Annotated in this window: 39 protein-coding genes, 2 tRNA genes and 1 pseudogene; 28 read left to right on the top strand and 14 right to left on the bottom strand. The window is 58.3% G+C overall.

Annotated elements, in window-relative coordinates; genetic code table 11:
* Positions 1–543 precede the first annotated feature (543 nt).
* Together D2E25_RS09270 and D2E25_RS09265 are read right to left on the bottom strand one after the other, a co-directional pair.
* Positions 544–753, bottom strand: a complete 210-nt coding sequence (locus tag D2E25_RS09270; RefSeq protein ID WP_125982103.1) for a hypothetical protein — start codon at positions 751–753, stop codon at positions 544–546.
* A gap of 160 nt (positions 754–913) precedes the next feature.
* Positions 914–5,056, bottom strand: a complete 4,143-nt coding sequence (locus D2E25_RS09265) for an immunoglobulin-like domain-containing protein (protein ID WP_125982101.1) — start codon at positions 5,054–5,056, stop codon at positions 914–916.
* Between the two features lie 203 nt (positions 5,057–5,259).
* Between D2E25_RS09265 and D2E25_RS09260 the strand changes: the two genes are divergently transcribed.
* Positions 5,260–5,529 carry a helix-turn-helix domain-containing protein gene (locus tag D2E25_RS09260; protein WP_125982098.1) on the top strand — a complete coding sequence of 90 codons (270 nt, stop codon included), beginning with the start codon at positions 5,260–5,262 and terminating at the stop codon, positions 5,527–5,529.
* A gap of 691 nt (positions 5,530–6,220) precedes the next feature.
* Here the strand turns inward: D2E25_RS09260 and D2E25_RS09255 are convergent.
* Positions 6,221–6,305: transfer RNA gene (locus D2E25_RS09255), tRNA-Ser, on the bottom strand.
* Between the two features lie 223 nt (positions 6,306–6,528).
* Here D2E25_RS09255 and D2E25_RS09250 point away from each other — a divergent pair.
* A complete protein-coding gene (locus tag D2E25_RS09250) occupies positions 6,529–7,611 on the top strand; it encodes a glycosyltransferase family 2 protein (RefSeq protein ID WP_125982095.1) in 1,083 nt (360 codons plus the stop codon).
* Between the two features lie 213 nt (positions 7,612–7,824).
* Entirely contained in the window at positions 7,825–9,471 is a 1,647-nt protein-coding gene (locus tag D2E25_RS09245; RefSeq protein WP_125982093.1) for a glycoside hydrolase family 25 protein, read from the top strand.
* A 79-nt stretch (positions 9,472–9,550) separates the two neighbouring features.
* Here the strand turns inward: D2E25_RS09245 and D2E25_RS09240 are convergent, their stop codons facing one another.
* Positions 9,551–10,567, bottom strand: a complete 1,017-nt coding sequence (locus D2E25_RS09240; protein WP_125982090.1) for an FAD:protein FMN transferase — start codon at positions 10,565–10,567, stop codon at positions 9,551–9,553.
* A gap of 250 nt (positions 10,568–10,817) precedes the next feature.
* Here D2E25_RS09240 and D2E25_RS09235 point away from each other — a divergent pair, with 250 nt between their 5' ends.
* Positions 10,818–12,248, top strand: a complete 1,431-nt coding sequence (locus tag D2E25_RS09235) for an MFS transporter (protein WP_125982088.1) — start codon at positions 10,818–10,820, stop codon at positions 12,246–12,248.
* A gap of 144 nt (positions 12,249–12,392) precedes the next feature.
* On the opposite strand, the gene D2E25_RS09230 is transcribed toward D2E25_RS09235, so the two are convergent.
* A complete protein-coding gene (locus D2E25_RS09230) occupies positions 12,393–13,649 on the bottom strand; it encodes a LacI family DNA-binding transcriptional regulator (protein WP_164514796.1) in 1,257 nt (418 codons plus the stop codon).
* Between the two features lie 322 nt (positions 13,650–13,971).
* Here D2E25_RS09230 and D2E25_RS09225 point away from each other — a divergent pair, with 322 nt between their 5' ends.
* From D2E25_RS09225 to D2E25_RS09185, 9 genes are all read left to right on the top strand, one after another.
* The gene (locus tag D2E25_RS09225) at positions 13,972–15,282 is read left to right on the top strand and encodes an ABC transporter substrate-binding protein (protein WP_125982083.1); all 1,311 of its coding nucleotides are present in this window, start codon (positions 13,972–13,974) and stop codon (positions 15,280–15,282) included.
* 201 nt (positions 15,283–15,483) lie between these two features.
* Positions 15,484–16,488, top strand: a complete 1,005-nt coding sequence (locus D2E25_RS09220; protein ID WP_125982081.1) for a glycoside hydrolase family 43 protein — start codon at positions 15,484–15,486, stop codon at positions 16,486–16,488.
* Between the two features lie 464 nt (positions 16,489–16,952).
* Positions 16,953–18,755, top strand: coding sequence for an FTR1 family iron permease (locus D2E25_RS09215; RefSeq protein ID WP_420897350.1), 1,803 nt, complete (start codon positions 16,953–16,955; stop codon positions 18,753–18,755).
* Between the two features lie 70 nt (positions 18,756–18,825).
* A complete protein-coding gene (locus D2E25_RS09210) occupies positions 18,826–19,512 on the top strand; it encodes an iron transporter (RefSeq protein WP_125982076.1) in 687 nt (228 codons plus the stop codon).
* 319 nt (positions 19,513–19,831) lie between these two features.
* Positions 19,832–21,100, top strand: a complete 1,269-nt coding sequence (locus D2E25_RS09205) for a DUF2318 domain-containing protein (protein ID WP_125982072.1) — start codon at positions 19,832–19,834, stop codon at positions 21,098–21,100.
* Between the two features lie 22 nt (positions 21,101–21,122).
* Entirely contained in the window at positions 21,123–22,430 is a 1,308-nt protein-coding gene (locus D2E25_RS09200; RefSeq protein WP_125982069.1) for an ABC transporter permease, read from the top strand.
* Positions 22,431–22,475: 45 nt separating this feature from the next.
* Entirely contained in the window at positions 22,476–23,915 is a 1,440-nt protein-coding gene (locus D2E25_RS09195; protein WP_164514795.1) for an ABC transporter permease, read from the top strand.
* A gap of 61 nt (positions 23,916–23,976) precedes the next feature.
* A complete protein-coding gene (locus D2E25_RS09190; RefSeq protein WP_125982142.1) occupies positions 23,977–24,783 on the top strand; it encodes an ABC transporter ATP-binding protein in 807 nt (268 codons plus the stop codon).
* 14 nt (positions 24,784–24,797) lie between these two features.
* Complete coding sequence (locus D2E25_RS09185; protein ID WP_125982066.1) at positions 24,798–25,361, top strand: FMN-binding protein; 564 nt, start codon at positions 24,798–24,800, stop codon at positions 25,359–25,361.
* 30 nt (positions 25,362–25,391) lie between these two features.
* Here the strand turns inward: D2E25_RS09185 and D2E25_RS09180 are convergent, their stop codons facing one another.
* The 3 genes from D2E25_RS09180 to D2E25_RS09170 form a co-directional block, all read right to left on the bottom strand.
* Entirely contained in the window at positions 25,392–25,970 is a 579-nt protein-coding gene (locus D2E25_RS09180) for a TetR/AcrR family transcriptional regulator (protein WP_125982063.1), read from the bottom strand.
* 89 nt (positions 25,971–26,059) lie between these two features.
* Entirely contained in the window at positions 26,060–28,300 is a 2,241-nt protein-coding gene (locus tag D2E25_RS09175) for a YhgE/Pip domain-containing protein (RefSeq protein WP_125982060.1), read from the bottom strand.
* A complete protein-coding gene (locus D2E25_RS09170; protein WP_125982056.1) occupies positions 28,297–30,978 on the bottom strand; it encodes a YhgE/Pip domain-containing protein in 2,682 nt (893 codons plus the stop codon). The genes D2E25_RS09175 and D2E25_RS09170 overlap by 4 nt, the downstream gene beginning before the upstream one ends.
* A 381-nt stretch (positions 30,979–31,359) precedes the next feature.
* On the opposite strand from D2E25_RS09170, the gene D2E25_RS09165 reads away from it, so the two are divergent.
* The 5 genes from D2E25_RS09165 (at position 31,360) to D2E25_RS09145 (ending at position 35,121) form a co-directional block, all read left to right on the top strand.
* Positions 31,360–31,842: a hypothetical protein gene (locus tag D2E25_RS09165; protein ID WP_125982054.1), complete on the top strand. Its 483-nt coding sequence runs from the start codon at positions 31,360–31,362 to the stop codon at positions 31,840–31,842.
* A 54-nt stretch (positions 31,843–31,896) separates the two neighbouring features.
* Positions 31,897–33,138, top strand: a complete 1,242-nt coding sequence (locus D2E25_RS09160) for a putative ABC transporter permease (RefSeq protein ID WP_125982140.1) — start codon at positions 31,897–31,899, stop codon at positions 33,136–33,138.
* Between the two features lie 54 nt (positions 33,139–33,192).
* Positions 33,193–34,032, top strand: coding sequence for an HAD family hydrolase (locus D2E25_RS09155; RefSeq protein WP_125982052.1), 840 nt, complete (start codon positions 33,193–33,195; stop codon positions 34,030–34,032).
* 116 nt (positions 34,033–34,148) lie between these two features.
* A tRNA-Lys gene (locus tag D2E25_RS09150) sits at positions 34,149–34,221 on the top strand.
* A 147-nt stretch (positions 34,222–34,368) separates the two neighbouring features.
* A complete protein-coding gene (locus D2E25_RS09145) occupies positions 34,369–35,121 on the top strand; it encodes a DUF2207 domain-containing protein (RefSeq protein ID WP_125982049.1) in 753 nt (250 codons plus the stop codon).
* 325 nt (positions 35,122–35,446) lie between these two features.
* Here the strand turns inward: D2E25_RS09145 and D2E25_RS09140 are convergent, their stop codons facing one another.
* Together D2E25_RS09140 and D2E25_RS09135 are read right to left on the bottom strand one after the other, a co-directional pair.
* Positions 35,447–37,366, bottom strand: a complete 1,920-nt coding sequence (locus D2E25_RS09140; RefSeq protein WP_125982047.1) for a sialate O-acetylesterase family protein — start codon at positions 37,364–37,366, stop codon at positions 35,447–35,449.
* 93 nt (positions 37,367–37,459) lie between these two features.
* Positions 37,460–38,734: a GDSL-type esterase/lipase family protein gene (locus D2E25_RS09135; protein WP_241217130.1), complete on the bottom strand. Its 1,275-nt coding sequence runs from the start codon at positions 38,732–38,734 to the stop codon at positions 37,460–37,462.
* Between the two features lie 254 nt (positions 38,735–38,988).
* On the opposite strand from D2E25_RS09135, the gene D2E25_RS09130 reads away from it, so the two are divergent.
* The 9 genes from D2E25_RS09130 (at position 38,989) to D2E25_RS09090 (ending at position 51,832) form a co-directional block, all read left to right on the top strand.
* A complete protein-coding gene (locus tag D2E25_RS09130) occupies positions 38,989–40,374 on the top strand; it encodes a GH1 family beta-glucosidase (RefSeq protein WP_125982045.1) in 1,386 nt (461 codons plus the stop codon).
* Positions 40,375–40,837: 463 nt separating this feature from the next.
* Positions 40,838–42,544, top strand: coding sequence for an ABC transporter substrate-binding protein (locus D2E25_RS09125; protein ID WP_125982043.1), 1,707 nt, complete (start codon positions 40,838–40,840; stop codon positions 42,542–42,544).
* Between the two features lie 31 nt (positions 42,545–42,575).
* Entirely contained in the window at positions 42,576–43,565 is a 990-nt protein-coding gene (locus tag D2E25_RS09120) for an ABC transporter permease (protein ID WP_125982041.1), read from the top strand.
* Positions 43,566–43,592: 27 nt separating this feature from the next.
* The gene (locus tag D2E25_RS09115) at positions 43,593–44,594 is read left to right on the top strand and encodes an ABC transporter permease (protein ID WP_241217128.1); all 1,002 of its coding nucleotides are present in this window, start codon (positions 43,593–43,595) and stop codon (positions 44,592–44,594) included.
* Positions 44,591–45,547, top strand: a complete 957-nt coding sequence (locus D2E25_RS09110; protein WP_125982038.1) for an ABC transporter ATP-binding protein — start codon at positions 44,591–44,593, stop codon at positions 45,545–45,547. Before D2E25_RS09115 ends, D2E25_RS09110 begins: the two co-directional genes overlap by 4 nt.
* A 5-nt stretch (positions 45,548–45,552) precedes the next feature.
* Positions 45,553–46,377: an ABC transporter ATP-binding protein gene (locus tag D2E25_RS09105; RefSeq protein ID WP_125982037.1), complete on the top strand. Its 825-nt coding sequence runs from the start codon at positions 45,553–45,555 to the stop codon at positions 46,375–46,377.
* Between the two features lie 65 nt (positions 46,378–46,442).
* Entirely contained in the window at positions 46,443–49,232 is a 2,790-nt protein-coding gene (locus D2E25_RS09100) for a glycoside hydrolase family 2 protein (protein ID WP_125982035.1), read from the top strand.
* A gap of 113 nt (positions 49,233–49,345) precedes the next feature.
* Positions 49,346–50,377: a LacI family DNA-binding transcriptional regulator gene (locus D2E25_RS09095; RefSeq protein WP_125982033.1), complete on the top strand. Its 1,032-nt coding sequence runs from the start codon at positions 49,346–49,348 to the stop codon at positions 50,375–50,377.
* 186 nt (positions 50,378–50,563) lie between these two features.
* Complete coding sequence (locus tag D2E25_RS09090; RefSeq protein WP_125982030.1) at positions 50,564–51,832, top strand: AGE family epimerase/isomerase; 1,269 nt, start codon at positions 50,564–50,566, stop codon at positions 51,830–51,832.
* Here D2E25_RS09090 and D2E25_RS09085 read toward each other — a convergent pair.
* The 3 genes from D2E25_RS09085 to D2E25_RS09075 all read right to left on the bottom strand — a co-directional run bounded on the left by D2E25_RS09085 (position 51,785) and on the right by D2E25_RS09075 (position 54,782).
* Positions 51,785–53,389 carry an ABC transporter ATP-binding protein gene (locus D2E25_RS09085; RefSeq protein ID WP_420897349.1) on the bottom strand — a complete coding sequence of 535 codons (1,605 nt, stop codon included), beginning with the start codon at positions 53,387–53,389 and terminating at the stop codon, positions 51,785–51,787. The genes D2E25_RS09090 and D2E25_RS09085 overlap by 48 nt on opposite strands.
* Positions 53,390–53,460: 71 nt before the next feature.
* Positions 53,461–54,207 (bottom strand): energy-coupling factor transporter transmembrane component T family protein, encoded by a 747-nt coding sequence (locus D2E25_RS09080; protein WP_125982028.1) that lies wholly within the window; start codon positions 54,205–54,207, stop codon positions 53,461–53,463.
* On the bottom strand, positions 54,207–54,782 hold the full coding sequence (locus D2E25_RS09075) for an MptD family putative ECF transporter S component (protein ID WP_420897348.1): 576 nt from the start codon (positions 54,780–54,782) through the stop codon (positions 54,207–54,209). The genes D2E25_RS09080 and D2E25_RS09075 overlap by 1 nt, the downstream gene beginning before the upstream one ends.
* Before the next feature lie 559 nt (positions 54,783–55,341).
* Here D2E25_RS09075 and D2E25_RS09070 point away from each other — a divergent pair.
* Positions 55,342–56,907: a C69 family dipeptidase gene (locus D2E25_RS09070; RefSeq protein ID WP_125982026.1), complete on the top strand. Its 1,566-nt coding sequence runs from the start codon at positions 55,342–55,344 to the stop codon at positions 56,905–56,907.
* A 122-nt stretch (positions 56,908–57,029) separates the two neighbouring features.
* Here the strand turns inward: D2E25_RS09070 and D2E25_RS09065 are convergent.
* A pseudogene (locus tag D2E25_RS09065) lies at positions 57,030–57,671 on the bottom strand (glycosyltransferase family 2 protein); the annotation flags it as partial.

Raw genomic sequence — 57,671 nt, 5'->3', positions numbered from 1 at the left:
CGTAACAATACCGGCAGGAAGCAGGCAAATAGTTCGGGTCCACGGGCACATAATTCCGATCAAACGTTTGCGAGCTCCGATGGATGGGTGAGGATGCGGGATGCCATATGCGGTCATTTGCGGGCATGGGATGGCTCTGCCCGAAGACGGCGGATAGTTGCGATGCGGCTACGGATAGTTGCGTTCCGGTGATTTCACGCGGAATGGCAGCGTGACATGGTGTGCTATCTTGGCAGGCGCATGGGGCATCTGGGGAAATAGTTGCGATGCGACAGTGAGTTGTTCCTATCGGGTTGAGTGATAGTTGCGATGCAAGGTGTGATAGTTGCGATCAACGAGCGGAATAGTTCCGATCGGCAGACCAATACCCGTGAGGTGGTCGGGCGTGTTGGTTGTTCCGTTTCCTGACGCGGAATGCGATGACTCCAACTTTGGAGGCACTAACGCCAATGAATACTTGAGCAGATATGAGAAAGGCCCGCTTCGCTCCTGTTTGATTACGGGAGTGGGCGGGCCTGTAATGGATCGTTGACGTGTTGACCGTTATGGCAGGTTGGGAACGACAGTCATGCCTTCGTATCGCCAGCCTGCCTGATATGCGGTTTTCGCTTCCATGTAATCGGGGGTGAGCAGCAGGCCTGACGTGCGTGGACTGCGCATCCTGTAGATGAGCCACGGGCCAGGTAGCTTATTGTCTGCGCCATTACGGCGTGTTGATTGATTGCTGTTGGTGTTGGAGTTTTGGTTGTTCATGCTTATGTCAGCGGAACCTGCGTTGTTCACGCTGGCGGGGTTGAATACCCTGATAGTCGGGTCCTAGACCATGAGGGCGTGCATATGGGAAGACCCCGGAGCGTATCTCTTAAAGGAGATGTTCCGGGGTCTTGAAGGTTTACTGTCCAGTTATGCGCTGTCAGCGTTCCTCGGTCTTACGGCGACGCACTACTTCGATACCCGCGCCGGCTGCGAAGAGGGTGGCGGCGATCAGCACTGCGGCGGTAGCGTCCACACCAGTGGAGGCCAGCTTCTTACCGTAGGTATAGATGACCGCGTTCTTATCGCTCGGGTCGTTTTCGACCTTCGGGGTTCCCGGCAGGGTGTTGGTGTTCGGAGTCTGGGTATTGGTAGTGTTCCCCGAGCTGCTGCCATTGTTGGTAGTGGAACCGCCATTGTTGGTGTTTCCGCCATTCTCAGTGTTCCCACCGTTGTTCTCAGTGTTGCCGCTGTTGTTCTTCGCCTTGACGATGACCACTCGTGTCGCTGTGGTTACATTTCCTGCGGCGTCGGTGATCGTGTAGGTGAGGGTGTAGGTTCCGGGGGTGTTCACGTCAACCGAACCCGTGACCTTGATGTTCTTGGTCACATCACCATCGGTATTATCCGCAGCGGTAATACCCGCGAGGGCGTCGAACGCATCCCCGGCCGTGATCTGCACGTCACCCACGCCAGTAAACACCGGAGCAGTCGTATCCGCAGGCTTGTCGGGAGTGGTGGGCTTGTCAGGGTTAGTGGGCTTAGCCTTGACGGTGACCACTCGCGTAACCGTGGTGGCGTTGCCCGCAGCGTCAACAACCGTGTAGGTGAGCTGGTACGAACCCGGGGTATTCACATCGACCGTGCCGGAGACCGTGACCTTGCCGGTCAGATCGCCATCCACATCATCCGAAGCCGTAATACCAGCAAGCGGGTTGAACGCATCACCCTGAGTAATCTCAGTGGCAGTCGCTCCGGTAATGGTGGGCTTGGTGACGTCAGTCGGCTTGTCAGGCGTGGTTTCCTTCGCCTTGATGGTAACCGTTCGCGTCACAGTGGTCTTGTTGCCGGCCTTATCGACAGCCGTGTAGGTCAGGGTGTAGGTTCCGGGGGTATTCACATTCACCGAACCAGTGACCGTAACCTGAACCGTGACATCAGTGTCATCCGTACCGGTAATACCCGCAAGAGCATCGAACGCATCCCCAGCCGTAATCTCCACATTCGCAGCACCAGAAATCACCGGTGCGGTCTTGTCAGCAGGCTTGTCAGGTTCAGTAGCCTTCGCCTTGACCGTGACCGTGCGAGTGACCGTTGCCACATTTCCAGCAGCATCCTTGGCCGTATAAGTCAGCGTGTAGGTTCCGGGGGTATTGACATCCACCGAACCGGAGACCGTAACCGTGACTACACCGTCCTTGGCATCCAGACCGCTCACGCCACTCATCGGGTTGAACGCATCACCCTGAGTAATCTCAGTGTTGGACGCTCCACTAATCACCGGCGCATCCTTATCAGCGGTGAGCTCATCGTACGCCTTCTGAGCAGCCGCGAGGTTCGCCTGTGCTTCGTTGAGCGCCTTCTGAGCATCCTCGACGGCCTTGAGTGCAGCGTCATTCGCAGCCACCGTATCCTGAGCGGTCTTCAGCGCCTTCTGAGCGGCTTCCAGCTTCGCCTTGGCCTCAGTAAGCTTCTTGACCTGCTCGTTGAGCTTCTCATACGCGACCCTGATGCGGGCGAGCTGTTCAGGCTGAATACCCGAAGCATCCTCCAGAGCCTTGAGATTGTCCGAAGCCGTCTTCAGAGCATCCGCGGCATCAGACGCACCCTGCTTGGCCTCACCAAGTGCCTTATCCGCAGCGGCCTTGTCACCCTGAGCCGTCTGGAGCGCCTTCTTAGCCTCAGTCAGGGTATTGGCGGCAGCGGTCTGCTTGGCTTGAGCCTCAGTGTACGCGGACTGTGCAGCATTCACCTTGTCCCGCAGGTCGGTCAGCTTCTTCAGCTCATCCTTAGCGGCCTTGAGTTCATCGCTCTTCTGCTGGAGCGTCTGATCAGCGGTAACCTTCGCAGCCTGAGTGGCAGTGACCTTCGCCTCAGCCGCAGTGACCTTCTGATCAAGCTCATTGACCACGCCCTGCTGAGCCGCAATCTCACCGTTCTTCTGCGTGATCTGGATATTCACCTCATTGAGCTCGGTCTGGAGCTTCTCGATTGCAGCCTGATCACCCTCGGAAGGTTCACCATGCTCCTTGACCCACTGATCATACGCACCCTGAGCCGAATCAAGAGCACCCTTCAGCACCTGCGCCTGAGCGACCAGCTGATCACGCTCACCGACCTTCTGGTTATACTCAGCCTGCTTCTTCCCAGTCTCAGTGGTAGCAGTCTCAGCGGCCTTCTGTGCTTCCTCAGCCTTCGCCTTCGCTTCAGCATATTCAGCGGGCGCGTTCTTCAGTGAGTTCTCATACTCATCGAGCATGGCCTTGAATTCCGCGACCGTGTATCGCTTGTCGGAGCCGTTGAAGTTCTTGTGGTAGTTGCTGTACTCGAACTGCTGAGTGCCCGTAGCGAAGCCCTTGGCGGTGGAGTTGTAGTTGTCAATACCCATGGCGAAGCCGGTTGCGGTTACGTCGGATTCGACAATGTTGAGATAGTGACCGACTTCATGGGCGAGTGAATTCTGTCCGAGGTCGGTAAGGCAGCTCATACCCTTATAGCGGCAGGCTTCAATGGCCGGGTTGTTTGCCGCAGCCTGATTGAAAGTCTCCTTCTCAGCGGTGTACCAACCCTGAATGAAGGCGGAGTCGGCAGGGTTGTCATCGTTGTAGTAGGAGCGCACGATGTTTTCACCCAGTCCCCACTGTCGAGTGTCATACGTGTGGTCGTACTGGCCGGTCTGATTCAGCATGTATGACGTGTTCTCATTGTTGCCCGCCGCAGTGATCATGATCACATCGGAGATGAGAACCTCGGACTGTCCTTCCTGCGCACGCAGGGTATTGATGTACTCAATGTAGGCCAGGCTCTTACGCACGTTGGACAGGTTGAACGAGCTCGCTTCATCCTTCGGATTGACGAGTCCCTTGTTGACCCACTCTTGGAACTTCGGATCGGACTTAATCAGATTCTTCGCAGCATCCGACCCATTCTGTTCAATGAATCCAAGCAATCCCTTATCAATCTGCGCCTGTGCCGTATCCGCAGCCTGCTTCTTTCCAGCCGCATCATCAGCAGCCTTCTGCGCTTCAGCCTTCTTAGCGGCCTCATCACTCTTCGCAGAGTCCAACGCATTCTTGGCATCGGTCACAGCCTGTTCCGCCGTGTTGACTTCAGCCTGCTTGGCATCATACTTGGCCTGTGCATCCGCGAGTTCCTGCTTGAGCTTAATACCCTCAGCATCAGAGTTGGCATTGTCGAGCTGCTTCTGGAGGTCATCACGCTTGGTCTTGAGCGCATCCAGTTCAGAGTTGAGGGTATTGAGCTTATCTTTGGCCTCATCCCGCTTCTGCACCGCCTCAGTCTTCTCAGCCGTAGCATCGGAAGCAGCCTTGTCCGCCGCATCCGCATCCTTCTGCGCCTGTTCAACCTGCGGAGTCACCGTATTCACGGTATCCTGCACCTGCTGAATCTTCTCATCCGTGGCCCCGGCATCAGCAGCATTCTTCTGAGCCTCAGTCAGGGTATTCTTCGCAGCGTTAGCATTCGCATCCGCCGCATCCGCATCCTTCTGAGCAGCGTCAACCTTGTTCTGTGCGTCGGTTTCCTTCTGAGCAGCGTCATCAGCCGTCTTCTGCGCTTCAGTCACCTTCGCATCCGCCGCAGCCTTATTCGCCTCAGCCTTGGTCACTTCATCCGCAGCCTGCCCCATCTCAGGCGTGTACTCACCAGACGCATCACCCTTAGCCTGATCGTATTCGGACTGTGCCGCGTCCTTGTCCTTCTGCGCCTGATCAACCTCACCCTGAGCCTGATCGACCTCAGCCTGCTTGTCGGTCACATTCTGCTTGGCCGCGTCAACCTGTTCCTGAGTGGGAGCGTTCTTCTGTGCCTCATCAAGAGCAGCCTGCTTGTCAGCCACATCGGCCTTGGCATCATTCAGGTTCTTCTCGGCTTCGGAAACCGCGTCTTTGGTGACGGTGTTCTGGTTGGGGTCTGCCGGCTGGGTATTCGCGGTGACGTCATCGGCCATCGCATTCGGCGCCACCATGCCAGACAACACCACCGTCGTCACAGCAGCAGTAGCCAACTTCTTATAATCCGGTGTCTTCTTGATCTTCCGACGAGCATGACGAGCCGTAGCCATAGCCCCAGTCCCTTCTTCTAAGGAATGCCATTCTTAGAAGCTTCGACATCATCGTCGGCCATCGGAATACCCGCGCCGCGAGGCATCTCCACTTCTTCTCCGCGAATACCCCTGCTAGAGGTTTCGTTATGGCCTTGAGCATACCGCTCGATAGCTACATTTATGTAGTCACATAAATGTAGCTCTGGGGTTGGCTTAGACATATGACCGACCATGACACCGCTACCGATTGGGCGAAGTACTCCCAAGAGCTCGGCTTCACCCTTCGTCGGTTACGTGGGGCTCGTGGGTTCAGTCAGGAACGAGTCGCGTCCGATGCGGGAATGTCGAAGGTGCAGTATCAGCGATTGGAAGGTCTGGGCGGAGCTCCTTCGAACCCCACCATCAAGACACTGATCGCCGTGGCCGAGGTTCTCGACGTCTCGATCGGAGACTTGGTGCCGCAGCCGTGGCCTGATCTGCGAGCCAGATAGATATAAGGAATACTTTGTGGTTGAGAAGTGTCAGCGGATTACGCGCTCTATAAATAGCGGAGAAACGGCTTCATCGCAGGCGTGAGAGGAATACCCGGAGTCTGGTGCAATCGGATTCTTTGGGACTTTTGAGCTGCTCTACTGGGCGGTACAGTCGGTTTTCCTAAGACATTTGAAATTCAATAAAGTCTTTTATATATATCTATATATACGCTCAGACTCAACTGCCGTGCGCCCGTTAGCTGGGTGTTCTTTGCTGACCTGGCTTACATCCAGTCCGCCTTTGGAGATCCAGACACACTATATTGATAGCAGCGATCGATGGCCCGTCAGGGACATCGATTCCTTATTGTCGTGACATTTTTGCGACTAATAGTTTATTACCGCGGTTTTCCGATGCGCGGGACCGGTCGGAGCGTGAGGTGGTCTCGCAGCGGGCAGGGGATAGGCGAACGACTCGAATGAGGTTATTTCTGGAGTCAGAGACATTCGAAGATTTAGCGATGAGCGTAACCGGATGGGCTATCCTCGATTTTCGCCATACCGCGACACGCCCGGGCCGGGAAAATACCTTGAAAAGAGCGGTAGGAAGCGGGATAACAGTAAGCCGATAGACTAAAAAGTAGCCAACTAATAACCCTAAAAACAACCCGCACGGGCGAAACCCTTTGAAAAATAAGGGTTTCTAGAGCGGAGGATACGAGATTCGAACTCGTGAGGCTGTTACACCAACACGCTTTCCAAGCGTGCGCCATAGACCACTAGGCGAATCCTCCATTTGCCGTTTGCTAGCACCCGTAGGCTCTAACAGACAACTCGAAGAGAATACCACAGGATCATGGACAAGCAAAACGGATTTGCGCGCGGTGTGTCGCGCTGTGATACAAGTACAACGAAAAGCTCGGTAAAAAATGCAGCGAAAGATTGCTTGAAGCCTCGTGAACGCTCGGCAAAAAGCCGCAAAAGCACTCCTCCATAATCAGTGCAAGAATGGAGGGCATGACTACAACGCCGAAGAATCCTCAGGAACCGCTCCGCGCCGAATCTACGCCCGTAACCTCCGCACCCGCGCGTAAGCACGCGAAGAACCCGTTCGACAAGCTCGCCATCGTCGTGGTGACCTACAAGCGTCAGCAGCTGCTCACCGTACTGCTCGACTCTATTGAGCATCTCGAAATCGCCCCGTGGCGCATTGTCATCGTCGACAATGAGCACTCTGACGAGACCAAGGCGATGATCGACGAATTCCGCAGCACAATCACTACGCAGTGGGGCACTACTGTTGCTGATCGTTCCGGCAACGAAAACCGCGTAGTCTACGCGCCACAAACCGACAATCTCGGCGGCGCAGGCGGTTTCTCCGCCGGCGTGAAAAAAGCGTACGAACTCGGCGCGGAATGGTTCTGGGTAATGGACGACGATGTCGCCGTAGAACCTGACGGCCTCAACAAACTTGCCAAGTGGGCTGACAAGCATGATGTCATTCAGGGAAGCCGCTACGACTACGATGGTGGCCCGTTCTACTGGCAGTACGATTTCATCGTGCCGCTCGGCATCCCGAACCCGATCGCGCCCGCCGCGTTCGGTCCCGCTGGCTACCGCGTTATGAACACGCTGTGCTTCGAAGGTGGCCTATTCCGCCGTCGCGTTGTTGATCAAATTGGCTTCCCGGATCCGCGCTTCTTTATCTACTGGGATGACACGATGTACGGCTACCTCGCCAGCAAAGTCACCAACCCGATCGTTGTGCCGGACGTGGTATTGCGCCGCACGCGCGAAATTGGTAACTGGGATATTGCCGGCCTGCGCCAGCTCAACTCCACGTCGGACATGAACCGCTACCACATCATGCGCAATCGCGGTTACATGGCCCGCTACTTCATGGCGCACGGCGACTATCGTCCGTTCCTGTTCGGTCTCGGCACGCTTGCCACGTTCGCAAAAGAGCTGATTCGCCTAGTGGCAGTTGATCGTGAACATGTGCGCACGGGCGTGGCGAAACTGGTCAAAGGTTGGCTTGATTCGCGCAAGCTCATGCACGATCAGCATTGGCAGCCGATGCCGCCGCTGCAGTCGAAGTAAACGCACGCCGGCGAAATTTGCTGGCGAAGTTGTCATCATTCTGCAAGTATTGCCCGCCTGCCCGCGGTGGTTGTGCCGCGGGCCATTAGGCTGAAGGAAGTGCGTCGACCATCTTTCCTCGTTGTATATTGCGCTGGTATGCGGGTGGATGCTGTCGGCGTGTGTGATGCTGGCGGAAGACGCTGGGTGCCGGCTTGCGTTTGAGGAGAAAAGATGGCTTCGTCGAGGTTTACGGTTGGTGTTGCGTCGATTGTGTCAGTGGCGTTGCTGTGCGCGGTGGGGGCTGCGCCGGCACACGCGTTGACCGATGTGAATTTAGATGCTGTGGCAGCTCAGAGTGACAGTGGTATCACGCTGACGTTGAATAGTCAGTCGGTGGCTGATAATGCAGCTGAAGCAATGCCGGACAATCCAACCAAGGATCTTCCAGATTCGGTGAGCAGCAAAATTTCTGATGATGCCACCGTTGTCTCCGAGGACTATGCACTCACTGAAGACGGTGAACTCAAAGAACTTTCCACTGGCAAAACCGTGACTGATCCGACGCTGGTTGGTACCGCAACCACGCAGCCTGATCCGCTGGCAAAAACTAATGGTGAATCATTTATCCCCGTATCTGTTGGTGAAGTGCGCGACGCGATGAGCGAAACAGGCGATAGTGCAAGTGCTAGTGCTGCGGGTTCAGCTACTAGCTCAGCTTCCAAAACTGACGGTGTGGTGCGCTTCACTGCACTGCAAGGCAACGAATATGGGGCCTACTGGGGTACGTTTAACGGCACGTCCGCATTCTTCAATAAGAGCGGCAAACTGTTCGCTCAGCAGGCCAAGGGCGTTGTGGATGTTTCCGCATGGCAGCAGAACATTGACTGGGAGGCTGCTCAGCGCGCTGGCGTTGAGGGTGCGATTATCCGTCTCGGCTACGGCTGGGAAAATGCGATCGATAATCAGGCGATTTATAACATCAAGGAATGCAAGCGACTGGGTATTCCATTTGGCGTCTACTGGTATTCATACGCATATGATGCACGTTTTGGTGCTGGCGAAGGCAAGGATGTTGTTGAGAAATTGAAGGAAGCTGGTGTGGAGCCTAGCGACCTTTCGTACCCGATCTATTACGATCTCGAAGCGTATTCGTGGGCGGCTCATCCGCATCCCACTAAGCCGGCAGTCTACGAGGAGATTGTCAACGCGTGGTACGCGCAGTTGCAGGCCGCTGGGTACACGAATCTTGGTGTGTACTCGTATACGAGCTATCTAAACTCTGCGCTGAAATCGTCGATGATTTACGAGAAAACCAGCTGGGTTGCGCAGTACGGTCCCACTATGCAGTTCGACTCTTTTGGTAGTAACGAGCGCGGTTGGCAGTACACCAGCCAAGGTGCAGTGAATGGTATTCCGGGCGCGGTGGATTTGAACGCTTTTGGTAATGCGCAAATCTGTGGTGGTGGCTCCTCGGGCAATACGGTGGCGATCTGCCGCGTATACAACCCGAATAGCGGTTTGCATCATTACACTGCCTCGTATGATGAAGCGGTCATGCTGGTTGCTGCTGGCTGGCGCGATGAGGGTGCCGCGTTCAAAGTCGGTAAGTCTGGCACGCCTGTATACCGCGAATATAATCCGAACGACGGCAACCATAATTGGACGATGAGTGGCGGCGAACACGCGCAGCTGGTTGCCCTTGGTTGGCACGATGAAGGTACGTCTTGGTACGTGTCTTCCAGCGATCCGGTGGCGGTGTACCGCTTGTACAATCCGAACAGCGGTGAGCATATTTACACCACGTCATACGGCGAATACGAAGCGGTTGGCGCAGCTGGCTGGCGACAGGAAGGCGTGGCCTGGAAGGCGCGCTCGTAGTTCGTCGGAACGCGTGTATTCACGTTTGTTTGCACTGTGTGCGTGAAGATTAGTGAAGATTAGTGAAGATTAGTGAAGATTAGTGGGTGAAGAATTCCCCGGGGAAGCGCTTGCTCGCTGCTGCTGTGTTATCGGCACGTAGCAGTGCGCATGCGAACGATCCGTCAGGGAAAGCTGCAGCGAGTTGATTGGGATGAGCGACGAACAGTGCGGTTGCAAGACCATCGGCCATTGCTGTGGGGTAGTGGGTGATATTGCTGCTGCCGTTGTGCTGGCTGGTTTCGGTTGTGCTGGCCGTCGATAGTGTTTCGACCGGTGCGTAAACCCACGTGGCGTGCACATCGTGTACCGGGCGGCCGTCGATGGCGTTGAGCAAATGATGAAGTTCGTGTGCTTCCGCGTCTTGCCAATGGCGACGGCTCGGAGCGGAAGCGCAGAACGCGCCGGTTGTTATGTGCGCAATCCCAACAGCATTGGCAGTATTGCGCGGATCTTCTAGTGCGATGGTGATCGGCTCGGCTGAGTGAATGCGCAGATCGCCGCCTGCGTTGATCACGAATTCACGATAGTTCGCTGCACGCAATCGTTGTGCGATGAGATCAACGCAATAGCCCTTACCGCAGGCGCCAAAATCCAAATACACCGGGCAATGAGTGATCAGCGTCGTGCCATGCTCGCTTTGCCGGGTTATGTCATTGCGCCACGTGGGGCGCCCATGCAAAGCACCAAGCTGGTTTGCGGCGCCCGGCTGCATAGTAAAGGTCAGCTTTGCATCGTAGCCAAGACGAATAAGATCTTCCCCAACACACGGGTCGATTGCGCCGTCAGTCGCTGTAACCAGTTGATCGTACAGGTCAAACAATCCAGCACACCAATCGGGAAAATCAAACTGCCCGCCGTGCGCTGCGCGGTTCATGCTACCGACGATTGAGTCTTGACGAAATCGAGATAGCGCGGCTTCATAGTGAGCGACGAATGAGCGGATGCCTGCAGCTGTGGTACTGGAAATTGCTTTCGATGAAGAGATGATCATGCCCGTGCCTAGGGCGTTCGGTAGATCGAACGTATACGGCATTCGTTCGGCAAGTGTGCTCATGCCTTTATCTTATGGGGTGCGAAAGGCTAGGTTGTCAGATTGATAGTCTGTCGGGCTGTTAGTGTGCATATCCGACTATTGTTAGTGTGCATATTCGGTCCAAGTGTGCATATCCGGACTATATTGATACCCCCTTAGCGTTGTAGGTAAGCCGGATATGCACACAAATGCAGAGGGCTCGTATACTGGGGAAGGTGACACAGTGTCAACGGTGGTGTCATTGGCATATGTCGGAACGAGGAGGTTCAAGATGGCCGGCAAATATGAGGTGTCAACGCAAGAATCTGGTCCAGAATCTAGTCCAGTACAACCGCGCGTGAAAGACCTTCCCACCGCCAAAGTATGGGCGTTCGCAGTTGGCCAATTCGGCTGGGCGCTCTTGAGTGGCATTATCTCTAACTGGCTCGTGTACTTTTACCAGCCAGACGCCGAAACCGTGGCACAAGGACAAACCATCTTCGTTCCACAAGGTCTGGTAATCCTCGGAATTGTCACCGTTGTAGGCGGTATTACCGCGTTCGCACGCTTCTTCGACGCGTTTATTGACCCCGCAGTCGCAAGCCTATCCGACCGCAGCAAATCACCGCGTGGCCGCCGCATCCCGTTCCTGCAGTTCGCCGCGCTGCCGCTCGCCATTGTCACCGTGCTCGTCTTCTGGAGCCCAGTGAACGGTACTAGCTGGCTCAACGCCGCGTTTTTGTTCGTGACGGTCATCGGCTACTACATTGCGCTCACGTTCTACTGCACGCCGTACAACGCGCTCATCGCCGAACTTGGTCACGATTCCAAGCAGCAGCTCAACATTTCCACGACTATTTCGTTCACGTTCATCGCCGGCACCGCGGTCGCTTACGTTGCGCCAGTGATCTGGGGTGCGTTCGTGCCCGGGCTTGGCCGTGTGAACGCCATTCGTGTCACGTTCACGATTCTGGCGGCGCTTGCATTCGTGTGCATGATTGTGCCGGTACTCGCCATCAACGAGCGCGAATACGTCGATTCCAAGCCAACCAGCGAAGATACGCTTACGTCGTTGAAGCAGACGTTCCGCGACCGCGAATTTGTGAAGTTTGTCAGCTCTGACATCGTCTACTGGGTGGCGATTACGATGTTTCAGACTGGATTGCCGTTCTTTGTGACGAGCTTGTTGAAACTGCCGGAAACTACCACGACGATTTATTTTGTGCTGATGACTGGCGTTTCCGTGCTGTTCTACTTGCCGGTGAACCTACTGGCCGGACGCGTGGGCAAGAAGCGTCTGATGTTGGTCGGTTTTGTGATTTTCACCTGCGCGTATGTGTTCGCTTCGCTGCTTGGTTCGGGCGTGCTGGGCGCAGTGCCGGCGATGGTGCAAGGTGTGATTTTGTCGGTTGCGTGCGCGGTGCCGATGGCTGTGTTCGGCATCCTGCCGCAGGCGGTGGTGGCGAATATTGCTGATGCAAGTTCAAAGACCACTGGTGAGGATCGTCAAGGCATGTTCTATGCGGCGCGCACGTTCGCGATGAAAATGGGTCAGAGCCTGTCGATGTTGCTGTTCACGGGCTTAAGCACGATCGGTGCTGCGTCCGGCTCTGGCGCGGGTTATCGCGCGGCGGCGGTGTGCGCAGCAGTGCTGTGCGGCGTCGGTGGCATTGTGTTCGCGTTCTACAACGAGCGCAAGGTGCTTACGGTGCTGGAAGCGTGAGGTTTTCCGCGCCCGTTTCCGGGCATACGGTCACTGTTTCCGGGCATACAGCCGGTTCAGACGCCCAAAGTGGCCGTATGCCCGGAAATAGCGACCGTGTGCCCGGGGGGTATGTTGGTGCGTCGGCGTGTTGCGCGGCAGGACTTAGTGGATGCGGGTTGCGCGGCCCAGTGTGGATTCGCGGGCGCGCAGGGTGAAAGGCGCCACATCGACGGTCGGCGCACTATCGGTACTGTTGGCGGCGGCGGTGCGCGTTGCGCTGGCGGCGTTGTTGTGGACGTTACCACCGTGAACGCCGTTGTTACCGCTGCCGCCGACGCCGACCGTGCCGCCAATGTTGCCACCATCGCCGCTATGATCGCCGTTGCGGGGTGCGCTGTCGTAGTCCGCGCCAGAATCCGCAGTATCGGTTCGGTTGAGCTGTTCCATGAGACGGCTGACGATCATATTGGCCATTGCGGTCATATCAATGTCGATTGTGGATAGGGATGGTGTGGCGATATCGCCGTAGGTGACGCCGTCGAAGCCGATGATCTTGACGTCGTCAGGCACCTGCAGACCGGCGTCTTCAAGCCCGCGGATTGCGCCGAGTGCGGCCACATCGGACATGCCGAAGATGCCGTCGAAGAGGAAATCGCCGTGCGCGCGTTCGGCCATTTCGCGAATCACTGTGCGCGTTAGCTCATACGTCCAGTCGACAGGCAGGCACTGCGCCGGCTCCAGCTCGAATCCGTGATCTCGCAGGGCCTGTGCTGCGCCGGCGACACGCAGTTCGCACACGGTACGCAGCGGGCGTGCGGCGGATGCAGAGTCGGAATCCGCGGCGATCGCGTCGATATCGTCAATGAACGTGCCACCGAGCAGTAGCGGCCGCCTGACACCCACTGACAGCAGGTGTGCGATCGCTTGATAGGCGCCCTCGTAGTTTGGTGTGTTTACAGTGGCCAGTTGCGGGTCGGGCGAGCAGTCGTCGATAAGGATTAGCGGGCGGCTTTGCGCGAGTGTGCGTGCCTCCGCGCCGCTGAGCTGCGGGGTGGCGAGGATAAGGCCATCGCAGAACAGGCTGTTGGTGCTGCTGAGCGCTGATTTCTCGCTTTCTGCTGAATACAGCGACTGGCGGATAAGCATCTGCATGCCGTTCGCCTCAGCGGCGCGCGAAACCTCTTTGGCGAGTTTGCTATAGAACGGCGAGTCGAGATCTTGGATGATGAATTCGAGGATGCCGTTGCGCCCGGAGCTGAGCGCTCGCGCAGCGAGATTCGTCTGATAGTTGAGTCGTTGCGCAGTTTGGATGATTCGCGCGCGCGTGGCCTCGCTGACATTGGATTTGCCGCGCAGTGCGTTCGATACGGTCATTTTCGATACGCCGGCCGCTCTCGCGATATCAAGTAGCGTCGCCATGCGTCTCTCCTCTCTCCGATCGTCGTGAACGTTTGAAAACGCTGTGATTCCAGTGATTTCCATGCGTTCGACGTCGTCGTGCATCGTCTCATTTGACAATTGTAGTGTACCGGTATACTATTTGGTTTACCGGTAAGTTTACCGGTAAATAAAAACCGGTGTTGGAAACAACGAAGTAGCACGTCGGCGATTCGGCAACGTCTGCCGATGCCGTCGAACTCAAGTCGATAGGCCGATGCCGGGGGCATGCGGTTGCAGTCGCATGACGGGAAGGCGTGGGGCCGGGAGATGCCCGGTCGAACGGAAGCAAAGGAGCGTTCGTATGTTTATGAAGAAGCTTGCGGCGGCCGGACTCGCGGCCGCGACGCTGATGTCGGTTGCCGCGTGCGGCAGCACCACCGCGTCGAACGGCGGATCGTCCTCCGGCAGCGAGAAGACCACCATTACCGTGTGGGCATGGGAGCCGTTGATCGAGAAGACCGTCGCCGGATTTGAAAAGGAAAACCCGAACATCAAGGTCAAGGTCGTCAACGCCGGCACCAACAATGACGAATACACAGCGCTTTCCAACGCGGTCAACGCCGGCTCCGGCGCCCCCGATCTAGTGCAGCTCGACTTCAACGCCGTACCGCAGTTCGCCTACTCCGGCGCTCTCGAGGATATGAGCCAGTACGGCGGCGACAAGGTGCTCAGCAAGTTCACTGCGGGCGCGCAGTCCGGTGCAACGGTGGACGGCAAGATGTACGGCATGCCGATGGGCACCGGCCCGATGGCCTTGTTTTATAACAAGGATGTCTTCGACAAGGCTGGCGTAACTGAAGCCCCGAAGACGTGGGACGAGTATTACGAGGCTGCCAAGAAGATTCATGCGCTCGGCTCCGACTACTACATCACCTCCGACACTGGTGACGCCGGCTTCGCAATGTCGATGATCTGGCTCGCAGGCGGCCAGCCCTTCAAGGTCGATGGTGAGAACGTGACCATTAACCTCACCGGTGACTCCGGCGTCAAAGCATTCGCTGAATTCTGGCAGAAGATGATCGACGAGGACCTTATCGACACCAAGACCGCCGGCTGGTCCGACGAATGGTACAAGTCGCTCAACAACGGCCACATCGCTTCGCTGATTACCGGCGCTTGGATGCCGATCACCCTGGAGAACAGCGTCGCCGACGCTGCCGGCAAGTATCGCGTGGCCAACACCCCGACCCCGAACGGCGAAGAGGTCAACTCCGAGAACGGCGGCGGCGCACTGGCCATCGTCAAGGGTTCCAAGAACGCTGAGGCCGCCTACAAGTTCGCCGAATACGTCGGCATCGGTGGTGGTAACAAGACCTTCACCGAAGGCGGCAGCTTCCCGCCGGATACCGCCACCCTGGAGGACAGCTCCTTCACCGACAAGACCAGCGACTACTTCGGCGGTCAGAAGGCCAACGAGGTACTCGCTAAGGCAGCTGAGGACGTCAAGGAATCCTTCACCTTCCTGCCCTTCCAGGTTTACGGCAACTCCATCTACGCAGACACCGTCGGCAAGGCATTCAGCGGCAATGGCACGATGATGGAGGGCTTCGCAGCTTGGCAGAAGCAGCTGGTCGAGTACGGCAATGGTCAGGGCTTCAAGGTCAACGAGTGACGAATGACGGGCAATAGGCCGAAAGGCCGTTGCGAAAGCTGACGGCGACAAGCGCCCGGCGGGCATAGCTGCCGCCCGGGCGATCGCTGGAACAAATGAGAATATGTGCGCGCGGTACCTTCTTACTTCCTTCCTTCTGGGCGCCGCGCGCTTTTTCATGCGACCGGGTGATTGCGGTCGAACGGTTGCGAGTGAACGATCATGCGGGGGAATGACATGGATGACGAACGGTATCTGTACGCCTACTTCCACGGCGACGAAAGCCTGGATGACGACCAGCAGGTGCGATTCGCCGTCAGTGGCGACGCGCTGCATTGGACGACGATGAACGGCGGCCGCCCGGTGCTGCGTTCGGATATCGGCGACGGCGGCGTGCGCGATCCGTTCCTGATTCGCCTGCCGCAAGGCGGATTTGTGATTATCGCGACCGATCTGCAGATCAAGAATCCACGATATGTTTCGCCTGACCGTTCCCCGTGGGATCAGGCGCAGATCATCGGCAGTCACGATATTGCGATCTGGCGGTCCGACGATCTTGTGCATTGGAACGGCCCGCAGCTGGTCGATGTGGTCGGCGGTTGCCCGCTCGGCAACGTGTGGGCGCCCAAAGCCACGTTCGTGGCAGAATACGGTGCCTATCTGGTGTATTGGGCTGGCACCTGCGCTGATGACGATTACGCGCGCAACCGCATCTACGCTTGCTGGACTGAGGATTTCCGCGATTTTTCGCCGATGTTCACGCTGATCGAACGCGATCATTCATGCATCGACGCTGAGCTGACTCGTCGCGGTGACGGCCGCTGGGTGCTGTACATGAAGAACGAAACCGACAAGATCGTCGATGTATACGTGTCCGATCGGCTGTTCGACGATGATGTAGAGTCGGGCGCAGATTCGCGCCCGACTGTCCCGCTGTCCTGTGCTTTTAGACGTATTGATCAGCCAGCGATCAGCAGTCTGCACGGTGTCGAAGGTCCCTGCGCCGTCGCGCGCGCGGGCGGCGACGTCGTACTGTATCTCGACGAATACATGGGCGCCAAGCGCGGCTATATGCCGTTGATTGGTGACGATCCGACGCGTGCTGGCTCGTTCGCGCTTGCCGGCTTGGATGATTACCGTATGCCTGACGGTGCTCGGCACGGTTCGATACTGCCGATCACGCGCGAAGAGGCCGCGCGCGTCGAAACAGCGTTCGGCATCGCCTGATACACGTGCCGGGAGTACGCGGGACATTGCGCGGTGTTGGTTCCCGGGCATACGGTCACTGTTTCCGGGCATACAGCCGGTTCAGACGCCCAAAGTGGCCGTATGCCCGGGAAGTGTCTAGGGTGCGTCGGCGTGTTGTGTAGGGACAACGTTGGTAGATATCGGATGGTGAGACGAAGTAGGGGGCATTTTTGATATAAATAGCGTTGATATTCCGCCATAATCGTGGCATTACCGCAAAATCACAAAAAAATCAAGACTGTTTTTTCTGGAAGTTTCCTCGTAGGTTGGTGCGCGATGGGCGAAAGCCTGTATGCGCATATTGAGAGGAAGCTTCAGTAATGTCGAATCGTGCCTTCATAAGTCGTGCCGTCGCACAGTTGACGGTCGCACGCACGGCAATGAAAACGATCGCGGCCAAGATAACGGTTGCTGTGATCGCGTTCGTCGCCGCGCTTGTGACCATGCTGGCGATTGCTGTCGCGCCACTTTCGACTGCATCATCGCCGGTCGCTGCGATCCTGCCGGCTGCGCGCGTTGCTGTCGCTGATGAGAGCAGCAGCGTCGATTATGAAACATGGTCAGCTGTTGCTAAAGCTATTGATAAGCAGCTGCAGGACGGCCTCAAGGAATACACGTCTGGTAACACGGCCGGCTCCACGTCCAAGTTCATGGCCGCGTACAACACGATCTACATCGCGTCCAACTTCACCGCTGTCGTGCGCGACTCGGTCAGCTCCGACAAGCAGGCCGCACAACAGCAGGCGTTCCAGGACATCCAGAATCTCTCGTACACGGGCGGCAACGACGATCAGCTCAAGCAGAAGATCGCCGATCTGGTCAATGACCTGACTGCGACCGCGCAGCAGCTCGACGCGAACACCAGCCTCGCTAACCCGAAGAAGTACGCCGAAGACCTGCAGGCGCAGATTGCCAAGGAGCGTAAGGAACTCGACGCCAAAAAGAAGAAGAACCCGGGCAAGGGCAACCGTTCGTGGACCGACGTGGCCAACGAAATGACACCGATCCTCGATAACGCGTACAAGGCATACGCGGCGGGCGACGGCGCGAAGGGCGCCACGCTCGTCAACAACGCGTACTACCAGTACTACGAGAAGCTCGGCTTCGAGAAGAACGTGATGAATGCGATTAGCGGCGACCGTGTTTCGCAGGTTGAATACCAGTTCAAGATGTGCCGCAAGTCGATGAACACGGGCGCGGATTTGAAGAGCACCAAGAAGCTCGTCGACGATCTTAAGGCCATGCTGGTCAAGGATGCAGGCATCCTCGACGGCGGTGCAGCTGATAAGGAAGGCGGTTTCACCAAGCTCATCACCAGCGCGGTCGGTCAGGCGTTCTTGATCCTCATTCGCGAGGGCCTCGAAGCACTGCTCGTGGTCGCGGCCGTGGTCGCGTACCTCGTCAAGTCCGGCAACAAGCGCTTCACCAAGTGGATCTACCTCGGCGTGCTCGCGGGTCTCGCGGGTGCTGGCGTGGTCGCGGTGATCTTCGTGCTCGCATTCGGCGGCTCCGGCCCAGTGCAGGAGATTATGGAAGGCGTGTGCGCACTCGTGGCTATGGGCATGCTGCTGTGGACCAGCAACTGGATGCTTAACAAGTCGAGCGTTGAGGCGTGGAATCGTTACATTCGCAACAAGACTGAGGCGGCCGTTAAGTCGGTGTCCGCTCAGGTTGAGGCTGGCGATCGCGTTGCGTTCGGCACGGTGATTTCGCTGGCCATGCTGAGCTTCCTCGCGGTGTTCCGTGAGGGCGCCGAAACCGTGATCTTCTACCAGTCGATCTACACGATGAGCCAGGATACGCACGGCATGTGGGTTGGCGGTATCGCCGCGGCCGTAGTGCTGGTGATTATCTTCTTCGTTATCCGATTCACGTCGGTGAAGATTCCGATCGGCCCGTTCTTCCTCGTCACGTCGATCCTGATGTCGGTGCTCGTGGTTGTCTTCGCAGGCGGCGGCGTGCACTCGCTGATCGAAGGCGACGCACTGCCCGCCACATACCTGCAGGGCGTGCCAACGAACGACTGGCTCGGCTTCTACCCGTACGTTGAGTGCATCGTTGCGCAGGTGATCGCGGCCATCGCAGTGATTGCACTGTTCGTGGTCGGCTTCGCCAAGCAGCGCAAGGCTAAGGCCGAGCTGGCTGCTGGCGGTTCCGGCAAGTCCAACAAGACTGGTGGTGCGGATAACGACTCCGACGATGCAGCATCGGCTGCCGCTGCCGTCGTCACGACTGCTGCAGTCTGACCTGAGAACCTGAAGAATTCAGGAATCTAAGATTTTCCCCAAAATTTCAACCTAAACAAAGGAAGAGAAAATGAAGAACAAGAAGATTGCAGCCCTCCTGGGCGTGCTGCTCGCCGGTTCGATGGCTGTCTCGCTGGCCGCCTGCGGTTCGACTAACAATGCGTCGAACGACACCAAGTCGGACACTTCCACCTCCGACACCAAGTCCGACACCTCGTCGGACTCCAGCTCTGATTCCGGTGCTGGCTTCGAGGAAGTTCCGGTTGGCCCGTCCGGCACCGCTGAAGAGCAGGATCAGGACAGCGGTCCGCTGACCGTTGGCGCTGTGTACTTCCAGCCGATCGATATGGAACCGGCTTCCTCTGGCCTCAAGGCTGCGGACGCTTCCTTCCACCTTGAAGCTGACATTCACGCCAACGAAGAGGGCACCAAGCTCGGCTATGGTAAGGGCGACTTCGTGCCGGACCTGACCGTGAACTACACGATCATCGACAAGTCCACTGGCAAGGAAGTTGAAGGCGGCAAGGCTACCTCCGGTACCTTCATGCAGATGAACGCCTCCGACGGCCCGCACTACGGTGCTAACGTGAAGCTCGACAAGGCTGGCACCTACCAGCTCAAGCTCTCGATCGAGTCCCCGGCTGCTAAGGGCTGGATGCTGCACGTTGACCCGGAAACCGGCGTCACCGGCCGCTTCTGGACCGAGCCGATCGAAGTCACCTTCGACAACTGGGATTACACGCCGCGTCAGTGGTGAGCGCGTAAGCGAACAGTCCGGTGGACTGTTCGTAGCGCTCACGGGCGATGCGATAGCATCGCCCAGGACAGCCAGCCGAAGGCTGTCCTCCAGGGTCACGACGGAGTGGCCGAGCCGTTAAAAAACAACCCGGTGGGTTGTTTTTAGGCGAGGGTGAGCGATAGCGAGCCAGCAATAAACGCGTTCGCGACAGCGAACGTCCGAATAACGCCGGCGGTATCGTTGATTCCATTGTGGCGATATAGCAAAACGCTCCCTTCCGCATGAGGGGAGCTTTTGCTGTTTTTAGGATGTTGGGCGAAACGATGAAAGGACGCGAATGCTTGAACAATTCGTGGCGGTGATGCCGGGGACGTTGGCCCCTGCATTGCTCGTGATGTGCCTGAGCGTGATGCTCACGGTCGGCGAGGGGCGCGACAAGCCGATGAGCACGCATTGGCGTCTGGGCGGCCTGATCATCGGTACGGTCGCGGCGATCATATTCGCTGCCCTGCGAGCGTCGGCCGTCATCAACCAGCGCACGTTCATCAACTATCCGGTGCTGTGCGTCGCGGTTGTTGTTGACTTGCTCGCGATCGTAATCGTCATCTGCGCGCGAAAAATCACCACGAACTGGCAGCAGCATGCGATTTGGATGCATGTTGCGAACGCGATCGCCGCGCTCGACATCGCGCTCACGCTGTTTTACGCGCTGCCTGACGTGATCTTGCAGTTGACGATCTGGGTTGAACCTGGCGACCCGATTTTCACGTCGGCGATGCTGCTGCGCGCGCTCGGCTTCGCGCTGGGACTGGCGATGTCGATTATTGTCGCCGCAATCTTCCGCACAATGCGTTCGACCGCGGTGCGATTCGCGTTCACGGTTGCTGTTGTGTTGACGATGGCGATCCTGTTCGTGCAGCATCTGACCGGCCTTGCGCAGATCTTGCAGGCGCGTGGATTCCCGATGAACCACACCGAGTTTGTGTTGCTCGCATGGTCGATTAACAACAATCGCGGCATGATCATGGCGCAGGCGTTCACGTTCCTGATTCCGGCCATCGCGTCGATCGTCGCCGGATTGCGCATGCCGATGACCGGCCCGAACGAGGCGACCGTGCGCAAGCACAAGGCGTTCCGCCGTCGTGCGATCGCCGCTGCCGCATGGAGCGTCGTTGCGGCAATCGGTGTGACTGCAACGCTCACGTTTGGCGTGGCTGCTACCCAGCAGGAAGTCACGCTTTCGCCGCCGGAAGCGTATTCGCTGAAGGACGGCGTGGCGACGATTCCGTTCAGTCAGGTCGAGGATGGCCACTTGCATCGTTTTGAATACAAGGCGAAAGATGGCACCGTGATGCGGTTTATCATCATCAAGAAGAACGGTGGCGCATACGGTATCGGCCTCGACGCGTGCGAGAACTGCGGCGACGCGGGCTACTACGAGAAGGACGGCAAGATCATCTGCAAGAAGTGCGAGGTTGCGATCAACTTGGCGACCATCGGCTTCCGCGGTGGCTGCAACCCAGTGCCGTTCCCCTACAAGACCGGTAACGGCAAGATCACCATTCAGACTGCGGATCTGGACGCCCTGAGCGCCCACTTCCAGTGAACGCCGGCAGGAGGCAAGAATCATGTTCTTTCTGCGAATGATCGCGCGGTCGTTCACGCGCCAGCTGCGTAGGCGGCTGCTTATCGCGCTTACTGTGTGCCTGTCGGCCACGGTGAGCGTCTCGATGTTGGGCGTCGTGTTCGATGTCGGTGACAAGCTCAACGCTGAGCTGTCGACGTACGGTTCGAATATCGTCGTACAGCCGAAGGCCGACGCGGTCGTCTCCGACTTGTACAACACCACAGGGCTTACTGGTGCGGCCGCCCAAGCCGATCCGACCGCGTTCCTCAAGGAATCGGACGCGGCGAAAATCAAAACAATCTTCTGGGCATTCAACATCACCAACTTTGCGCCGCAGCTTAACGTGCACGCTGAAGTCAATGGCACGAACGCGCCGCTGGTAGGCACCTGGTTCAACAAGGAATTAAAGCTCGCGTCCGGCGAGACGACCGTGGTCGGTGTTGAGGGTATGCGTTCGTGGTGGAAGATCGAAGGTACATGGCCGAAGGACGATACCGATCAGGGCATGATCGGCGCGACGCTCGCGCAGCAGCTCGGCGTCAAGATCGGCGATACGGTCACTCTCAAGAAGACCACCGCGTCCGGCAAACACAACGAGCAGGCGATCAAAATCGTCGGCGTGTACGATTCCGGCGATGACGAGAACGGCTCACTGTACTTGTCGAGTTCGGTTGCGCAAGTGCTTGCGGACTTGCCTGATTCAGCCGACAAAATCGAGGTGAAGGCGCTTACTACGCCGGAGAACGACCTCGCGCGTAAGGCTGCGCAGAACCCAGCCGCGCTCAGCCAGGACGACTGGGAGACGTGGTATTGCACTGCATACCCGAGTTCGATCGCCTATCAGATCGAAGAGGTGATTCCGGGTGCGGTTGCCAAGCAGGTGCGTCAGGTTGCTGCGCTGCAGGGCAATGTGCTGCAAAAGACGCAGGCCGTGATGATTTTGATGACGATTTTGAGCCTGATCGCGGCGGCCGTGGCTGTAGCGAACCTGATGGTTGCCTCGATTGGTGAACGGTCAGCTGAACTGGCGCTGCTTAAGGCGATCGGCGCGACGGATGGCGCAGTGTCTCGTCTGATGATGGCTGAGACGGCGGCGATCGCGCTGCTTGGTGCTTTGGTCGGCGCTGGGCTTGGCTCTGGCGTCGCGCAGCTGATCGGTCACGTGGTGTTTGGTTCGGGCATCACGATGCGCCCGATGGTGTTCGTGCTCGTGTTCGTACTGCTCGCGATCACCGTGCTTATCGCGTCTGCGTCGTCGATCCGCTCGATCCTGAGCCTTAAGCCCGCGGAGGTGCTCCATGGCCGGTGAGTTCTTCTGGGGAAAGAGTCGTGTGCATGAGAAAGGAGTGGTGAGATGACGAATACGGGAATGTTCTTCCGCATGCTGTTCAGCGCCGTGTTCCGGCGGCGCTCGCGTGCAATGATGGCGGTTGTCGCATCGCTCGTCGGCGCGGCCACGCTGTTTTGCCTAGCGATGATCTGCATCGCCGTGCCGCAGCAGATGAACGAAGAAATGCGCGCATACGGCGCGAACCTGATCGTCACGCCGACCTCATCCACGACGTCCGGCGACAAAGCCGGCATCGATTCTGCGATGGTCGAACACACGACCGAGATGGTTGCGGCAAAAGGCTCTGAGAAGCATGCAACCTACCGCTATGAGAATGTGCGCGTAAACGCTGCCCCATACGTGATGGCTGGCGTGGACGCTAAGCAGGTGAAGAACCTCAACCATCACTGGGTGATTGATGGCTCGTGGCCGTCCGATGGCAAGGTGCTCATCGGCCGTGATATCGCCGACGCGATCGGTCTCAAGGTCGGCTCGCGTATCACCATCGGCTACCGCGCCTCCGACAACGCCTCCACCTCCACTGCCAACGGCTCCGGGAACACCACATCCTCGGCCCCCTCGGTGGGGTCGAGCCGTGGAGGAAACGCCGGTGGCGTTTCTAGGCGAGAGAGCGACGACAGTCGCTCCAACGAAGCGGCCGAAGGCTCCGCAGTTGCTGGGCAGGCTGGCTCCGCGAACGCGGAGACTGGGGGAGCGTCAGAAGGCTCCGCCTCCACCGCCGACGGCACGACCGACACCCAACAGTCCCAGTCCTCCTCCGGCCAACCCACTCAGGACGGCCGCGTTTCCAGCGACATCATGGATACGTCCGGCACTGAATTCCGCGTCGCTGGCATCGTCGACACCGGTGGCAGCGAGGACTCGATCATCTACGCCACCAACGCTGATGTCAACAAGCTCACCGGCGTCACACGTGGCGTTGACGTTATCGAATACTCCGCCGGCGCGAGCGATCTCAACGCGTTAGTGACCAGCATCAACGACATGACCTCCATGCACGTCAAGGCGCAGCAGGTCACCAAGATCACCGCGTCCGATACGCGCATTATCACGATGCTGCAAACGCTGTTCTGGATTGTTTCGCTCGTCGTACTCGTGCTCACGCTTGTCGGCGTCGGTACCACGATCAGTTCGATCGTCTCGCAGCGTCGCAACGAAATCGGCTTGCGCAAGGCGCTCGGTGCAAGCTCGTCAGCGATCGGCGTCGAATTCTATGTCGAATCGGCTATGTACGGCCTTATCGGCGGCTTGCTCGGTACTGCGATCGGCTACGGGCTCGCGCAATGGCTGTGCGTGGCCGTGTTCGAACGGTCGATCGGCTTCAACTGGGGGCTCGGCGTCGCGTCCGTGCTGCTTGCGGCGATTGTTGCGGTTGTGGCAAGTATCCCGCCCGTGCATCGCGCTACGCGCATTGACCCGGCCGTCGTGCTGCGCGAGGAATGATTCGACTGCCATTCGGTCCCCCGTACAACGCTTGTGAATAACGTAAGGAAACATCATGGATATGCTGCTTGAACTCGACCATATCTCGAAGATTTACGGCGAACTGCACGCTGTAGACGACCTCAATCTGACTGTGCCGCAGGGCGAATGGCTGGCGATCGTCGGCTCGTCCGGCTCCGGCAAAACCACGCTGATGAACATGATCGGCTGCATGGACACGCCGTCGAAGGGCTCCGTCAAACTCGAAGGTCGCAAGCTCGAGGACCTCAACGCTGGCCAGCTCGCTGACGTGCGTAAGAACATGATCGGCCTCGTGTTCCAGAAGTTCTACCTCGTGCCGCACCTGACTGCTGTGGAAAACGTGATGGTCGCGCAGTACTACCACTCGGTCGTCGACGAAAAGCAGGCGCTTGAAGCGCTGGATCGCGTGGGGCTCAAGGATCGTGCACACCACCTGCCCAGTCAGCTGTCCGGCGGCGAACAGCAGCGCGTGTGCATCGCGCGTGCACTGATCAACGATCCAAAGCTGATTCTCGCCGACGAGCCGACCGGTAACCTTGACGAGAAGAACGAGAAGATCGTGCTCGACCTGTTCCGCCAGCTGCACGAGCAGGGCACGACGATCATCGTCGTCACGCACGATGCTTTGGTGGCGAGCTGCGCCGAACGCGAGATCATGCTCAACCACGGTGTGCTTGTCGGCGAAAAATGGAATGACGAGAACGCGCGGAAGGCGTACGAGGCGGCGGGCGGCCGCCCGGCATCAACTGGCGCTCAAGTTGAGGGCGCGCAGACTGGTGAGACTGCGATCGGCTTCGCAGACCCTACCAAGGCCGCGAAAACCGGTGGGGAAGAAGTCACGGAGTAGGTAAGGTTGCTGGTATGAGCGATACGAACACGTTGAAGAAATCGGTGACGCTGGCGGCAGCGGGATTGGTTGCAGCGGGAGCGCTGCTTGCTGGATGCGGTGAGCCTAAGGCGACGCCGATGAACGATGAGTATGCTGGCAACTCTGGCGAAACGCAGCAGTCGCAGGAGGACCAGTCGCAGTCTGGTGATGATTCATCTTCGACTGATTCCGGCTCGTCATCATCTGGTGCGGGTAGCCGCGATACTGGTACGAAGTCTGATAAGAAAGACACCGGCAATTACGCGGACGGCACGTATTCGGTAAATGGCCAGTACGGGCCGATCGGCGAGGACACAATCGACGTACACGTGACCGTCAAAGACCAGAATGTCGAGAACGTGGAAATCGTTGGTCACCCGTTCACGAGTATTTCGAAGAAACACCAGACTGATTTCGCCGAGGCGATTAACGGCGTCGTCGATGGCAAGCCGCTGAAAGACTTGAAGGTTGACACGGTTGCCGGCGCGAGCTGGACTACTGACGCGTTTAATGCTGCTCTTGAGGTAGCTCGCCAGGAAGCGTCGATTCAAGAGTAGATGTAGCTAGCGCAGATGTATCGCGTGCCATTACATGCGCGCGAGCGCTGGCCAAAGCAAGGTGGTCATGCGATCTGCCCAAGCGTCAGCTGTATCAGGTGTGAGTGCTTTCGCGGCCAGCATCGAGCCGAGCACAGTGTCGAAGAGGAAGCGCGCATCTGCATTCGCGCAAAACGTTTTGTTTGCTACACCGCGCGCAATGAATTGCGCAAACCGCTGCTGTGCTGGATCGATGATCTGCCTCGCTAAGCCATGTACTGCCTGATTATTGGTCGAAAGCACTGCGCCTACCGCTTTGAGACCAATTTCACTGTTGAAACTAGCTGCGACTCGTTCCAATAAGGTGTGCAATCCTTCTCGAGTGGTTTCGAGATGCTCAAATTCCGGCAGGTTCACTGCTTCAATTTGCAAATGATGCAGCAGATCGTCGGTATTGCGGTAACGCCGGTAGATTGTGGTTTTTGCGACGCCAGACCTGCGCGATACTTCTTCAATGGTCATCGCACCAATACCGTCTGAAATAAGAATATCGAGCGTTGCTTGGGTAATCTTGCGGTCGGTAGCCTCGCGCGTGCGCGTGGCGCGTGGCGTGCTGATCATCGATGTCATCGTATCTTCTTCCAATGTGTTTATTCGTTTCTGTCCTTGTGAAACACCATGCGAAACAATCCGTGAAACAACCTGTGAAAACGCAGTGCTCACAGCAGTTTCGTGCTCTCCACTTTGGCCACATACCAACGGTTAAACCCAACTAGTGGTTTACGCAGCACCAAGCCCAGCAGCACAATCGGCGGCACAAACAACAGCAGCTTGCCCATCGCAATCCAATAATCATTCATGTACATGCCAGCAATCGCCGCGCGCAGCATCGTCACCGAATGCGTAATCGGCAAGAACGGGCTGATCACACTCACAAATCCAGGCAACACTTGCAGTGGGTACGCGGCACCTGAACCGCAGATTTGCACCACCAGGTACAGTACGCCAATCGCCTTACCCACATTGCCGAAACTCACCACCAGCGTGTAAATAAAGAACGCGTACACCAATCCGCTCGCCCAGCCGGCCAACATATACAGCAGCGGATGCACCGACTGCACATGCAAAAACAGCAGATTACCGCCGCACAATACCGTGCTTTGCAGCAGCGAAATCACCGCAAACACGCCAAAATGCCCCAAATACAGCTGATGCGGGCGCGGCTGCCGGCCGCCAGCAAGCGCCGCCAATTCAGCACGCACCTTGCGCGAAACCGTAGTTTTCAACGTCACCGACATCAGCAACGCGCCCACCCACAACGGCAGCAGCGTGTACAGCGGGCTAAGCGACGAGCCGAAATTCGCGACCGGGAACACGGCCTTGCGCTTCAACTGCACCGGCGCAGACAGTGTTTCCGCGAGCGAAGCTGAATCCTCACTCAGTAGATCTCTCACCATACTCATATTGCCGCTGTTGAGCGCGTTCGCCAGAGCATCACTGAAATTGCTGAGTTTATCGCTGGTCTTGCGCAAGGTTGCAGCGGCGGCAGTTAGCGAATCGTGCACGTCAGCGAGCTTCTCATCAGTGGATTTCGCGGTTGCTTGCAGATCATCAACCGTACTGGTGAGCTTGCTTGAACCGGAGTCCAGCGAGGAGGTCATCGAACCGACCGTTTTTGCTACAGCAGTAACCTTCGAAGACACATTGTCGTTGAAATTCGTTTTCAACCCAGCCACCGCGTCGTGCGCTTGCGTGGCGAGATCTTTGACGTGCTGGCGATCCTGCTTCGCAGTATCGCGCTTCGCGTCAATGTTATCTGCCGCAGTGTTCAGCGCATCGCGCAATGCGGTCTGCCGAGTAATCACCGTATCCAAAGCATCCAATGTGAGCTTCAGCGCGCGCGTGGCTGCCGATGAGACAACGCTAGAGCTAGAACCAGAACCGTTAGCGCCCGGCGCATCCGGCAGCGCAGCTACCGCGTTGCGAATCGACTGATACTCGGCGATTTGCCCATCGACTGCTTTCGCTTGCGCGCGCACATTCGACGCCACATCAGCAGCTGAATCATCAGCGGAAGCAAACACACTGTCGATACTGTCACCAACCGCGGTATAGCTGTCCGCGCTCGTTTGCAATGCGGCGCTCAATGCGTCCGACGCGGTAGTGAGCGAACCAGTAATGTCTTGTGCGCCGCTTTTTGCCGTAGTTAACGCCGATTGTGCGTCGTCCATCGCGCCAGAAGCACTGTCAATCAACGCATCCGCGCTAGAAAACAGTCCAGAAGCCGTATCAGTAAGCGCGCTGTACGTGTCAAGCAAATCAGCAGCATCGTTCATCTGCTGCGCAAAATCGCCAACATTCGTATTGAACTTCGACAGCATCGCCTGCGAATCCGCATCATCCAGTCGGTCAATCAGATTCGACGCGATCGACAACGCAGTATTCGTAATCGTTTGCGCAAAAATCTGATTCACCTGCGCGGAAACCTGATCAGCACCCTGACTTGTCACCGCTGGGGCAAGCGCGTTCGACTTCTGATTCGTGTAGTAGATCAGCTTCGCGTGCTCAGCTTTGTCGGATGAGAAAAACGTCATCATATCGCGGCTGAAATCCTTCGGAATCACCACGGCAGCATAGTATTCGCCAGACTTGGTGCCTTCGATCGCATCGTCTTTCGACGTGAACGTCCAATCCAGCTGGTTGTTGGCACGCAGGGCGGCGATTACCTTATCGCCAACGGTAATCTCCACAGGAACCAGATCGCTGCTATAGCCTTCATCAACACTGGCAACAGCGAACTTTAGGTTCTTCGTGTTGGAGAAGGGGTCCCAGCTGGCTGCCACGTTGAACCAAGTGAACAATGCTGGGATAGCAACGAGTCCGATCACAATGATTACAGACACGACGTTGCTGGTAATGCGGCGCAGATCGCCAACAAAAAGATGCCTCATCGTGCTCATGCCGCATGCCTGCCTTCAGTCGAATTGGAATTGGAAGTATTGTTCGTGTTGTCGTCTGAGTCGTCTGAGTCGTCTGCATCATCCGCGTATCCGCTCACGCCGGCAGCCAGTGCCTGCCGCAAAGTCGCATGATGTCGCGCTCGCGTACCAGCGTGCATGCCACCGCGCGTACCACCGCGCGCATAGAGCAGATCGCGAATCGTATCGTCACTCAGCGTGCCAAGCTCCACTTGGCGTTCGAAACTATCGCGCATCAGCTCAATAGTCATCAAGAAGCCGATAATGAGCAGAATCCACACGATCCACGTCGCCAACGCCACCAGTTTGACGCCCGGCGTCAGCGCAAACACAATCGCCAACATCGCGGGAACCACCAAGCCGGCAATCAGCGCGCCACGCTTGAGCCGCGGATACTGCACAGCAAACCGCTTCGCACGCCGCTCAATGCCACGGCGATACTCGTCGCGATCCGCCAGTGCGCGAATCGCCTGCGAAAGACGATACTGACTGCCGGGCATGTGCACCGGCTCGCCAACAAGAATGTCGCTCTCTTCGATCTCGCGCGCAAACAGACGATTAAGATTCGCCAGCAGCGGCCTCGTAGTCAAACCAACAGCAGAAAACACGACTGCGAACGCCAGTAAACGCGCGATATTTGCCACCCAGTGGCCGTCGTAAAAGCCGCCAATCGTCTCGCGGAATGCGTTGATCGCGTAGCGGAACGGGAACAGTGGGTAGAGCGTGCGGAAGAACCGTGGCATCATCTCAATCGGGTACAAGCCCGAGCCTCCAGGAATCTGCACAATAATCAGTACAATGCAAATCGCCTTGCCCACGTGCATAAACATCGTCGAAAGCGCATACGTAATACTCAAAAACACGAGCGACGTAATCACGCCAGTAACTACAAACGCGAACGCGTTCACTGTTTGCACGCCGATGATGAGATCGCCAATCGTACACACAAGCCCTTGCGCTGCAGCCAGTATCGCCAACAGCAGCCAACGCCCCCAATAGCGTTGCGTGGCACTGGGCTGGTTAAGCCCCTCATCATCAACTTCCAAGCGCACAATCACCATCAGCACAAACGCGCCCACCCACAGCGACAAGCTCGTAAACAGTGGCGCCATACCCGAGCCATACGAGTTCACCGGGAACAGTGTCTTCGTGCGCAGCACCGTCGGCGAAAGCATGAAATCAGCAATCGACGAAGCATTGAGCTTGCCATCCGCGCCCAGCAGATCGCTCAACGCACTCGAACCGCTCAGCGCGCGCAAATCATCACTGAGCGCGGTGAGTTTCGGCTCAAGCGAAGCCAACCCCTTATCGGTTTGCTTCAGCGCGCTCGCAGTAGACTTCGCAGCTTTGTCGAGCTGGTCAAGCGTGGCGTTCGTCTGGCTGATGAGCAGATCTTGCGAACTGACAGCCGTACCCAGCGAACCGGTGGCTTTCACGAGCGATGACAGGCCGCTGTTGAGCTGGGGGAGTGCGTCAGCATTCAGCGACGCGCGCGCATCATTTGCCGCGGTTAGTGACGTGCTGCTCGCCGTGTTCATAGCGCTCGCGGAGTCGGTGATACTGCCGGCTAGTTTGCCAGCATCATTGTTCAGTGTGGTGAGTCGGCTGATGGAGTCGGCAACCGCTTGATTGCGCTGCTGGAGGCGGTTGATGAGCGCCTGCGGAGGATTATCAAGACTGTTGAGCAGGTCGATAATCGTAGCGGTGTCACGATTGACTTGGTCGAGCGTGGTGAGCGCGTCCGCGACGGTTGTGTTCGCTGAATCAATGCCGGCAGAGACGCCTGCGATGCTCGTATCCGCTTTGGCGATCGCCTGCGATATGAGGCTCGAGCCTTTGTCGAGCGCATTTGACGATAGTTTGGCGAAGCCATTGAGCGCCGATTGCGTGCTGTCGATAATTGAAGAGAGGCCAGCTAAGCCCTCGCCTGCTTTGCTCGCGAGCGTGCTGGCATCGGCGATAGCTGTGCGCGCTTGAGCGGTTTTGTTCGGGATCTCGTTGAGTGTATCGGTAAGCTGCGCGATATTGGTGCGCGCTTTGCTGAGCTTGGCAGAAGTGGAGTCCAGCGTGCGAATGGCATTCGACGTGGTTTGATTCGTTTGCGCGTTGGCCTTGTCGCTCGCCTCGTTGACGGCGTCGGAAATCACTTTGCTCGCAGTAGATACGAACGCGCTGTTCACCTGCTGATCGACAGTGGAGGCGCCAACATCAGTGATTTTTGGGGCGATGGCGTTCGCTTTTTCGTTGACGTAATACTCCAGTTGCGGGCGCTTACCGTTGCCGGAGATCACGTTCGCCATGTCATCGCTGAAATCTTTGGGGATGACAATCGCCGCATAACTTTCGCCCGCTTCCACCTGGCGGATCGCTTCAGCGCTGCTGACAAACTGCCAGCCGAGCTGATCATTCTTCTTGAGCTCGGCCACGAGTTGATCGCCGAGCTGCAGATCGCCCAGCATGGCGCTGCTCGTGCCTTTGTCGTTATTGGCAACGGCAACGCGAATATTGCCGGTGTTACCGTACGGGTTCCAGAAGCCGATGATGTTGAACCATGCGTACAGCGGCGGAATCATTACGAGGCCGATCATGATCACCCATGCGGTCGGTACGCGCAGTAGGCGCATGAGATCGCGTCGCACGATTGTCAATACGTTGGTCATTGTCCTCACCAAGGTTGCAGTTTCACGTGAAATAGCGCGGTTTGCGGGGTTTGTGCGGGGTTATGCGCGAGTTATGCGCGAGTTGCGCGGTTGCGTGTGACTCGCGCGCTTGCGGTACGCAAACAGTACACAAACGATACGCAAAGCGTAGCGCTACGCAATCAGTAGCGTAGTGCGATGGGTGAAAAATCGGGCCGAATTGTGCGGCTTCGCAGCATAAATGGTGTGTTGGAGTGCGCGGTGTCTAATGCGCGCAGCAACGGGGGTATTGTGCTAGCAATGTGCAGTCCTTGAGTGGTGTTGCATCCAGCTTTCGCTCCGCCTATGGCACTACGATGAAACCAGATCCGCAATAAGCGGCCCAATGGAGGGAAGGTAACGATGTCCAAGAATCAGCCAAACAATTATTTGCGCGAACGCGCGCGTGCCGCCGCCCCCTCAGCGTATTCCAAGCGCACGCCCGAACGCGTACTGATGTGCGTTGGCGCACTGTATTCGATGATTATGGCGATCTTCTACGCGCTGGCATACGCTGGCCTGATTCCCGGTGCGCAAGAAGCCGCACAATCGTCGGCTGGTACCGTATCGGCATTGACGCACAGTGGTGGGAATACGGCGCTGATTAGCTTGTACGTTATCGTTACGATCGCTATCGCCGTGCTGACAGTAATCGTTGCCGCGCGTGACATGGCTCCCGGGCCGCGTGTGCGCAGAGTGACTGGTTGGATGATTTTCCTGCTGGTGTTCTCGCTGATTACTGTTGATATGGTGGCGCTGATCGCGTTCGGTGTGGCGTTTGGCTTGTATATGACGCGTGACTGGTCGCTAACGCACCCGGCAAAATCGGGTGGTAAACAGCGCTAACAGTACTCAGTAGCGGAGGTGGCAGTGAGCGCAAACGAGACGCTTGAAGAGTTGATGGATACTCACGACGACGCTGCGCGCGGTGACAACGTTACCGGGCATGACAGCGTTGTTGGAGGTGACAACGTTACTGATATTGACGACAAGCGTCTGCCGCTGCTCGCTCGTATTTATGGCGTGGTGCTGATCGTACAAGGGTTGTTCACCGTTCCGATGATCGTCATTGCATTCGGTTATGCGATTCGTGCGGTTTTAGGCGGCAGTGCACAACTCGACCGTGCCGGCTTAAGCGTTATTCTCAGTTGGATATCTGCGTCGCTCAGCTCACTGACCACCATCATTCTCATGATCTTCGGCGCGCTGCTGACCTTCAACAAACGTCGGTATGCTGCGCGTTGGACGTATGTGCTGATTCCACTGACCATCGCCGAAGGCCTGTTTACGCTGATGCTCGACGGTCTTGGCCTCAATCTGATAACCAATATCGTTCAGCTCGCCATTCTTGTTTCGCTATCCATTACCGTTGACCCAGCGCTGCGCCAAGAACGCCGACTGAAAGTCGCGCTGTGGCGCATGGACGAGCGCGCTGCTTACGAAGATGCCGCAGCTCAAGGCATGCCCGGGCGCGACCTGACCGGCAAAGGCTACATTGCACTCGACTTTTTCAATCTGTTTTGGCTGTTCGTCGTTGGCTGCGTGTTCGGGCTAACCATCGAAAGCATCTACCATGTTGTGCTGTTCCACGAATGGCAAGACCGCGCGGGGCTGTTGTGGGGGCCGTTCTCGCCGATTTACGGCTTTGGCGCAGTGCTGCTCACCGTGCTACTCAACCGATTGTGGCGTTCGAACTGGCTGCTGATTTTCTGCGCGAGCGCGGTGATCGGCGGCACGTTCGAATACTTAACCAGCTGGGTGATGGAAGTTGCATTCGGTATTACTGCGTGGGATTACACCGGCCAGTGGCTTTCGATTGACGGGCGCACGTCCGGCAAATACATGTTTTTCTGGGGCCTGCTGGGGCTCGCGTGGATCAAACTGATTTTGCCGCATCTGCTCGCAATGATTCAGCGAATCCCGTGGAAGTGGCGCTATTCGCTCACGCTCGTATTTCTCGTATTCATGCTGGTCGATGCAACGATGACGGTAATGGCAATCGACGCGTGGTATTCCAGACTGGCTGGTATCGCCGACGATTCGCCAATTGCCAACTTCTTCGCCGCACATTTCGACAACGATTTCATGGCGAACAGGTTCCAAACCATGAGTATCGACCCCTCGAAGGCTGGGCGCATGTAATAAACACCGTGGCATGATGGTGGGTGCAAGCGATAGCGGCAGAAAGGAACGGATATGTCCAGCAAACTCGTGTTTCTCGATATTGATGGGACGTTAGCGGACTCCGATCACGTGGTGCCTGAATCAGCGAAGGAGGCGTGCGCGCTGGCGCAGAAGCGCGGGCATAAGCTGTTCATTTGCACCGGGCGCTCGCTGCCGAAAATCGAACGCAGTATCCTCGATTTCGGCTTCGATGGGGTCGTTTCTGTTGCCGGTGCGCAAGCGAATCTGGGCGACCGTGTGCTGTTCCAGCATTTCATCGCCCCCGAGGCCATCGACGCTGCAACCGCGTACTTTCGGGCGCATGACATTGACCATTTTCAGTGGCAGGGTGCGGACGGCATGTATGTGACGCGCGCGTATATGGAGCATGTGAAGGCGAAGAAGTCCGCGTGGGATAACGATCAGTTCGCGCGATTCTGGCATGTGATCGAGGATGTTGACGTGCCTGAAGGCTCGACGCTGGGTCATGTGATTCGTGCCAGCAAAGGTTCTTACTACACTGGCCCGAATCCAGATGTGACGTTTGATGATGTCGCGCGCGATTTGAGCCCGTGGTTCACGCTCGTGCATGGTTCGTATGACAAGATTTCGCCCAACAACGGCGAGCTGCTGATGAACGGCGTTGACAAGGGTACTGCTGTATGCGATATTGCGCAGGACTTGGGGTACAGCATTGCTGACACGATTGCTATTGGTGACAGCGACAACGATACTGCCATGCTCAAGGCAGCCGGCACCAGCGTCGCAATGGGTAATTCGACCCACGGCATCGAACAGTTCACCGACATGGTCACCACCGACATCCACGACAACGGCATCGCCAACGCCTTCGCACGCCTAGGCCTGATCTGAGGCTGGCGGATATTGCATTCGCTGTTATGTTGAGTGCGATTTGAGGGTGTAGATATGAGCCACGCCGCAACGCCGGCTAGACAATGTCCGGTGGCCGAGTGTATCTTAGCAATGTTGCCCCTCTAGCTCAACGGTTAGAGCAGCGTCCTTTTAAGTCGTGGGTTGTGGGTTCGAATCCCACGGGGGGCACAGTGAATCCCTTGGAATCATGTCGATTCCAAGGGTTTTTCGTTATGTGCGTCTGAGCGCGGGCCCGTTGCCGACTGCCTACGAATTTGTCAGAAAGTTCATGTTGCGTTCCGTGCGTGGGCGTGTTGACGGCGCGATAATGGGGTTATGAGCGACGATGGCTGGGATAGAGCCGGTCACTATGGCAGTGACCTCGTGAACGACCGCGTGGCCGGTCACGTAATTGATAGTGTTAACAGTGCTGATAGTGCCACCAATGATGATCTTGCTGATAGCGTCGGCTGGGTGCGCGGCGATGCGAAGCTCGCTCGCAAAATGTGGTTTAGGCGCCGTCGCGGCTGGCTTCTCGCAATGTTTCTTACGTTCAGCGTTGGCATTGCCGCACTGGGGATACTGGCGTGGCTATTCGGCGGCGATTTGCCTGGCGTGACCGTGTTCCACAGCGATGGTATCGGCCCGAGTGTTGATAAGGCGCTGGTGATGTTGTTCACCGTTATTCTGCCGTGCGCGGTAGCGATACTCTATCTCATCCATCGGTTGAAGGGGCGGCCGCAGGGGATAGTGGCTGTCCGCGCGCAATGGGAAGGTGTTCGGCTGATCGCTCGCCCTGATGGCACAGATTCAGATGGGGACACCGTCACGCACAACATTCACACTGTGATATTTGTGCCTGCTGACTCGAGTGACCGCGTAGTGTACGTGCCTGCAATGTACGGCGATCATTTTTTGCGATGTGTGTTCCGCGTGCGCGGCGATCGCATTCGACTCGAAGGGTTCCGCGAACTCACGCTTGAGCAGAAAACCGCGTATCTCAAAGATCGCGAGTATGGAAAAGGGCCAAAATTACTTGACGAGCACTGTACATACGACGAACAAACCGAGGCCCTACTCGTGCGCTGACATGCGCGAATCAGTGTGAGCGTGTGCGTGAACGTGTGTGTGAACGTGTGTGTAGGCGCGAACGCAGTTGTGGTAGCGCCACAGCCAGTGAGTAAAGAAAAAGCCCGGTGATGAGCCGGGCTTGAAAGAAAGGAGAGAGGAAGAAGAAGAAAGGTTTTTAGTTATTGCGGCTTTTCGGCCGTGACTCCATATAACCGCGCATGGTTCAACGTGTCGTGTGCACTAGCTGGGAATTAGATGAAAATGGTGGCGGTTCGTGCGATGAACCGCCACCATGAGTTTGTGCTTGGCTTTGTTGCGCCCTGCGATTCTAGTTGCTGCTCAGTTAGTGCAGTGCAATGTGGAATGGAGGAGCGGGAAGACCGTCGCCATTGAAGAGCGGAGCGATCCCCCAACTGCGCCATGCGTAACGAACAGCAGTAGGATGCGCGATGTTCGATGAACGCAGGGTGATTGATTCGTTGTGAATCGCTGCTTCAACTGAATGAAAAACGCCATCTGTACCGGCCATCTCAAAGCCTGATGCTGCGGCGAGACGATGCAGAGATTCGGCACACTCCTCAGTGTTGGCAACATTGCTTGTATGGCGGTATGTTCCCGGCAGTGTGCCATCGAAATGTAAGCCGCTGGCGTGCGCAAATTGCAGCGTAACGATGCCGTCGCTGGTTGACGTACTGATTACTTCAGGCCCATCCGCGGTGATATCACTGCGCCCGTACACGTTATGTAGCGCGCAATCAGCCAAGCGCTCGCCAGGTGTGCGCTTATCGAGCGGATGAAGATTGTCGAATTCACCGCAGTCAATCGTCGTGATCGCAAACACGTTGGCGATTGTTCGCGCCGCATCCCACTGCGCTTCGCGAATCACCGGCCAACGCAGCGGATCGGCGTGCGCGGACGCGGTATTTTTGTCGATCCACTGCGGCAGCTGCACGATAAGAAACGGCAAGGGAGCGGTGTTATCGGATGTTGCGATGGATGCCGTAGCCTGTGCCGACGGCGATATTGCCGTGCGCGTCGGAGTCGCCCACAGTCCGCGCCATTCGGCGATCATCAACTCCAGCAGCTCGCGATAGGACTCGCAGTACGTCTCGTCGGTCTCACCTTGATACCACAGGAATCCGGCGATGCCATACGGTGCAACGCGCTCCACCATCGTGCCGAACGGGCCGGTCGGTCGGTACTGCGAGGTCGGCGTCTCCGGCGGTGGCCACGGGCATTCGCCGTATCGCGCGTTGAGCGTATCCCACGAAATATCCGGCTCGGCCTTGCGCGCCGCATCGATCGAATGGTTCCACGCGTCGAACTTCGTCTTCCACGCAGTCGTCTCCGCTTCGAACTGCTCGTCGGTCTTTCCGGCGATCGAGGCGTCGAACCGTTCCAAATAGCCGCGTCCAGCTTCGCAAGTCTCCAGTGCTGCGCGACTCATCCATGCGGTAATCGACGTGCCGCCGATATAACAGTCCACGATGCCGACTGGAACATCTGGGCCCAGCTGTGCGCGCAATCGTCGTGCGAAATAATAAGCGACCGCCGACATGGTGCCGCTTGTCTCCGGGCCGCTCACCTGCCAGATCGCATGATCTTCGGCTTCTCGATCAATCACGCCTGATTTGGGTGTGTTATAGAAGCGCAGCAGCGGGTCAGCGCTCGCCGCGATGGTCGCATCCGCGCCGGCGCTACTACGCAGTTCGAGCTCCATATTGCTCTGCCCGCCGGCCAGCCACACCTCGCCCACGTATACGCGCAAATATTTCAACGTGATGTTGGACCGGTCGCTGACAGTGAGCGTGTACGGGCCGCCGGCTTCGAGGGCGGGTAGTGTGATCAGCCAATTGCCGTTGTGATCGATCGTGCCGTGGGCTGAAACGCTGTCGGCTGATGCGGCCGAGGAAGTCGCCGGTGTGGGTGACGCATGTGTGCTTGCCGGGGTATCGGTGGCATGCGTATCGGCAGGTGTGTCGGTATGCAAACGCAGCAATTCGCCGGCACTGTCTGCAGTGAGCGTGACGATCACTGCACGGCCGGGTTCGCCGGTGCCGAATACGGGTATCGGACGACCGCGTTGCAGCACCATGTCGTGCGAGAAGATCGCCGCAGGGCGTAGGCCTTGTTTGCCGAGCGGTTTATTGGCGCTGGTATTGGTAGTTGCGCCTGCCAGACCGGATAAGTTTGCGCCCGGTGCTGGGCCGGTGACGATGGGCGTTGTTTCAGACGTTGATTCTTCGAGTGTTGGTTCGTTCATGAGGATTCCTTGGAACGATGTTGAATGCGGTGGTGTTGAAGTGTGTACGGCGGGACGATGTTCGGCCAATAGCAAGGCTTGTGGCGTGGGTTGTTAGTTTTCCCAGACGCCAGGCTCCAGCGATTCAATGAACGCTGTGAGCTCGCGGGCCATTTCCTCGTGTTCCACCACACGCGGATGGCCTGGCGTGGCAGAGCCGTTGCGTGAGAACAGGAAATGATATGCGAGCGGGCCATGAGCGGCTTGATCGGAGAGCGCATCGTTGAACGTGCGCACAGCGTCACCGATAGCGCGGTCCCATGCCGGATCATGCTGTAGCACGGTGGTGAGGCAGATAATCGTCGCTTGCGGATATTGCGCATGGATCGTGCGCAGGAAATCAACGTATCGCGCACGCCAATGGGCGGCTTGCTCGCCGTCGTAGTCGGAGGCCATGAAATCATACGGGTGCGCGTCGTTCTGTCCGACGGCAACGATTACAACCTGCGGTGTATATCGTGCGAAATCCCACGGTGTCGTCGTGCCCAGCGTCGGATTGTATTCGATACGATCCCAGATACTTTCCTGCCCGATGTAATCCGGCCCGCTAAACCAGCCGATGCCGTCGATCAGCGATGCGCCGCCTTGCGACACGTCATGCAGCGCGGCGCCGAGATGACGCGCGGTAATCGCGCAATATGACTTCCAGGAATCGCTATATGCGCTCAGGTCGGCTTCCGGATCGGGTTTGCCGGCGTACAGTGACGCCTCGTTGCGCTCGCCGCAGGAGACCGAGTCGCCGTAGACCTCGATGCGACGTGTGGGAGCGGCTTCGAGCGGTGGCATAACGCGCGCGCCGGCATCCAGTCCGAAACCAAGGATTTGCAGGTAATGCTGACCGTCTTGGCGCTTATAGACAACGACTTCGTGCTCGATATCGGGCAAGTGTTCGGCGAGTGTGATGGTGACCGGTGTGACCGGCATCTGTGCTGCCGGCGTGGCGTCAGTGGGATCGGCGAGCGTGGTCGTCCAGCCTTTGCCAATCGGCGTACGCGGAGCGCTGGCGGTTGCGGCGGGGGCGGCAAGATTGTTCCGCACGATCGTGGAATCATTTGGCATGTCGTTGATGCCGGTGAATCCGGACGGAATGCGCACTTTAGTTGTCACGCCGTCGATGATGACGCCGAGCTGCGTATCGCCGTAATTCCAATAGTTGATGACGGTGGCGGTCAGGGATGTGCCGGTGAAGCGGAAGGCAGCCTGTGTGTACGGATACACCCAAATTGGGCGCATGGGATCGGCGTCATCGATGCGGCCCATTGTGCGCAGGGCGGGGTGATTCGGCGGAATGGCGACGCGGATGCGGGCGTCGGCGGTGATGTCGGTCATTGACGATCCTCTGTTCCTCATTGACGTGAGATGACTCAACCGGCTATGTCATTGCGGAATTCCTGGTTCACTAACCTGCGAATCCGGTGTCGCGCAACACCTTAACCGGTTAATGAAACTTATGATACACTAGTCGAGGACGAAATAAATTACCGATTGGTCGCTAACGATGGTGCCGATCGGGGCATTAGCCGGAATCGCCGGAATCCCGGCGTATCGCACGGCGACACGCCGCAGTCAGAAAGGAATCGCCGATGACCCTCCCCACCGTTCCCGCCGGCTTCATGTTCGGTACCGCCACTGCCTCCTATCAGATCGAAGGCGCGGTGAACGAAGACGGCCGCTGCCCCTCAATCTGGGACACGTTCTCCCATACGCCCGGCAAGACGCTGGGCGGCGACACTGGTGACGTAGCCACCGATTCATACCATCGCTATAAGGAGGACATTGCGCTGCTCAAGGAGCTCGGCGTTGACTCCTACCGATTCTCCATCGCGATGCCGCGCATCGTGCCGACCGAAGGTGGCCCGACCAACGAAAAGGGGCTTGATTTTTACGAGCGCGTCGTTGATGAGCTGCTCGCGGCTGGCATCAAGCCGTGTGCCACTGTCTACCACTGGGATCTGCCGCAGTATCTGGGCGACAAAGGCGGCTGGCTCAATCGCGACACTGCCTATCGTGTCGCCGATTACACGCGCCGCGTGGCCGAACGTCTTGGTGACCGCGTCGACACTTGGATCACGCTCAACGAACCATGGTGCTCCTCCTACCTGAGCTACGGCGGTACCGAACATGCGCCCGGTCTTGGCGGCGGTCCGGCCGCGTTCGAGGCAGTTCACCACCTCAACCTCGCGCATGGTCTGATGGTGCAAGAACTGCGCAGCGCGATCACCAAGCCGGACGCGAAGGTCGCTGTCACGCTGAATTTGCAGGTCAATCGTGGCGATGCGGACGCCGTGCATCGCACTGATCTGATTGCCAACCGCGTGTTCCTTGATCCAATGCTGCGCGGCTATTATCCGGATGAATTGTTCGCAGTTACTCAGGGCATCTGTGACTGGAAGTTCATTGAGAACGGCGATCTAGAGCAGATTCATCAGCCGCTCGACCTGCTGGGCATCAATTACTATTCAACCGGGCTTGTCAAGATGAGCGACCGCCCGCAATTCCCGCAGCCCACCGAGGCAAGCACGTTCCCGGGTTGCAGTGATATCGACTGGTTGCCGACTGAAGGTCCGCACACCGAAATGGGTTGGAACATCGACCCGAACGGTCTGTATGACGTGCTGGTCCGCTTGCACAACAACTACCCAGAAATTCCGCTGTTTGTCACCGAAAACGGCATGGCATGCCCCGACAAGCTGGTCGTGGAGGCTGACGGCACCAAGGCTGTGCATGATAGTGATCGCATCGATTATCTGACCCGCCACTTTGATGCTGCTCGCCGTGCGATGGAGGCCGGCGTGCCGCTTGCTGGCTACTTCGTATGGTCGATGTTTGACAATTTCGAGTGGGCGTTCGGCTATTCGAAGCGTTTTGGTATCACCTACGTGAACTACGAGACGCAGGAACGTACCCCGAAGGATAGTTTCAAGTGGTATCAGAAGCTCATTGCTTCTCGGGAATTGCCGGTGCTGTAAGGGGTACAAGCGCATCGGCATACTGATATAGATGCCGGGTGGTCGGTTGTGACGGGCGTGCGCACGACGGGATACTGCATTGTCTATTGAGATGAAGTGATATCTGGTCGTGTGCGCGCCCGTTTTTTTGCTGCTGATCTGGTCGTGTGCGCCGATGGATTGCTGGGATATGGCTGATTCAAGGAGAAATCGAGACCTTCACAAGGCCCAGAATAAGGCGTAACGCAGGTGCATGCCGGGTTTCCGGTGTTAGCAAAGCGCTGACGTTTGGGTGCGACACGCCGAAAATGAACTAACTTAACCGGTTGAGTAAAGCTGTGATATAGTGACATTGCTCAACCGGTTAAGTTGATTGATGGCAGTCACAAAGCAGTACGACCGCCGATTACGGACGGCGAACCGAGGGGAGTCGTCGGCGCGGAAGCCGACGCCACAACAGACCAAGTATTCGAAAGGATTGACGATGACGTCGAAAGTGAGGAAAACCCTGCGCCGGGCTATCGCCGCAGTGGCAGCATTCGCCTCTCTGATGTCCGTCGCGGCATGCGGCGGAAACTCGTCAAGCACGGCCGCCGACGGCACGGTAGTGAGCATCTTCAACGGCACCACCGGCACATTCAACGAGAACTTCAACCCGTTCTCGCCCACGGCCCTCGGCCCCACGCTGGGCGTGATCTACGAGACGCTCTACTGGTACAACCTCGCCTCCGACGAAGACCCGAAGCCGATGCTCGCCACCGGCTACAAGTGGAACAAAGACGGCTCCGAAATGACCATCACCACGCGCGAAGGCGTCAAATGGCAGGACGGCGAACCGTTCTCCGCCCGCGACGTGGCCTTCACGTTCAACCTCATCCACAACACCCCGGCCCTCAACACCAACGGAACGGCCGCCACCGCCGAGGTCATCGACGACAATCACGTCAAGATCATCTTCAATAAAGGCGATAAGCCGGAAGAGTTCGAAGGCGCATATATGCAGGAAGGCGGCATCCTCGGTGGACAGGCCATCGTGCCCGAACACATCTGGAAGAATGTCAAGGATCCGATGAACTACACCAATTCGAATCCGATCGGCACCGGCTCGTTCAAGCTCAGCAAGTTCACCAACCAGTCCTACAGCTTCAAGGCGTTCAAGGACTACTGGGGTGGATCTCCGAAGATCGACGGCGTGCGTTACATCGCCCTCAACGACGCCTCCGCGGCCACTAGCACGCTTATGGCCGGTCAGGTCGACTGGATGAGCGCCTACATCCCCAGCTACAAGATGCTGCTCGAAAACTATCCGCGTATCGCAGCAGTGAACACGCCGCGACTGACCACCGTCGTCATGACCTGCTCAAATACGGACGCCGGATGCGAAGGGCCGCAGACCGATACGGCTGTGCGTCAAGCCATCTACTACGGCATGAATCGCACCCAGCTCAACAAACTCGCGGGCGCGGGGGCGGGCGCACCCAGCTCGCCGACCATGCTCATGCCTGACCGTGACACGAAGTGGATCGCCGACAGCAACCTCAAGTACACGCCTGAAACCGGCAATGCCGATAAGGCCAAGCAGATCCTTGAGGACGCCGGCTGGAAGATGGGCAAGGACGGCTACCGCTACAAGAATGGCGAAAAGCTGAGCATGACGATCCAGACTGTCGCCGGCTGGTCTGATTTCATTCTGATCAACGACACGCTCAAGCAGCAGCTCAAGCCGCTCGGTATCGAAATCGTGCCCACGCAGATGGCTTGGAACCAGTGGAACGATAACGAGCAGAAGGGCAACTACCAGCTCTCGCTCGACTCGCTCGGCCTCGGTGTTACCTCCGACCCGTACTACACGTACAACCCGCGCTACCACTCGGAGCAGATGGTCAAGGTTGGCGAGACCTCCGGCGGCCAGAACTACGCGCGTTATTCGAACCCGAAGGTTGACGAGGCGATCGAAGCCGCAGCTGCCACCGAGGACGAATCCACGCGCAAGGCGCAGTACGCGATCGTCCAGCAGGAAATCGCCAACGATGTGCCGTACATCCCGGTCTACATCAACTCGATGCTCACCGAGTTCAACACCGACAAGGTGACCGGCTGGCCCACCGAAGACAACATGTACGCGCTGCCCGCCGCATGGAAGGCATGGGACATGGGCATCATTCTGCAACACCTCGAACCGAAGCAGTGACGCCGGAAGACGACACAGAGAAGGAACAGTCATGAAATACGTGCTGAGAAAACTGGGCTTCTACGCCATCGCCCTGTGGGCGGCCCTCACGCTCAACTTCTTCCTGCCGCGCATCATGCCCGGCAACCCTGTCGACCAGCTCATCTCCAAGCTCGCGCAGAAGGGCCAGGTCACCCCGGCCACCCGCCACGCGATCGAGCTGATGCTCGGTTCCGACTCGTCCGTGCCGATGTGGAGGCAGTACCTCAACTACTTCGGCAACATCTTCCGCGGCGACCTTGGCGTGTCTGTCACGTACTTCCCTAACTCGGTGACGTCCGTAATCGGCAGCACTCTGCCGTGGACCGTCGGCCTCGTTGGTATCTCCACGATCCTCGCGTTCCTCATCGGCACGCTGCTCGGCACGCTCGCCGGCTGGAAGCGCGGCTCGTGGATTGACAACCTGATCCCCGTCACCACGCTGCTGCAGTCGATCCCGTACTTCTGGCTCGCACTCATCCTGCTGTACTTCTTCGGCCTGAAGAACCCGATCTTCCCGCTGTTCGGCGGCTACGACGTGTGGAGCGTCGAACCGGGCTGGAACTGGGCATTCATCGGCTCGGTCATCAAGTACGGCACGCTGCCGGCCATCACCATCGTGCTCTCGTCGGTCGGTGGCTGGATGCTCGGCATGCGTAACATGATGGTCGCCACGCTTTCCGAGGACTACATCCTCACCGCCGAGGCAAAAGGATTGTCGCGCGGCAAGATCATGGTCTCGTACGCGGCTCGTAACGCGATCCTGCCGTCCATCTCCGGCTTCGCGATCTCGCTTGGCTTCGTCGTGGCCGGCTCGATCGTCGCCGAATCCGTATTCTCTTACCCCGGCATCGGCTTCGCGCTGCTGACCGCCGTGCAGAACAACGATTACGCGCTCATGCAAGGCATCTTCATGATCATCACGGTCTCCGTGCTCGGCGCCAACCTGTTCATGGACCTGATCTACGGCTTCATCGACCCGCGCACCCGCGCCCAAGGCTGAGTCGGGCTCGAGAAAGGACTGATCGAAATGACTACCGCAACTCGTACCGCACACGCGCAGCGCAAACCGCGCAAGTCGCGTGCCGACTCCATGCTCCCGCCGATGACGCCGAAGCTGGCTGTCGGCCTGACCATCGTCGTTATCATCGCCGCGTTCGCGATCTTCGTGCCATTCTTCGTTGAGGACCCGAACAAGGTCAGCGACGTCGGCATGACCGCGCCGAGCGCACAACACTGGCTCGGCACCACGCAAACTGGTCAGGACGTGTTCGCCCAGCTCGCCTACGCCTGCCGCGGCTCGCTGTTCATCGGCCTGACCGTCGGCGTGCTTGCCGTCGCGCTCTCCAGCTTCTTCGGCATCCTCGGCGCCTACGTGGGCGGCGCGACCGACGAAGCGTTCTCCCTGCTCTCCAACGTGATGCTCGTCATCCCCGGCCTGCCGCTCATGATCGTCATCGCCAGCTACATGCCGAATAAGTCGAGCGTGCTCGTTGCTGGCGTACTCGCCTTGACCTCGTGGGCTGGCCCGTCGCGAGTTCTGCGTGGCTTCACGATGTCGGTGCGCTCCCGCGACTACGTGCTCGCCGCCCGCGTCGCCGGCGAAAAGCCGTGGCGCATCCTGTTCGTCGAAATCTTCCCGAACCTCATCCCGCTGCTCGCCTCGCAGGCCATGAGCGCGATCATCGCCGCCATCCTCGGCGAGGCTGGTCTGTCCTACCTCGGCCTCGGCGCGACCGACTCGTACACGTGGGGCACCATGCTTTACTACGCGCAGAACGGCATGGCGTTGATTCTTGGCGCATGGTGGTGGTTCATCCCGCCGGGACTGTGCATCGCTCTGTTCGGTGCGGCGCTCGCGCTCATCAACTTCTCGGTCGATGAGATCGTCAATCCGAAGCTCAAGGCCGCCACCCGCAGCCAGATCAAGAAGTGGAAGCTCGAGGAGAAGGCCGGCAAGGCCAAGTCCGACGCCGAATACACCCCGTCGCCCGTTCCAGTACCCGTCGCAGCCAAGGAGGCAGTCGCATGACCACCGCAACGAATAGCAACGCCGCCAGCTCCGCCGCGTCGGTGAACATTCCGACCAATGTGCTGCCGCCCGTCTACGAAACCGATCCGGTACTCGAAGTTGACGACTTCTGCGTCGAATACCGCGCCGAGAAAACTGTGCAGGCTGTCAAGCACGTCAACTTGAAGCTCGGCCGTGGTGAGGTCCTCGGCCTGGCCGGCGAATCTGGCTGCGGCAAGTCCACACTCGCCTACGGTATCAACCGGCTGCTCAAGCCGCCGGCGGTCATCACGTCAGGTCGCGTGTCCTTCAACTCGCGCGAAGGCTACCCGATCGACGTGCGCGCGCTCGAAGGCGATGACCTGCGCATGTTCCGTTGGGAGAAGATCTCCATGGTTTTCCAGGGCGCGATGAATTCGCTCAACCCGGTCAAGAAAATCAAGGACCAGCTCGGCGACGTGTTCACCACGCATCGCCCGGACATGAGCCGCAAAGAGCGCCTCGACAAGTGCGGTGAGCTGCTCGAACGCGTCGGCGTGGACCGCAACCGCCTCAACGCCTACCCGCACGAGCTGTCCGGCGGTATGCGCCAACGCGTCATGATCGCGATGGCGATGGCGCTCGACCCGCAGGTGATGATCATGGATGAGCCGACCACCGCGCTCGACGTGGTCGTGCAGCGCGAAATCTTGCGTGAGATCACCAGGCTGAAGGACGAATTCGGCTTCGCGGTGATCTTTATTACGCACGATCTGCCGCTGTTGCTCGAAATTTCCGATCGCATCGCCGTGATGCGCAAGGGCGAGATCATCGAAATGAACGACGCGATGAGCCTGTACACCAACCCGCAGCAGGAATACACGGCCAAACTGCTGTCCAGCTTCCCGTCGCTGACCGGCGACCGCGGCGACTTCATCCGCACCGGTTCTGAAGATCTGGCCGAAGGCACGTCGCCGTTCGCCACCAAGGAGTGAATGCTATGACCACGCTTGAATTGAGGGATGTCACCAAGCAGTTCGACCTGCGTTCAGGACTAAAGACCACCAAGTTCACGGCCGTCAGCCACGCGAGCTTCACGCTCGAATCCGGCAAAACCGTCGCGCTGGTCGGCCAGTCCGGCTCCGGCAAGTCGACGATCGCAAAGATGATCCTCGGCCTTGAGGTGCCAACCGAAGGCCAGATCCTGATCGATGGCAAGCCGGTGGACCATCACGGCCGCAAGGCGGACCACATCTTCCGCAAGACCGTGCAGATGGTGTTCCAGGACCCGTACGCTTCGCTCAACCCGTTCCACACGGTCGAGCACCACATCGCTCGCCCGATGAAGCTTCACCACCCGGGCATGAGCAATGCCGAAGTACACAAGCGCGTGATTGAGCTGCTTGACCGCGTGCGCTTGACTCCAGGCGAGGATTTCGCCAAGCGCTTGCCCGGCGAGCTGTCCGGCGGTCAGCGCCAGCGCGTCGCCATCGCGCGTGCGCTCGCCCCGGAGCCGAGCATCCTCATCGCCGACGAGCCGGTCTCCGCGCTCGACGTGTCCATCCGACTCGGCGTCCTGAACCTGCTCGCCCGCCTGCAGCGCGAGGAAAACCTCGGCGTGCTCTACATCACGCACGACATGGCCACCGCACGACATTTTTCGGACGAGATCATGGTGATGCGCACCGGCGAGATCGTCGAACGCGGTCCAGCCGACGATGTGATCCTCCACCCGAAGAGTGAATACACGAAAACGCTCATCGGCGCTGCTCCCGATCCGGAACGCAGGCTCAAGGAGCTTATGGCCCAGCGGACCGCCGCATAACGCGCGCATAGCGCACCGCGTCCATTCGCACAACACACTTATTCCATACAGAAAGTACGGCAATCATGACCCACACTCCGAACACGTTCGCGCCGATCAACGAAGGCTGGACCGTTCGCGCGTTGAATCCGCAAGTCGCGCCCGCCGAGCTGCGTACCGCAATCGCTCTCGGCGTGCCGGCCACTGTTCCCGGCGAGGTCACGCTCGACCTGCTCAACGCTGGGCTCATCGCCGAGCCGTTCGACGGCGATAACGAGACCAGTCAGCAGTGGATCGGCGACGTCGACTGGCAATATGAGACGACGTTCGAATGGCACGAGAATAGTCATACGCGCCACGATCTGGTCGCATACGGATTGGACACGGTCGCGACTGTATCGCTCAACGGCCAGCTCGTCGGCTTCGCGCAGAACTACCACCGCTCCTATCGCTGGGATGCGCGCGGCCAGCTGCGCGACGGCGCGAACACGCTTACTGTCACGTTCGCCTCCTCCGTGCGCGAATCCGACCGCCGCGAACAGGAGCTCGGCTACTATCCGCACACTGAGCATCACGCGTTCAACCAGCTGCGCAAGCCCAGCTACCAGTTCGGCTGGGACTGGGGCATCGACGTGGCGAATGCCGGCATCTGGCAAGCAATCGGCATCGACTCGTGGTCGGGCGTGCGCTTCGCTGCCGTGCGTCCGCTGGTCGACGTGCTGCCGGGGGGCGGCACTGCGGCGGATGGTTCTGTGACCGGTGTACTGAAGACCACCGTCGAGATCGAACGCGAAGGCAACGGTCGCGTAATGGGTGTCGGCGATGCGCACAAGGGACAGCAGCCCGTGCCGGTTAGCGTGACCGTAAGCGGCCCGGGATTGGCTGCGCCGATCACTGCTGCTGGCGAAGTCGAATACGGTCGCAACACGGCGACGATCACTACGATTGTGCCGAATGCGCAGCTGTGGTGGCCGATCGGCTACGGTGAACAGCCGCTGTATGACGTGACTGTCACCGCCGGTACTGCTGCGAATGCCGGCGACGGCTCGGCCGAATGGTCTGGTCGCGTTGGCTTCCGCACCACCCGCGTCGACACACGCGCCGACGAAACCGGCCGTCCGTTCCAGATCTACGTCAACGATGTGCCCGTGCACGCGCGCGGCTACAACTGGGTACCGATCGACGCGTTTCTGTCCCGCGCGGACCGCGCGTTCTACGCGGAGCGCTTCAAGGACCTTGTTGAATCGAACTCGAACATGGTGCGCGCCTGGGGCGGCAGCATCTACGAAACCGACGACTTCTACGATCTGGCCGACGAGCTCGGCATCATGGTCTGGCAGGACTTCATGCTCGCCTGCGCCGCCTACCCCGAGGACGCGGCTACGCGCGCCGAAATCGAAGCCGAAGCGCGCGAGCACATCACCCGTCTCGCTCCGCACCCGAGCCTGATCGTATGGAACGGTTCTAACGAGAACTACGTGGCCTACAGCGAATGGTGGGGCGTCAAGCAGGCACTGGCCGACGACGACAAGCCGGCGAACCAGTACGGTTACGGCGAAAAGGCGTGGGGCGACTGGTACTACAGCGAACTGTTCCCGCAGCTGCTCGCCGAGCTCGACCCGACGCACGTCTACCTGCCGAGCTCCCCGATGAGCTTCACCCCGTTCGTTGACGCGAACAAGTCCGGAGACGGCACGATGCACATCTGGGACGTGTGGAACCGCGTCGACTACCGTCACTACGCCGACTACACGCCACGTTTCGCCGACGAATTCGGCTATCAGGCGCCGCCTGCGTTCAGCACGCTCACGCGCGTCGTGCACGACGCCGAGCTCGACCCGTTCGGCAAGCAGATGCTCGTACACCAGAAGGCGTCCGGCGGCAATATCAAGCTCGCGCGCGGCATGCGCGGGCACCTGACGCCGGGTGACATTGACGATGTGAGCTACGGCGACGTGGTCAACGGCACGCCGGCCGACGGCAAGCACAGCTGGCTTATCCCGACCGACCGCTGGGCTGATATCGAGGACTGGCACTGGGCGTGCCAGCTGCAGCAAGCACAGGCGCTGCGCTTCGGCGTCGCGCACATGCGCTCGCTCGAGCCGGTGAACGCCGGCGCGCTGATCTGGCAGCTCAACGACGACTGGCCGGTCGTCTCGTGGGCCGCGGTTGACTATTACGGCCAGCGCAAACCGTTGTGGTACGCTTCGCGTGACTTCTTCGCGCCTCGTTTCGCGACGATCCAGCCGCGCACGTCCGAGCCGTTCCGCGCCGACCACAGCTGGGAAGGCCAGCCGACCGCGTCCGATCATCTTGCACTGGTGTTGGTCAACGACACGCTCGCGCCGTGGTCTGGCTCGTGGACTGTGCGCCGCGTGACGCTTGCCGGAGAGACGCTCGCATCGCAGACCTTTGACGATGTGACGGTCGGCGCAGCCGGTGAGCCTGGCACGCTGTCGCTGACGCTCGCCGCCGACGTTGCCGCGTTCGGGGACCCAGCGAACGAACTGCTTGTCGCGACCCCGTCCAGTGCCGACAATGCCGACTTCGCCCGCGTCATCTACGATCCCGCCGAGGTCATCGACCAGAAGCTCGACCGTACGCCGTTCACAGCGACCGTCGCGCCGGCTGCGGACCCGGCCGCTGGCGTCTTCGATCTGACTGTTACGGCGCACGGCTATGTGCGTGACCTGTTCTGCATGGCTGACAAAGTCGATCCGTCCGCACGCGTGGATGGCGGCATGATCAGTCTGCTGCCTGGCGAATCGGTGACGTTGCACATCGCATGTGATTCGGCGGCAGCCGGGGCGATCGCCGATCCGGCCGTCTTTACGGCACTGAACGTGCTGCGCTGTGCCAACGATCTCAAGCGTTGATACATATCGCTGCGGTGATTGTCACATACCGTTGCGCGGACGGTTGCAAGTTGGCGTAACGCTAGTATTGAGAACAACTGTACTGGTTCAGTAACAAGGAAAGCGAGGAGGCTATGCCAAAGGCTGCCATCACGATCTCGGATGTGGCGAAAGCCTCCGGCGTATCGAAAAGCGCGGTATCGTACGCGCTCAACGGCAAGCCGGGAGTCTCCGACGAGACGCGCGCCAAAGTACTCGCCGTGGCGCGGGACATGGGGTGGAAGCCAAATAGTGCGGCAAAATCCCTTTCGGACGCCCGCACCCGTTCGGTTGGTGTGGTGCTGTTGGTGGATGATGCTGATAGCTTCGGAGCGGGCATGTTCACCATGGATTGCCTCGCTGGCTTGAGCAAGGCGCTCGATCCTCGCGAATACTCGATCGTGTTGCGCATGACGGCGGGTGGCGCGGCAGCCGCATGCCACATCCACGAGGATTGGATTGCATCCGGCAAGGTTGACGCACATCTGATCCTCGGCGTCGAACTCGGCGATCCGCGACTAACGCTGTTCCGCAATCATCCGGAGACCAAAGCGCTGTTCATTTCGCAGCGCGCGGTGACCAGCGGACTGCCGACGCTGTACAGTGCGGACGACGAGGGCGCGCGCATGGTTGTGCGCCATCTTCACGAGCTTGGACACCGTGATATTGCGCGCATTGCCGGGCCGGAAGAATACGTGCACACGCTCGCCCGCGACAACGCCACTGCCGACGAATGTGCCAAGCTTGGCATGCATTGCACCACTTTGCATGGTCGGTACATGGCGGAGGATGGTGAACGGTTGTGCGGCTCGATACTGGAATTCGGGCAGCGGCCAACGGCGATTATCTGCGATACGGACGTGACAGCCATTGCAGCTATGCGTGCTGCAGCGGCGCGCGGTATCTCGGTGCCCGATGACCTGTCGATCGTGGCATGGGATGATTCGCCATCGTGCCTGTCCGCTACGCCCACGGTTACCGCTCTGCACCGGGACGTCAAGGCCATCGGGCGCACGGCAGGAGACATGCTGCTGCGCATGATCGACGGCGAAACGGTTGGTGCCGAGCCGGAACCGCCGTATCGGTTGATCGAACGTGATTCCACCGGTCCGGCGAATGTCGCGTAGTCGTTTGGAACGCGGCGGCGCGTAGCACTCGCGTGTGAGCAGCATTGTGAGATGCATGCCATCAGCGTTAGAAACTTTGTCTTGTGGCCAGAGCCGGCCTGCAAGACAGCGGAACAGCAGAGAACAGCAACACGGCAGGACGCCCGGGTACTAGACCGGCGTACACCCCAATCAGAAAGGCATATCATGGCAGATAATTCCAGCGTGGAAGCTTCTACCGCGGCATCGCAGTCGCAGTACACGCTCGACACGGCGGAGAACAAAGCGTGGCTTACCGCGCAACGCGATTCGCTGATGAACTTTGGACACGCGTTCCCTTCGCCCGGTGGCGGTTCGTACTGGCTGGGCGACGACGGTACGCCGTGGAAAGATCGCAATCGCGAAACGTGGATCACCTGCCGTATGGTGCACGTTTATTCGCTGGCCGCATTTGTCGGCCACCCGGGAGCTGAGGAACTGGTCGACGCCGGTTTGCGCGGTTTGCGCGGTGAACTACACGATGATGTGAACGGCGGCTGGTATGCGGCCGTGACGCCAGACGGTGGTCATATCGGCACTAAGCAGTGCTATGCGCATGCGTTTGTGATGCTCGCGGCTTCTTCTGCGACGCTGCTCGGTCGACCGGGTGCGGCTGAGTTGCTCGCCGACGCGCAGGATGTGTATTTGAAGCGATTCTGGGATGATGAGGCCGGCTTAGCCGTGGACACGTGGAACGAGGACTTCACTGAGCTCGACCCGTATCGCGGTATCAACGCGAACATGCATTCAGTCGAGGCGTTCCTAGCCGTTGCCGATGTGACTGGCGATGAGACTTGGCGTGAGCGTGCCGGGCGCATCATCGATCATGTGACCGGCTGGGCCGAAGGCAACGACTGGCGTATCCCTGAGCATTTCCGTTCTGACTGGTCGATGGACCTCGAATGCAATGCCGGCAAGCCCGACGACCAGTTCAAGCCGTACGGAGCCACGCCCGGCCACGGCATCGAATGGGCTCGACTGATCACCCAGTATGCGCTGAGTGCCCCCGGGCTGGCGGAATCGCGCAAATCGCAGCTGATCGATATCGCCGAGCACCTGTTCCACCGTGCGGTGGCTGACGGTTGGGATGCGGACGGTGCGCCCGGCATCGTCTACACCACCGACTGGAACGGCAAGCCGGTTGTACACGATCGCATGCACTGGACGCTCGCCGAGGCGATCAATACCTCTTCGACACTCGCGCACGTTACCGGCAACAGCGAATACGCCGACTGGTACGCGACCTTCCTGCGCTACGGCGACGAATATGTGATCGACCACGTGAACGGTTCCTGGTTCCACCAGCTCGACCGCAACAATCACGTGATCGGTACCGTGTGGCCAGGCAAGTCCGATCTCTACCACGCCACGCAGTCGATGATGATCCCGCTATACGATCCATCGCTGTCCATCGCCGTCGCTGTCAAGCGCGCGTAGTGAGCAAGCATCGTCCAGTGTGACGATGCTATCGCACCACAGGGCCGCTAGCTCGTCGTCGTGGGTGACGACGAGCACGGCCTTGCCACTATCGGCAAGTGTGCGCAGTAGCGCGCCGACTTGCATCATGTGGCGGCGATCCAATCCGCTAGTGGGCTCGTCAAGAATGATGAGCTCCTTGCCGCTCATCAGCGCGGAGGCGATCGCCAATCGTTGCTTCTGACCGCCAGACAAACTCATCGGGTGACGGTCCGCGAACTGCAGCAAATCCAAGTCGCGCAGTACCTCATCGGCCTGCTCACGAGTCGCCTCGTCAGCGCTATCCAATCCAAGCAGCACTTCTTCGCGCACACTGTCAGAAAACAGCTGATAATTCACATCCTGCATGACTAAGAATCCCGCGCGCGTGAGTGCCGATGGGCGCGCAGGTTCGGTATGCAGCAGAATGCGCCCAGCAAGCGGCTTCTGCAAGCCGCACAGCGTGCGCACCAGCGTACTTTTGCCAGCGCCGTTACGGCCCATAAGACCAACAATCTGCCCGGGGAACAATCGCAGATCGGGAATCGTACGCGAAAATGCGGAACGTTGTCCCCGCTGCATACGTTTACTGAACCATGAGCCGAACTGCCCATGTTTCCGGCCGTATCCCACGGTTAGATGATGTGTTTCAATAAGCGGTATCTGAGATTGCGCGTTGATCTTACTGCGTTTGGGAATATCAGAATGGCGATCGCTTTCAGCAGTGTCATCGTGTGCAGTAGCTGCCAGTTCAGCAACCCGCTGACGGTATGGTTCAAGATCAAGCGCTCGCAAACCAAGTTCCCGCAACCGTTCATCCGATAGCGCGCGAAACTCGCTGGCAGTGTATTCAGCAACGATCGCACCATCGGCAAACAGTACATATCGGTCAACCAGATCAGCGCACCACGCTAAGCGGTGTTCGGCAATAACAATCGTGACGCCAGCGGCTTTCAGCTGCGCCACCATGTCATGCAATTCGCGCATTGCCACAGCATCAAGATTGCTGGTCGGCTCATCCATGACCATCAGCTGCGGCGAGAGCATGGTTGCAGCCGCTACGGCCAAACGTTGCTGTTGACCGCCAGACAGCGTGAACACGCGGCGGCCTAACAGTGGCTCGATACCGAAGCGATGCGCCACTTCAGCAACACGATCGCGAATGCGAGCCGACTGCCAACCCATGTTCTCGCACGCGAACGCGAGTTCTGCAGTGACATCAGCATTGAAATACTGCGTTTTTGGATTCTGAAAAACGCTGCCCACCAGCGGCACATACTCGCTGATGTCAGCAGTATCGCCATCTAAACCGCACACCGTGCGCGAACCGGAAAGTGCGCCGTGATAAAAACCAGGAATCAAACCGTTGAGCAGTCGAGTCGCTGTGGTTTTACCACAGCCACTCTGCCCGCACAGCATCACTATTTCGCCGGAATGAACAGTGAGATTATCGTGATTCAGCGCGAGCGGTGCTGCTTGATCGTGCACGGCATTATCAGCGTCACCATAACCCTGAGCGTCCTGCCGATAGGCGAACACACAATCGCGTAGTAGAACCAGCTCGTCATGTGTGCGAGACCCGGCGGTTGACTTATCGGCTAACTGAGCGCTCACAACACACCTCCGATCCCCAACGCCAGCGGAATCGTGCACACTACCATCGCTACCCAATCGAACCAGCGCATACGAATTTCAGTCATCGACGTGTGAACGCCACGAGTACCCAAACCTTTAGTGAGCGCAGCTACCGACAGATCGCGCGACACCATCGTCGCGTTCATCAACAAAGGAACCAGCACAAACTCCAACGATTGCGCAGGATGCCGTAGCAGTGACCATCGGCCGGTGGCTAGTCCGCGCAGTGCCATCGCGTCACGAATACGGCGATAATCGCCGATAATCGTCGGAAAGAAACGAATCACGACCATGCAAGGAATCACCACTGATTCCGGCACGCGCATCCGTCGCAGCGCGCAGACGAATTCGCTCACACTCGTAGTCGAAAACGCGTACGCGCCGGTAATAAAACAGGGCAGCATCATGCGCAAGCCAACACACAATGCGCCTACTACATGTACCCACGTTTGCTCGCCGCCCGCCGTGCCAACGCCATCCATCACTGCAGCGCCGGCCCACAGGCCAATCGCCAGCAGCACTGCATATGTCACCGCCAAACGCACGCCCATGCGCACGCGGCCAGCGGTCAGTAGCGGCACAATAACCAGCGCAACTAACACTGCCTCCGCGCGCGTGCTCACGTGAAAAAACATCACGAGATTCGCAAGCAGCAGAAGATACAGCTTCGCGCGCGGGTCTAATCGCAGATAGTGAGAGGCGGCGGGCGGCGAAACCGTCATCAGGCAATACCAGCTTTAGCAAAATGCTTAGCGCACAGGCGCTGGCCAAACCAGCCGCCAACGAGCGCGCACACTGCAATCGCAGCCATTGAAATAAAGAACGTGCCGGTGTTGATATGCGCGAATACGCCGGCAATATACGCCGTATCCTTACCGCGCGCCTCAAGGCTTGCCACGTACGCGTCCTTCATGAACCACAGTGGCAGAATCGGGCCAGTCAGGCCATAGGAGAACACCACGTAGCTGATCAACAGGCCAATGCGGTTGCGATACTTCCCAGCGCGCGCGATGAGATCAGCGGCGAGCGGGAACACGATGCTCGCAATAAACGAGAGCACAAAATGCCCGGAAACAAACAGAAACAGGCCAATAACCATGCCCATAATCGTGATGCCGCCGAACTTGCCTACGCGCGCAACCATCAGCATGAACACGCAGCCGGAAATCAGCGCGGCGATTGCGGGCAGGAAAATAGAGCCGAAGCCGGCGAGCAGTAGTGTGCTGGCCAGTGTTGCAACAGCGACCATGGCGAAATACAGTGCGGAGAATACGCCGATAGTGATCAGATCAGGCACAGCAAGACCGCGCTTTGAGGAGGCTGGTGACTTTGCAGGGGTGGTCGTGGTCGGGGCGGAATTTGGGTTGCTGCCTGGCTGGCTCACGGCGTCTCTCCATTTCGATCTCGGAATGAAACGCCTTTCAATGTATCGGCGCGTGTTGCAAAAGGCAATAGTTTGCAAAGAAAATCTACAAGCAAGAAAAATCTGTCTGCAAGCAACCAGCAACGTCAAGTGCAGCCCAGCAAAGAGAAAGCCCGGCGTTGATGCCGGGCTTGAGAGAGAAGAGAAGAAGGGGTTCAGTTATATGCGGCCTTGCGGTCGTGGTTATTATCTAAGCGCGGCTTCCCGGGCAAGTCATGTGGGTTTCCTGAGAAAACCATGAGAATATGGGCGCGAGTGCGATATCTACCGCAATATTTGTGATCGCAATCACATCGCACGCGCGTAATCACACACCGCGCAAGCGTAATCACACCGCGCGTATGCACTATCAACCATCCAGCATGTCCGCATGTCGGCATGAACGCTGTTTCGCTGCGCCCGTTTTGCCAGACCTGCTCCTAGAGTGGAGCGCATGTCATGCACAACATTGCTTATTGGAAAAGACGCTAGCTACAGCGGTGCGACCATCATCGCCCGCGACGACGATACCGGCTCCGGCCGCTACGACCCCAAGCGCTTTGTTGCTGTTCACCCTGATGATCAGCCGCGCCACTATCGCAGCACGCTGAGCCATGTTGAAATCGAGCTGCCCGACGATCCTTGCCGCTACACAATCGCGCCAAACGTGCTGCCCAACCGCGGTATTCTCGCGGAGGCGGGTGCGAGCGAGCGCAACGTGGCGATGAGTGCCACTGAGACGATCGCTGTGAACGAGCGCGTGCTCGCTGCCGACCCGATGGTTGAGCTGCGCCCGGCAGTAGGCGAGCCTGGTGATGCTGATTATCAGCCGGAGCAGCCCGGCGGCATTGGCGAGGAGGATATCATCACCCTCGTGCTGCCGTACGTGCACACTGCGCGCGAGGCCGTGCAGCGCCTGGGCGACCTGCTCGAGCAGTACGGTACGTATGAGGCGAACGGCATCAGCATTTCCGACGTGAACGAGATCTGGTATGTCGAGACGATCGGCGGCCATCACTGGATTGCTCGCCGCGTGCCGGACGACTGCTATGCGACCGTGCCGAACCAGCTCGGCATTGACGACTTCGACTTGGCCGATGCCGCTGGTGAGCAGCGCTTCTACATGGGCAGCGCTGATCTGCGCGAATTCATCGAGGAGAACAATCTCGCTCGCGCAATGAAGCCGGCTGCTGCTGCAGGCTTTGCTGGCACTGCAGCCTCGCCGGACCATTTCAATCCGCGCACGGTGTTCGGCACCAGCACGCCGAAGGACCATATTTACAACACGCCGCGTGCTTGGTACATGCAGCGTTGCCTGAACCCCAGCGAGGATTGGGATTCGCCGGCGGCTCGTTACACGCCGATCTCCGACGACATCCCGTGGTGCCGCGTGCCAGAAAACAAGGTGACGATCGAGGAAGTGGACTACATCCTCTCCTCGCACTATCAGGACACGCCGTATGACCCGTATGGCACGCTGGGCACGCCGGAAACGCGTCACCGCTATCGCCCGATCGGTGTGAACCGCACTGGCCACATGGTGGCTGTCGAAATCCGCGCGGATGTGCCCGCTGCCGAAGCTTCCGTGATGTGGGTTTCCTTCGGCTCTGGCCCGTTCACGACGGTTGCTCCGTTCTTCGCGAACGTGGATGATACGCCTGCCTACCTGCGCGATACTACGAAGACACCTTCTACCGGCAATCTGTACTGGGATAACCGTTTGATTGCCGTGATTGCCGACGCGCACTGGTTTGAAAACTACAACGCTGTTGAAGCGTACGGTGAGCGCGTGCGCGCGTTCGGCCACCGTCACGTGGCGGGTACGGATGCTGCGTTCGCGAAGGCGTTCGCAGCCGATGTGTCTGCTACCGACGCTGACGTGGTGCGTACGCTGGAGGATGCTAATGCTGCGATGGCTGATTATCTGCAGAAGCAGACCGCCGCGCTGCTGGCTGATGTGCTGTACACGTCGACGAACCTGATGCATAACGCGTTCTTCATGTCCGATCGTTGGCAGTGAGCTGGCAGTGAGCTGCTGGGAGTTGACGACAGCGTCTAGCTACCGGTGTTGAGCGAGCATGAGTTCGCAAAAGGGGTATCGTTCGCATCTGAACGATACCCCTTACTCGTCATGATCAGTAATCAGTTGAAGCCGACGACCTTCTCCGCGATATAGTAGCCGCGGCGAATCAGCCAACGGCCTACCGAGCCGCGCAAGTTCAGCGCGCGCGACATCACCTTGCGGCGCACATCGCGGCCAATCGCTGGCGAAGCCGCATCAATATCAGCCCACAGTTGATCTTTGAGCTGATAGTTTTCCTTGTTTTTCGACAAGATCAAGAACACAGACGTGACTGAGCTTTCGATCGCAAGGAAATGAATCATATAGCGGTACAAGCCATCCGGCACAGTCCCCGGTTCCGGAGTCGCTTCCACCATGCGCTGATTCACCAATCGCAGCTGATTCACGCGCTGAATCATCACATCGGTTTGCACGCTCTGCCCCTCGCGGCCAATGAAATAGTGGTAGAACGGCATGTCCAAATACAGCATCGTTTTTACCCACGGGAACGGCTGATACGCGTAAATAAAATCAACGTAGAACGTATGCTCCGGCAATTGCATACCTGAATCGCGCACAACCTGCGTGCGGTAGATCAGCGCGTGCATCAGAATGTATTCTGCTAAGCCAAAACGGCCGAGATCATCCCAGCCGAGCACAGTGTTGGTGGTCATCGCATGGCGGAAATTAACGGTGTGCTTGACGCGCTTGCCGACTTTGTC

It is taken from the genome of Bifidobacterium goeldii (genome assembly GCF_003951095.1).
GTDB lineage: Bacteria > Actinomycetota > Actinomycetes > Actinomycetales > Bifidobacteriaceae > Bifidobacterium > Bifidobacterium goeldii.
The sequence above is the reverse complement of the archived record's forward strand: the minus strand, read 5'-3'. Positions and strand labels throughout refer to the sequence as shown.

Coding starts and splice junctions, on each gene's coding strand:
- D2E25_RS09130 (WP_125982045.1), top strand. CDS start 38,989: ATGACCCTCCCCACCGTTCCCGCCGGCTTCATGTTCGGTACCGCCACT.
- D2E25_RS09215 (WP_420897350.1), top strand. CDS start 16,953: ATGCTGGCGATTGCTGTCGCGCCACTTTCGACTGCATCATCGCCGGTC.
- D2E25_RS09200 (WP_125982069.1), top strand. CDS start 21,123: ATGTTCTTTCTGCGAATGATCGCGCGGTCGTTCACGCGCCAGCTGCGT.
- D2E25_RS09220 (WP_125982081.1), top strand. CDS start 15,484: ATGCGGGGGAATGACATGGATGACGAACGGTATCTGTACGCCTACTTC.
- D2E25_RS09140 (WP_125982047.1), bottom strand. CDS start 37,366: ATGAACGAACCAACACTCGAAGAATCAACGTCTGAAACAACGCCCATC.
- D2E25_RS09250 (WP_125982095.1), top strand. CDS start 6,529: ATGACTACAACGCCGAAGAATCCTCAGGAACCGCTCCGCGCCGAATCT.
- D2E25_RS09195 (WP_164514795.1), top strand. CDS start 22,476: ATGACGAATACGGGAATGTTCTTCCGCATGCTGTTCAGCGCCGTGTTC.
- D2E25_RS09190 (WP_125982142.1), top strand. CDS start 23,977: ATGCTGCTTGAACTCGACCATATCTCGAAGATTTACGGCGAACTGCAC.
- D2E25_RS09225 (WP_125982083.1), top strand. CDS start 13,972: ATGTTTATGAAGAAGCTTGCGGCGGCCGGACTCGCGGCCGCGACGCTG.
- D2E25_RS09245 (WP_125982093.1), top strand. CDS start 7,825: ATGGCTTCGTCGAGGTTTACGGTTGGTGTTGCGTCGATTGTGTCAGTG.
- D2E25_RS09175 (WP_125982060.1), bottom strand. CDS start 28,300: ATGAGCACGATGAGGCATCTTTTTGTTGGCGATCTGCGCCGCATTACC.
- D2E25_RS09155 (WP_125982052.1), top strand. CDS start 33,193: ATGTCCAGCAAACTCGTGTTTCTCGATATTGATGGGACGTTAGCGGAC.
- D2E25_RS09170 (WP_125982056.1), bottom strand. CDS start 30,978: ATGACCAACGTATTGACAATCGTGCGACGCGATCTCATGCGCCTACTG.
- D2E25_RS09265 (WP_125982101.1), bottom strand. CDS start 5,056: ATGGCTACGGCTCGTCATGCTCGTCGGAAGATCAAGAAGACACCGGAT.
- D2E25_RS09105 (WP_125982037.1), top strand. CDS start 45,553: ATGACCACGCTTGAATTGAGGGATGTCACCAAGCAGTTCGACCTGCGT.
- D2E25_RS09205 (WP_125982072.1), top strand. CDS start 19,832: ATGCTTGAACAATTCGTGGCGGTGATGCCGGGGACGTTGGCCCCTGCA.
- D2E25_RS09180 (WP_125982063.1), bottom strand. CDS start 25,970: ATGACATCGATGATCAGCACGCCACGCGCCACGCGCACGCGCGAGGCT.
- D2E25_RS09185 (WP_125982066.1), top strand. CDS start 24,798: ATGAGCGATACGAACACGTTGAAGAAATCGGTGACGCTGGCGGCAGCG.
- D2E25_RS09120 (WP_125982041.1), top strand. CDS start 42,576: ATGAAATACGTGCTGAGAAAACTGGGCTTCTACGCCATCGCCCTGTGG.
- D2E25_RS09260 (WP_125982098.1), top strand. CDS start 5,260: ATGACCGACCATGACACCGCTACCGATTGGGCGAAGTACTCCCAAGAG.
- D2E25_RS09160 (WP_125982140.1), top strand. CDS start 31,897: ATGGATACTCACGACGACGCTGCGCGCGGTGACAACGTTACCGGGCAT.
- D2E25_RS09235 (WP_125982088.1), top strand. CDS start 10,818: ATGGCCGGCAAATATGAGGTGTCAACGCAAGAATCTGGTCCAGAATCT.
- D2E25_RS09095 (WP_125982033.1), top strand. CDS start 49,346: ATGCCAAAGGCTGCCATCACGATCTCGGATGTGGCGAAAGCCTCCGGC.
- D2E25_RS09210 (WP_125982076.1), top strand. CDS start 18,826: ATGAAGAACAAGAAGATTGCAGCCCTCCTGGGCGTGCTGCTCGCCGGT.
- D2E25_RS09125 (WP_125982043.1), top strand. CDS start 40,838: ATGACGTCGAAAGTGAGGAAAACCCTGCGCCGGGCTATCGCCGCAGTG.
- D2E25_RS09110 (WP_125982038.1), top strand. CDS start 44,591: ATGACCACCGCAACGAATAGCAACGCCGCCAGCTCCGCCGCGTCGGTG.
- D2E25_RS09165 (WP_125982054.1), top strand. CDS start 31,360: ATGTCCAAGAATCAGCCAAACAATTATTTGCGCGAACGCGCGCGTGCC.
- D2E25_RS09100 (WP_125982035.1), top strand. CDS start 46,443: ATGACCCACACTCCGAACACGTTCGCGCCGATCAACGAAGGCTGGACC.
- D2E25_RS09070 (WP_125982026.1), top strand. CDS start 55,342: ATGTCATGCACAACATTGCTTATTGGAAAAGACGCTAGCTACAGCGGT.
- D2E25_RS09270 (WP_125982103.1), bottom strand. CDS start 753: ATGAACAACCAAAACTCCAACACCAACAGCAATCAATCAACACGCCGT.
- D2E25_RS09080 (WP_125982028.1), bottom strand. CDS start 54,207: ATGACGGTTTCGCCGCCCGCCGCCTCTCACTATCTGCGATTAGACCCG.
- D2E25_RS09145 (WP_125982049.1), top strand. CDS start 34,369: ATGAGCGACGATGGCTGGGATAGAGCCGGTCACTATGGCAGTGACCTC.
- D2E25_RS09240 (WP_125982090.1), bottom strand. CDS start 10,567: ATGAGCACACTTGCCGAACGAATGCCGTATACGTTCGATCTACCGAAC.
- D2E25_RS09115 (WP_241217128.1), top strand. CDS start 43,593: ATGACTACCGCAACTCGTACCGCACACGCGCAGCGCAAACCGCGCAAG.
- D2E25_RS09090 (WP_125982030.1), top strand. CDS start 50,564: ATGGCAGATAATTCCAGCGTGGAAGCTTCTACCGCGGCATCGCAGTCG.
- D2E25_RS09230 (WP_164514796.1), bottom strand. CDS start 13,649: ATGGCGACGCTACTTGATATCGCGAGAGCGGCCGGCGTATCGAAAATG.
- D2E25_RS09135 (WP_241217130.1), bottom strand. CDS start 38,734: ATGACCGACATCACCGCCGACGCCCGCATCCGCGTCGCCATTCCGCCG.